This is a genomic window from Rosistilla oblonga, assembly GCF_007751715.1.
GTDB lineage: Bacteria > Planctomycetota > Planctomycetia > Pirellulales > Pirellulaceae > Rosistilla > Rosistilla oblonga.
Map to the genome: position 1 here is coordinate 2,537,542 of NZ_CP036292.1, position 57,671 is coordinate 2,595,212.

Annotated in this window: 39 protein-coding genes (2 of these 39 only partly in view); 17 read left to right on the top strand and 22 right to left on the bottom strand. The window is 58.7% G+C overall.

The genetic code is table 11. The features are described from left to right. The 5 genes from CA51_RS08970 to CA51_RS08990 form a co-directional block, all read right to left on the bottom strand. Positions 1 to 1,096, bottom strand: partial view of a vWA domain-containing protein gene (locus CA51_RS08970; protein WP_145119782.1) — the start only. It extends 1,640 nt beyond the left edge of the window; only the first 1,096 of its 2,736 coding nucleotides appear in the window; its start codon is at positions 1,094 to 1,096; its stop codon lies beyond the left edge, outside the window. Further along, on the bottom strand, positions 1,093 to 3,405 hold the full coding sequence (locus CA51_RS08975; RefSeq protein WP_145119784.1) for a BatA domain-containing protein: 2,313 nt from the start codon (positions 3,403 to 3,405) through the stop codon (positions 1,093 to 1,095). Before CA51_RS08975 ends, CA51_RS08970 begins: the two co-directional genes overlap by 4 nt. Before the next feature lie 141 nt (positions 3,406 to 3,546). Continuing rightward, a complete protein-coding gene (locus CA51_RS08980) occupies positions 3,547 to 4,452 on the bottom strand; it encodes a DUF58 domain-containing protein (protein ID WP_231746083.1) in 906 nt (301 codons plus the stop codon). Then, positions 4,421 to 5,476, bottom strand: a complete 1,056-nt coding sequence (locus tag CA51_RS08985; RefSeq protein ID WP_145119786.1) for an AAA family ATPase — start codon at positions 5,474 to 5,476, stop codon at positions 4,421 to 4,423. Before CA51_RS08985 ends, CA51_RS08980 begins: the two co-directional genes overlap by 32 nt. Before the next feature lie 228 nt (positions 5,477 to 5,704). Then, on the bottom strand, positions 5,705 to 10,405 hold the full coding sequence (locus CA51_RS08990) for a PQQ-binding-like beta-propeller repeat protein (protein WP_197451702.1): 4,701 nt from the start codon (positions 10,403 to 10,405) through the stop codon (positions 5,705 to 5,707). Between the two features lie 417 nt (positions 10,406 to 10,822). On the opposite strand from CA51_RS08990, the gene CA51_RS08995 reads away from it, so the two are divergent. After that, complete coding sequence (locus CA51_RS08995; RefSeq protein ID WP_145119790.1) at positions 10,823 to 11,407, top strand: carboxypeptidase-like regulatory domain-containing protein; 585 nt, start codon at positions 10,823 to 10,825, stop codon at positions 11,405 to 11,407. 112 nt (positions 11,408 to 11,519) lie between these two features. Here the strand turns inward: CA51_RS08995 and CA51_RS09000 are convergent, their stop codons facing one another. Beyond that, entirely contained in the window at positions 11,520 to 13,814 is a 2,295-nt protein-coding gene (locus CA51_RS09000) for an AMP-binding protein (protein ID WP_145119792.1), read from the bottom strand. Positions 13,815 to 14,068: 254 nt separating this feature from the next. On the opposite strand from CA51_RS09000, the gene CA51_RS09005 reads away from it, so the two are divergent. Both CA51_RS09005 and CA51_RS09010 read left to right on the top strand, forming a co-directional pair. Beyond that, positions 14,069 to 15,592 carry a 3-keto-disaccharide hydrolase gene (locus tag CA51_RS09005; protein WP_145119795.1) on the top strand — a complete coding sequence of 508 codons (1,524 nt, stop codon included), beginning with the start codon at positions 14,069 to 14,071 and terminating at the stop codon, positions 15,590 to 15,592. Positions 15,593 to 15,763: 171 nt separating this feature from the next. After that, entirely contained in the window at positions 15,764 to 16,063 is a 300-nt protein-coding gene (locus CA51_RS09010) for a hypothetical protein (protein WP_145119797.1), read from the top strand. A gap of 32 nt (positions 16,064 to 16,095) precedes the next feature. Here the strand turns inward: CA51_RS09010 and CA51_RS09015 are convergent, their stop codons facing one another. Further along, positions 16,096 to 16,554 carry a ferritin-like domain-containing protein gene (locus tag CA51_RS09015; protein WP_145119799.1) on the bottom strand — a complete coding sequence of 153 codons (459 nt, stop codon included), beginning with the start codon at positions 16,552 to 16,554 and terminating at the stop codon, positions 16,096 to 16,098. Positions 16,555 to 17,299: 745 nt separating this feature from the next. Between CA51_RS09015 and CA51_RS09020 the strand changes: the two genes are divergently transcribed. Together CA51_RS09020 and CA51_RS09025 are read left to right on the top strand one after the other, a co-directional pair. Continuing rightward, a complete protein-coding gene (locus CA51_RS09020; RefSeq protein ID WP_145119801.1) occupies positions 17,300 to 17,629 on the top strand; it encodes an ArsR/SmtB family transcription factor in 330 nt (109 codons plus the stop codon). A 289-nt stretch (positions 17,630 to 17,918) separates the two neighbouring features. Further along, positions 17,919 to 19,016 (top strand): CobW-like GTP-binding protein, encoded by a 1,098-nt coding sequence (locus CA51_RS09025; protein WP_231746084.1) that lies wholly within the window; start codon positions 17,919 to 17,921, stop codon positions 19,014 to 19,016. 248 nt (positions 19,017 to 19,264) lie between these two features. On the opposite strand, the gene CA51_RS09030 is transcribed toward CA51_RS09025, so the two are convergent. Further along, entirely contained in the window at positions 19,265 to 20,371 is a 1,107-nt protein-coding gene (locus tag CA51_RS09030; protein WP_145119803.1) for a DUF1559 family PulG-like putative transporter, read from the bottom strand. A gap of 380 nt (positions 20,372 to 20,751) precedes the next feature. On the opposite strand from CA51_RS09030, the gene CA51_RS09035 reads away from it, so the two are divergent. Next, on the top strand, positions 20,752 to 21,900 hold the full coding sequence (locus tag CA51_RS09035) for an Lpg1974 family pore-forming outer membrane protein (RefSeq protein ID WP_145119805.1): 1,149 nt from the start codon (positions 20,752 to 20,754) through the stop codon (positions 21,898 to 21,900). 31 nt (positions 21,901 to 21,931) lie between these two features. Here CA51_RS09035 and CA51_RS09040 read toward each other — a convergent pair whose 3' ends face one another. After that, positions 21,932 to 26,146, bottom strand: coding sequence for a DUF7133 domain-containing protein (locus CA51_RS09040; protein ID WP_145119807.1), 4,215 nt, complete (start codon positions 26,144 to 26,146; stop codon positions 21,932 to 21,934). Between the two features lie 286 nt (positions 26,147 to 26,432). Here CA51_RS09040 and CA51_RS09045 point away from each other — a divergent pair, with 286 nt between their 5' ends. Beyond that, positions 26,433 to 27,518, top strand: a complete 1,086-nt coding sequence (locus CA51_RS09045; protein WP_145119809.1) for a hypothetical protein — start codon at positions 26,433 to 26,435, stop codon at positions 27,516 to 27,518. 101 nt (positions 27,519 to 27,619) lie between these two features. Then, the gene (purL, locus tag CA51_RS09050) at positions 27,620 to 30,538 is read left to right on the top strand and encodes a phosphoribosylformylglycinamidine synthase subunit PurL (protein WP_145119811.1); all 2,919 of its coding nucleotides are present in this window, start codon (positions 27,620 to 27,622) and stop codon (positions 30,536 to 30,538) included. Between the two features lie 87 nt (positions 30,539 to 30,625). Here purL and CA51_RS09055 read toward each other — a convergent pair whose 3' ends face one another. Together CA51_RS09055 and CA51_RS09060 are read right to left on the bottom strand one after the other, a co-directional pair. Then, entirely contained in the window at positions 30,626 to 31,015 is a 390-nt protein-coding gene (locus CA51_RS09055; RefSeq protein WP_145119813.1) for a GxxExxY protein, read from the bottom strand. A 1,183-nt stretch (positions 31,016 to 32,198) separates the two neighbouring features. Next, on the bottom strand, positions 32,199 to 33,635 hold the full coding sequence (locus CA51_RS09060) for a sulfatase-like hydrolase/transferase (RefSeq protein ID WP_145119815.1): 1,437 nt from the start codon (positions 33,633 to 33,635) through the stop codon (positions 32,199 to 32,201). Positions 33,636 to 33,854: 219 nt separating this feature from the next. Here CA51_RS09060 and CA51_RS09065 point away from each other — a divergent pair, with 219 nt between their 5' ends. Together CA51_RS09065 and CA51_RS09070 are read left to right on the top strand one after the other, a co-directional pair. After that, a complete protein-coding gene (locus CA51_RS09065) occupies positions 33,855 to 36,515 on the top strand; it encodes a PSD1 and planctomycete cytochrome C domain-containing protein (protein ID WP_145119817.1) in 2,661 nt (886 codons plus the stop codon). 193 nt (positions 36,516 to 36,708) lie between these two features. Beyond that, entirely contained in the window at positions 36,709 to 38,106 is a 1,398-nt protein-coding gene (locus CA51_RS09070; RefSeq protein WP_145119819.1) for a DUF1501 domain-containing protein, read from the top strand. A gap of 329 nt (positions 38,107 to 38,435) precedes the next feature. On the opposite strand, the gene CA51_RS09075 is transcribed toward CA51_RS09070, so the two are convergent. Both CA51_RS09075 and CA51_RS09080 read right to left on the bottom strand, forming a co-directional pair. Continuing rightward, entirely contained in the window at positions 38,436 to 39,335 is a 900-nt protein-coding gene (locus CA51_RS09075) for an NAD(+)/NADH kinase (protein ID WP_145119821.1), read from the bottom strand. Between the two features lie 110 nt (positions 39,336 to 39,445). Then, a complete protein-coding gene (locus tag CA51_RS09080) occupies positions 39,446 to 40,477 on the bottom strand; it encodes an endonuclease/exonuclease/phosphatase family protein (RefSeq protein WP_145119824.1) in 1,032 nt (343 codons plus the stop codon). 284 nt (positions 40,478 to 40,761) lie between these two features. Between CA51_RS09080 and odhB the strand changes: the two genes are divergently transcribed. Together odhB and CA51_RS09090 are read left to right on the top strand one after the other, a co-directional pair. Then, a complete protein-coding gene (gene odhB / locus CA51_RS09085) occupies positions 40,762 to 41,994 on the top strand; it encodes a 2-oxoglutarate dehydrogenase complex dihydrolipoyllysine-residue succinyltransferase (RefSeq protein ID WP_145119826.1) in 1,233 nt (410 codons plus the stop codon). A gap of 98 nt (positions 41,995 to 42,092) precedes the next feature. Next, a complete protein-coding gene (locus CA51_RS09090) occupies positions 42,093 to 44,789 on the top strand; it encodes an FAD-dependent oxidoreductase (protein WP_145119828.1) in 2,697 nt (898 codons plus the stop codon). Between the two features lie 43 nt (positions 44,790 to 44,832). Here the strand turns inward: CA51_RS09090 and CA51_RS09095 are convergent, their stop codons facing one another. The 6 genes from CA51_RS09095 to CA51_RS09120 form a co-directional block, all read right to left on the bottom strand. Next, positions 44,833 to 45,573 (bottom strand): cysteine hydrolase family protein, encoded by a 741-nt coding sequence (locus tag CA51_RS09095; protein ID WP_145119830.1) that lies wholly within the window; start codon positions 45,571 to 45,573, stop codon positions 44,833 to 44,835. A gap of 50 nt (positions 45,574 to 45,623) precedes the next feature. Further along, positions 45,624 to 46,862 (bottom strand): Zn-dependent hydrolase, encoded by a 1,239-nt coding sequence (locus CA51_RS09100; RefSeq protein ID WP_145124089.1) that lies wholly within the window; start codon positions 46,860 to 46,862, stop codon positions 45,624 to 45,626. Positions 46,863 to 46,924: 62 nt separating this feature from the next. After that, positions 46,925 to 48,844 (bottom strand): asparagine synthase (glutamine-hydrolyzing), encoded by a 1,920-nt coding sequence (gene asnB, locus CA51_RS09105; RefSeq protein WP_145119832.1) that lies wholly within the window; start codon positions 48,842 to 48,844, stop codon positions 46,925 to 46,927. A 93-nt stretch (positions 48,845 to 48,937) separates the two neighbouring features. Next, entirely contained in the window at positions 48,938 to 50,014 is a 1,077-nt protein-coding gene (locus CA51_RS09110) for an aspartate/ornithine carbamoyltransferase family protein (protein WP_145119835.1), read from the bottom strand. A gap of 133 nt (positions 50,015 to 50,147) precedes the next feature. Further along, positions 50,148 to 51,632 carry a sodium:solute symporter family transporter gene (locus tag CA51_RS09115; RefSeq protein WP_145119837.1) on the bottom strand — a complete coding sequence of 495 codons (1,485 nt, stop codon included), beginning with the start codon at positions 51,630 to 51,632 and terminating at the stop codon, positions 50,148 to 50,150. Next, on the bottom strand, positions 51,629 to 52,090 hold the full coding sequence (locus tag CA51_RS09120) for a hypothetical protein (RefSeq protein ID WP_145119839.1): 462 nt from the start codon (positions 52,088 to 52,090) through the stop codon (positions 51,629 to 51,631). The genes CA51_RS09115 and CA51_RS09120 overlap by 4 nt, the downstream gene beginning before the upstream one ends. A 345-nt stretch (positions 52,091 to 52,435) precedes the next feature. Here CA51_RS09120 and CA51_RS09125 point away from each other — a divergent pair, with 345 nt between their 5' ends. The 5 genes from CA51_RS09125 (at position 52,436) to coaD (ending at position 56,033) form a co-directional block, all read left to right on the top strand. Next, a complete protein-coding gene (locus tag CA51_RS09125) occupies positions 52,436 to 52,963 on the top strand; it encodes a MarR family winged helix-turn-helix transcriptional regulator (RefSeq protein ID WP_145119841.1) in 528 nt (175 codons plus the stop codon). Positions 52,964 to 53,079: 116 nt separating this feature from the next. Further along, on the top strand, positions 53,080 to 54,117 hold the full coding sequence (locus tag CA51_RS09130; RefSeq protein WP_145119843.1) for an aldose epimerase family protein: 1,038 nt from the start codon (positions 53,080 to 53,082) through the stop codon (positions 54,115 to 54,117). A gap of 190 nt (positions 54,118 to 54,307) precedes the next feature. Next, positions 54,308 to 54,673, top strand: coding sequence for an STAS domain-containing protein (locus CA51_RS09135; protein WP_145119845.1), 366 nt, complete (start codon positions 54,308 to 54,310; stop codon positions 54,671 to 54,673). Positions 54,674 to 54,746: 73 nt separating this feature from the next. Continuing rightward, the gene (locus tag CA51_RS09140) at positions 54,747 to 55,394 is read left to right on the top strand and encodes a sensor histidine kinase (protein ID WP_145119847.1); all 648 of its coding nucleotides are present in this window, start codon (positions 54,747 to 54,749) and stop codon (positions 55,392 to 55,394) included. Between the two features lie 144 nt (positions 55,395 to 55,538). Continuing rightward, positions 55,539 to 56,033, top strand: coding sequence for a pantetheine-phosphate adenylyltransferase (coaD, locus tag CA51_RS09145; RefSeq protein ID WP_145119849.1), 495 nt, complete (start codon positions 55,539 to 55,541; stop codon positions 56,031 to 56,033). Here the strand turns inward: coaD and CA51_RS09150 are convergent. From CA51_RS09150 to ileS, 3 genes are all read right to left on the bottom strand, one after another. Beyond that, positions 55,996 to 56,463, bottom strand: coding sequence for a hypothetical protein (locus CA51_RS09150; RefSeq protein ID WP_145119851.1), 468 nt, complete (start codon positions 56,461 to 56,463; stop codon positions 55,996 to 55,998). The genes coaD and CA51_RS09150 overlap by 38 nt on opposite strands. Continuing rightward, positions 56,460 to 57,092, bottom strand: coding sequence for a phosphoribosylglycinamide formyltransferase (gene purN, locus CA51_RS09155; protein WP_145119854.1), 633 nt, complete (start codon positions 57,090 to 57,092; stop codon positions 56,460 to 56,462). Before purN ends, CA51_RS09150 begins: the two co-directional genes overlap by 4 nt. 232 nt (positions 57,093 to 57,324) lie before the next feature. After that, positions 57,325 to 57,671, bottom strand: partial view of an isoleucine--tRNA ligase gene (ileS, locus tag CA51_RS09160; protein ID WP_145119856.1) — the 3' end only. 3,124 nt of this gene lie beyond the right edge of the window; the window shows 347 of its 3,471 coding nt (coding positions 3,125-3,471); the start codon falls outside the window, past its right edge; the stop codon is at positions 57,325 to 57,327.

The window sequence follows — 57,671 nt, forward strand, 5'->3', positions numbered from 1 at the left end:
CAAACTTATCTCCCGGATAAACGCGTCGCGGCAGATCGAGGTCGACGATCCGAACGTTCACCGGTGGTTTGGGCGATCCAAATCCGATTGGGTAGACCGGCACGCCATCGCGAGCGGCGAAGGCGGCAGCGTCGTCGATCGGGATGCCGGCGTTGTTCTGCCCGTCGGTCATCAATAGGATCCCGGCCAAGGTCGATGGATCGTGGCGACCCAGGACGCCGCGGACCGCGTCGCCGATCCGGCTGCTGGAGCCCGATGCGATCAGCGTATTCCGCCAGTCTTTTGTTTGTTCGGGTTCCGCAGATTGAGTCTCCTCGGTCGTTTCGGTGACTTCGACAGGTGGTGCCGCAAAGCCGAGCAGCTGTCGGAACGAGAGCGACGTCTCGACGCTCCAGACCGATGTCAGCAAGACGGTTCCGAGCAGCAGGCTGATCGTGCTGGCGAGGATCATCCCGCTGGCCCATCGCCAGTGCATTAGCGGCGCGATCGCCGAAGCGAGCAGCGCCAGCAGGCCGAAGCCGAGCACCACTGCACCCACAAGTGCGATCCGCACAATCGATGACTGGCGAGTCGGCGACGGATCAGCAGCCTTAGGCTGAACGTCGGTCGATGAACTCGCTTTGGCGATCGACGCCAATTCGCGAATCTCCGCCGAATCATCAAATCCATAGACCGCAACACGATGTTCCTCCGCAACCGAATCCAACCATGGCGTCTCCTGCAACAGGTTGGCAACCGCTGCGATTCGAGCCGGCGAATCGGGAGCCTGGTCGGCTGGCAGCGACATGCTTTGGCTGGTGTCGATCAACACGACAGCTTCCGATGGACGCGTGACTTGTTGTTGGGCGCGGCGTTCGAAGTTCAAGAAGAAGAACATCAGGGCGACCATCGCGGACAACCGCAGGATCAGCAGAGCCAGCCCCGTGGCTCGCGGCAGTTCGGCGGTGTCGCGGCGGTAGAGTTTGGCGATCGCAAACAACAGCGCGATGCTGCCGACAACGATAGCCGCCCAGGTCCACCATCCGGTCAGCGAGATCAATCGCTCGAATTGGTAGACGATCTGTTGAGTTGCGTTTTCGCTTGTGGGCTCGTTCATGCCTTGGCCCTCAACGGTGGATGGTAACTGCCGAAATAACCGAGTACCTGTTCGCCGACCATCATCGCAGCCAGCAGAGCCAACAGGATTCCGGTTCGGCCGCCACTCTCGGATTCGCTGGCGCTTGCCATCTGACCGGCATCAAAAAAGGTGACCATTGTCGGACGCAGCGCTCGATCGATTTCCGATCGGGGGGCGCGACACAGGTCTCCTTCGCCGTCGGCGATCACCGACGCGACGGGCCGAACTTCGCGGGATCCGTCTAAACGGGTCAGCCACCATTCGAAGATCCCCGGCTGCAACAGCGTCGCCACGTCGATCGAACCATCGATCGCCGCAGCGGCTGGTGAAACTTCCAGTTCCAAATCTTGGTTCTCCGCGTCGGGTTCGGCTTGCAGTTGAATCGACAACCGCGGCGGTGCGTCGGCGGCGGCGATCAAATCGACGCTGCGTCCGTACGATTCGTTTCGCATCCGCAACGCCAGCGGTTCGATCACGTTCCGCGAGGTCGCAGGATTGGCGGTCGACCACAAAAATGCATTGGTTCGCAGCAGAAAGACGACAAACGTTGGGTCGCCTGTCCAGTTAGTCCAGTTGTTGCCGAGGTCGGTTAAGACTGTCACGACGCGTCCCTTGCCAAGCCGATGTTCGACGGCAAACGGGAGATCGTCGCGGCGGCGAATCACCGTCCGCACGCCCAATGCGAGATCGCGATCGGTTTCCAATCCCAGCGATCGCACGACGCGGACCAAGCCCAACGCGCCTTCGCCAGCAGCAGCCAGTGGCGCGATGATTGGATGCGATCCGTCGGGCAACAGGTCGGGCGTTTCGCTTCCGCTAGGCAGCGGCAGATCTTTGGCAGCGTTTAAGGTTCCCGGCAGCAGCCCCGGATACTTTTCGATCAAGCGGTTGTAATTTTCGCGATCGGTGGCGTCGCCCAAGAACAAGGCCAATCCGCCGCCAGCGGTCACGTATTCGTTTAACATCCGCGCGACGGAATCTTCGATGCGGTGCAGGTTCAATAGGTACAGCACGCGGTATTGAGCCAGTTCCTCGCTGCGGACCGAGTTCAGAAAGCTGACCGGCCGAATCTCGGGAATCGCTCCGGTGCGAACCTGGCCGCCCGGATTCAAAACGCTGGCTACAAAATAGGCACCGCTCCCCTCGGCATCGCCATCGACGATCAGCACTTTCTGCTGGTCGATCAAGGGCAGCGTGCAGGTCCGCGTGTTGTCAGCCGTCACGATATCTTCGGGGATCGAAACGGTCAGCCCGTGGGTTCCCGGTTCGGCGACGTAGACCTGGAACTGCTTCGTAACCTGTTTGCCCGGTTCGATCTTTTCGAAAACCATCGCAGGCAACGCAGTCGTTGGGCCCGAGTAGAGTTGGTCGGTTCGCGGCGCTGCGACTTCGCGGCCATATCGAATCAGCTTCGCATCCAACGTTACATTGGTTGCCGTTTCGGTTCCGTAGTTGCGAACCGTCGCTTCGACCATCACCGGCACTCCGGCGACCCAGACGTCTTCGACCGGCTGCAGCTGCGTCAGAGCGAGGTTCGCCGCGGGAGTGGTGGCACAGTCGACCATCCGGATCTCGGTCCCCGATTTGCTGAGTTCTTGCAAGCTGGCGTTGATCCGTTCGGGGCTCTCCCAGTCGTGCTGCCGCAGATCGCTCAACACGTACAAGATCGTTCGATCGGCGGAGGTCGCTTCGGCCAGGCCGGCGGCTAATTCGACAGCTTGCCCCATTCCGCCGGCTAGCGAACTGGGAGAGGTTGCCATCAAGCGATCCAAGGCACGGTTTTCGGCGCCAACGGTTTGAGCGCTGAGGTCGGCGGCGGCGTCGCCCGCTTTGGATCCCGCGCCGACAACTAATTCCGCGCGGCTGGTCCGGATGACCGTTAATTGATGTGTGCCATCGGCGATTGCTAGCCGCTCACCGAGCGCTTGCAGAGCGCTCAATGCGCGGCGATAGGCCGACCCGCCACCACTTTGATCGGACATCGATAAGCTGTCATCCAGCAGCACGATGTGGTGATTGGTCTGACCGCCAAGGGCGTCCAGCCATCCGGCGCGCCCGGCCCATCCAGCCAGCATCGCCACGAGCACCGCGACGACAGCGGTTCGCATCAACAGCAGCAGCAGTTGCCGCAGCCAGATCCATTTACGTTGCTTGCGGTAGCTGGCCAACAGGAAATCCATCGCGGCCCACTGTCGACGTCGTTGGCGCAAGACGTTGATCAGATGGACCAGAAACGGCACCGCCAGCAACGCAAAGCCAATCGTTAGCGTGGGGAACAGGAACTGCATATGGAATGAACGTTAAAAGGCGAGTTGGGAAGATCCGAGGATCAATGTCGGGGCGATTCAAGTCGTTGCGTTAGCATGGTGTCGGTGGTTTGCCGTCGTGGTGCCAGCGAAGGTCCAGTCAACAGGCGGCCGCGTGTGCGATCATCCTTTTAAAGTCGGCATGTTCGATCGAGCGCTGAGGAACTTGGCCAACACCGCATCCAACGGTTGATTGGTGCGAACCAGTTCGTATTCGATGCTCAACCGGGCGCACGCGCGGCGGGTGTTCTCGAGGAACGCGTTTAAGGCTTCGAGATAACCTTCGCGGAGGGCGCGGGGATTACAGTTCAGGAACTGTTCGCTTTCGAGCCCCTCAAAACGTGTAGCTCCCGAAAACGGAAACTCCATTTCTTCGTCGTGCAGCGTTTGGAAGACGATCACATCGTGGCCTCGCTTGCGCAACAGGCTGAGCGATTTGACCAACGAATCGCCTACTCCTAAGAGATCGCTGATCAACACGATCACGCCGCGGCGGGGGACCGATTCAGCGACTTCGCGGACGATCGAAAACAGATCGGTCGTGCTGTTTTGCGACGCGCCGTCGAGGGCATCGAGGATCCGCGCCAACTGATATCGGCTGGTCCGTGGAGCCAGATTTCGGCGGATCTTGTCGTCGAAAGTGATCAGCCCGGTGGCGTCCTGTTGGCGATTTGCCAGAAAGGCCAGACTGGCGGCGATCGACGAGGCGTATTCGAATTTGTTTTCCTCGCCACTGCCGTAGTTCATGCTGGCCGATGAATCGACCAACAAGTGCATCCGGAAATTGGTTTCCTCTTCGTACTGCTTGATGTGCAGACGATCCTGCCGCCCCCACACCTTCCAATCGATGTGGCGGATATCGTCACCGGCGACATACTGCCGGTGTTGCAGGAATTCGATCGATTGGCCGAAGTAGGGGCTGCGGTGCATGCCCGACAGGAACCCTTCGACGACGCGTCGCGCCTTGAGTTCCAGGCGAGCGACGCGACGAGCGGCTTCAGGACGCAAAAATCTTTTTGAATCGGGCATCGCGCGACAGCTCGTCTTCGTTTTCTGGAGTAACAGCCAAGATCCGAGCGACCACATCGTCGCTGGTGACGCCTTCGCTCTCTGCAGCGAAGTTGACGACCATTCGATGCCGCAGCACCGCCGGGGCCAGTGCTTGAATGTCCGACGGTTGGACGTGGAAGCGACCTTCGAGCAGCGCTCGGGCTTTGCCCCCCAGGATCAGGTTCTGAACCGCTCGCGGGCCAGCACCCCAACCGACCAAATCGTTGACGAAGTCGGGGACACCTTCGCTGCCAACACGCGTCTGGCGAACGATCGACAATGCGTATCGCACGACGTGGTCGCTGACCGGTACCTGTCGAACCAGTTGTTGCAGGCGAACGATCTCCTCGGCTTTCAAAACCGGTTGGACATCGTCCACGCTGGCGCCGGTGGTTCGACGTGCTACCTCAAACTCTTCATCGAAGTTCGGGTATTCGACGTAGACCTTAAACATGAACCGATCCTGTTGCGCTTCGGGCAGCGGATAGGTCCCCTCTTGTTCGATCGGGTTTTGCGTCGCCAGAACAAAAAACGGATCGGCCATCGGGTGGCGTTGTCCGCTGACCGTGACCTGGCGTTCCTGCATCGCTTCGAGCAGAGCGGCTTGCGTTTTTGGCGGCGTCCGGTTGATCTCGTCGGCGAGGACCAAGTTGGCGAACAACGGGCCGGGCATAAACCGCATCTGGCGGTGTCCCGACGCGCGGTCCTCTTCGATGATCTCGGTTCCGGTCACATCGGCTGGCATCAGGTCGGGGGTGAACTGGATCCGGTTGAACGACAGGTCCAGGCACCGCGCAAGCGTGCTGATCATCAACGTCTTGGCTAACCCGGGGACGCCTTCGAGCATGCAATGCCCTCGGCTGAACAGGCTGATCATCAATTGATCGATCACGTTTTGCTGGCCGACGATCACCTTGCCAAGCTGTTCGCGAACACGATTGCGGGCTTCGTGCAATCGTTGCGCGTCTTGTTCGGTGAACTCAGGAGGCGCCTGTGTGCTCATCCAGATCCTTTCGAGTCTCTATAAGTAAAAAGTCGGAACCCGCGGTCGGCGGGGCCAACGTTCGTTTAATCGATCAACATTTGCTTCAAATTTGGGCGCGTTCAATGCTGCCGCTCTTTGTACTGTCGAGCGTCGTGATTTGTTCGCCCGCCGATTTGACGACCGACGGCAAGCGACGTGACAAGCTTACCCCAAATTCAATCAACCACCATAGCACGATCGGAGCAACTATTCGACAGGTTCGAACAATCCGAACGGTTCCTTTGGCTTAATCGCATTCGCTCCATCGGCTGGGTCGGGTTGAGGTTGGATCGCACCGTCGGCAGGTTTTGGTGGCGGCGTGTCCTGCAACTTGATGCTCAATTGATTGCGAGCGATCGACACGATGTACTGCCAATCGGTCGGATTGATGCTGACATTGGTGACGACTTCCATCGGAATTCGCCGCGCGACCAATTGAGTTGCTTCGTGGGCGAGTCGCCCGTCGCGGACATCGATCGCTTGCAACGTGATGCTCCAATCGGGGATCCCGTCGTCGGACCGCGCCGGCCGTTGGCGTCGCGATAGGAACAACAGCGGGCCGCCGACCGGTTGGCCTGGGCTGACGCCAAAGGCACCCATTTCGAAGGGAGCGTCCCACAGCGGTTTGCCGGTTTGTCGGTCGTACGCCATCGCGGGGCCAGCGACTTCGACGTGTTGTTGATCCTTGCCGCTGCGGCTGTATCGCATCTGTTGGTCGTCGGGCAATTCGATGTTGGGCAGAACGATCAGGCGATCTTCCCAAAGCATCGCCCGCACGTTCAACAGCGGACCGCCCGGTGGCAGCGACGAACTCTCCAAGGCCTCGCCAGTTTGGAGATCCCAGATGTTTAATTCCCCTTCGGGTTGCAGCGTGACGACATAACGATTCTCCGCCACGTAACCTTTGGTCCCCGCTGGCAGCGATCCGCTTTCGATAGCGACCTCGCCAGTCGTGGCGTCCCATAATCGCAGCTTGAGCGAACCGGGCGTCTCGCCGCGAGCCGGAGTTTCGGTGTAGGTCAGCAGCCGGGATTCGACGCTCGCCCAAACCTGTTCGCCCGGTTCGACCCATGTTTCGGTTTTCATCGGCTGGCCATCGCTGGCGCGGAACCGGAAGACCTCACGCGTCGCTGGGTTGATGACCGAGACGATCGAATCGCTGACCGCGACGTAGCCGTCGTCGACGTTCACCGCCGCCCGCCAGAGGTCTTTGCCTGTCAGCACGTCGACTGCCGCAAGCGATCGAGGCTGCAGCATCATGAAGCGACCGTCGACGATCGAACTGGTCCGCAGCACCGGCTGGTTTTGCGCGTTGACGTGCCGCCGTTCCAGTTGGCCCCAGACATTGGGAGCCGGCCGAGTTTGGATGTGATTGTTGGTATTGGACGATCGCCAGACGCGACGCCAGATCTCCATGTCGTTCGGATTTTGAGTCGCTTGGAATAGATCGATGCCGATCACCGCAGTCGGCAACACCACGATCATCATGCCGTGATCGATGTAGACTTTTTCCGGCCCATTGCGATCGTTGTTGTTGCTGCTTTCCAGGTGGTACATCGGGCCCAAGGTTCCTTGGGGCGTCTGCATCTGCAGGCTGTCGGTGCTCTCGCTAGCCAGGATCTTCCAGTTGGCAAACGCCAGCCCATCGCTCTGCATCAGTTCCAACAGATCCGAACCGCCGCCGATTTCATTGGGGAATTCCATCGGTTGGGAGACTGCGTATTTAGGCCAGTCGGCCAGCGTCAAATTGGTTGACTCTTCGTCGCTCGTCATGCGCAGCAATTGTTTCCATTGGTCGCTCCCCCAGGGATCGTCTAGCTCGATCGCATCGGGAGCTTTGATTTTCGCAAACGTCGCCAACGCGTCGGATTCCCATTGAGCATTCAGATAGAGACCGGCGAGGGCGGCGAGCCAGCGGTCGCGGCGCGAATCCGTGTCGGCAGCGGCGATCGCTCCCCGCAGCAAGCGTTCGGCGGCCAGGAACGATCCCTCTTTGCGGAACCGTTGGGCGACGGCGAGCAGGACCGGATCACATGCTTCGAAATATCCAAAGTGCCGCTGCAGTTGTTGACCGCGGGGGCCGGTGATCGATGTCAGGTTCTGCAATCGCTGGGCGACGAGATCGTTGATCTCTGCCAACGCGTCGTCGTCGGCGCTTTGTACCAACTCACCAACCCGAGCTGCGATCCAGCCGTCGAGATTGGCGGTCCGGCCGTCGGCCAGTTCGATCCGTTGGGTGGCGTCGATCGTTTGCATGCCCATGAAGTTGACTTGAGGGGCCGAGAGTTCCAGCAACGCTTCGGCGGCCGCTACGAATTTCCCAGACTCCAGCAGACCAGTCGCCTTGAGTCGCAGCACTTCGGCTCGTTCTTGCGGCAGTTCGGCGACGCGATCGAGTTCATCGAGCAGTTGGATGTTGGCGGCAAAGTCGTCGCGCAGGGCGCCGACCATCGCTTCGACGATCAGGACGCGGGCTTCTTCGTATTCGGGGGCCTCGCGTGGGACGCGCCGCAGCCACTCGAGCGCCTCGTCGCGTTTCCCCTCTTCCAACAACAGTTCGCCTTTGCAGATCGTCGCCCAAATGTTGTTGGGATCAGCTAACAACGCGCTGGCAACGCTCTCGGCAGCGGTTTGCCGGCCGCGGGCCATCGCGATGTGAGTCGCCGATTGCGACAGCAGTTGACCGCGGACCGAGACGAGATTGCCCAGCGGGTAATGGACCTCTTGGCTGTTGCGCTCGCGTCCGTCGCGAGTCCCGATCGCAACCATCCGATTGCCGCTGGTCGGGAAGATAAATTGCTCGGGGCCAAACGCGCCGCGGCCGACGATCGATTCACCTTGGGTTAGCGGAGCCTCATAGTCCCAGCGTCGCTTGCCGGTGGCGACATCGATACCGCGGATCGTGTCGTTGCCGACCAGGATCGCTGTCCCGTCGGAGACGCCGCCGAGGTATTGCCAGTCTTCCCGTGGCAGTGTCGACCAAGCCGGTTTACCCGAACGTAGGTCGAGCGCGTACAAGCGGTCGCCTTCGACGGGAGTGAACAAAACGCGGCCCTGATAGATCACCGGGGTGCCGTCGTTCCATCGCGCCAGATAGGAACTGCTGTCGGTGTTGCCGCGTCCGCCAAAGGATCGCGACATCTGATTCATCATGTCGGTGCGTGGATAGCGAAATCCCCATCGCAGAGTTCGGGTGGCGAGATCCAACGCCACCATCGCGCCGTGCCCGGTCGGGCAGACCAGCGTGCCATCGGCGTAAGCCGGCACCGCGCCACCGATGCGACGGATCGGATCGTGTTCGATCGAACCCGCATCGACGGCTACCAAATGCTGACGCCACTGCAACGCACCGCTGGCGGGATCCAAGCAGATCAGAAAGATATCAGCCTTCTGTTCGGCGATCGCATACAGCAGGCCGTCGATCGGAAGCGGAGGGCCTAGGAAAAAGGTGTCGTCCAGTTGCGGTTCGGCTGAAAATTCACCGCCGATCGTCCAGACCAGTTTCCCTTGAGTCGCGATGTCCAGGGCGACCAGGGTGTTGGTTCCGCCGGCTGATTTCTGAATCCCTTGGATTCCCATCCCGCCAAATTGATTGAAGGTCGTCGGCCGGACTTCGCCCAAGTCCATCAGCATATAAACCCGTTTTCCGTCGCTGCTGATACGGCCAAAGGGAAGGTCGTTCCAGACCCTTTGCACCAACAGGCGATGCCGTTGATCGTCGTCGGGAATCTCGTCGGTCGGGATCGCGGTCCCGTCGAGGTTGTCGGAGAACCAAGGGTATTCCCAGACGTATTTCCCAGTCTCGAAGTCGATCGCGACCATCCCTTCGGTCGTCTTGGCGAGGACCGTATCGTCGACGACGATCGGTTGCCATGAGGGGATTGGGAACGCGCCGCCAGCTTGCTGCTTGGCTTCAAACTCCTGCAAAAATTCCTGCTGTCGCACGCTCCATGTCGTCTGCTTCATCCAGCGTTCGTTGCGCATCGGCAGCTCGCTGCCGCGGTATCCCGTGCGCGAAGCGTCACCGCCGGCAAGCGGTTGGTTGGCGGGGCTTTCGTCGTAGTGGGGTGTCTGTAGAGGGAAGTGTTTTTCTAACCACGTGGTGAGCGTTTTGACATCGGCTGTCGATTGAGGCAAGTCGACATCGCGGCCGTTGAGTTCGACGCGTCCAGTGGAGAGATCGCCCAGCGACACAAGGACGTCGACGGCGCGGTCGGTCTGCCCCGCCTGATACCAGCTGCCCGCCAAGGTGACGATCAAGCTAGATCCCAGCTTGTTTCGCATCCGTTCGTAGCGATACAAGCGATCGAGCGTCAGCGCGGCGGCTAGCGGTTTGCCTTGCGTAAGGTCGCGATAGCCTAACAGCAGAGTCGCTTGTTGGCCGGCGTCGGTGTGCAGGAATTCACGCGATACCTGAGCGATGCCACGCCAGTCCTGTTGCGCAACGGCTTGTTTCAGTTCGGCGGCGGCGCGGCTGCCATAACGCAAGTCGTAGATTTCGAGCCCCTTGCTGGGCAGCCGGCTCAACAGGTCTTCGGCTTCTCGCAACAAACTGTTGTCGGCTAGTGCTGGTTGTTCGTTGGGCAAGAAGAAGTCCTGCCCCTGCATCTCGCTGAGCCGTGAGTTTGTCTTTCGCGCCAGCAGTTCGCCCAGCAGAATGATAGCGTCGCCGTACCTCGCTTCTTCGATCGCCTCTTGCGCGTCGGACATCTCCTGCCGCAGCGATCGATCGGGTTCGATGAACTGCCCGCCGTCGGTGGCTCGTCGGTCGCGAACGCCGAACTGTCCCATCGCGTCGCTCGCGATCGCGAGGGTTGCGAAGATCAGCACCCCGGTGGTGAGCCTCTGCCAGGCGGAAAATCCAACGGGAGCGAAGAGGGCGAGGCGGGGCTGAAAAGCTTCAGGCATATTTAAACAATCCATAGCTAAACTCGCGATGCATGGCAAATGGTCGGCCGCGGCGCACGGTAATGACGATCCGGCGGCAACGCCATGTTTGTTAAATTGTAGCGTATCGGTAGTGTGAAGGAATCCGAGTGCTGCGCCAGACGGGACAATCGGTGCGATCCCTACCATCCACACAGCTGGCCCCCTATTGGAGCCCATTCTTTTAATGCGTGCTCAAATTTCGAAGATTGATCAAACCGCTTTTGGATGTCAGACGATCTGTGACTTGGGTGGAGCATTTGAAGACGCTTTCCGAACCAGATTAGTTGTTTGCACTGCAACGAAGAGGGTCGCCGACCGCTCGGTCGACTATTCCCAGGTTGCGACTGCAAACAGGGGTGGTGGATCGAACTACGTTAAGACAGAGCAGTGAAAACAATGCGAAATACAAAACTATTGAAGTCTGTTGTCACGATCGTGACATGTGCGGCGATGATCGTACCGCAGCCCGCCATGGCGGCGGCGCGAGCGACACAAGTTGTCGATGGTATCCAAGTTAGCTCGGATATCAAAAATGTACGTCGTGGAAAAACGGTTGCGCTTCGCGGTGCGATCGTCGACCAAAGTGGCAAGCCAGTTGTCGGGGCACCTGTGGTGATTGCCCAACAAGGCAATGTCGTCGCCGAGCTGAACACAGCAGCCGACGGTCGCTACCAATTGGCCGACGCAGCACCAGGCGTTTATCAAGTGGCTAGCTACGCTGGCGTTCAAACGATCCGCCTGCACGCGGCAGGTGCTCCTGCCGATTCGGTCGACGGAGTCGTTCAAGTGATCGACAACGAAGGCGTCGCACGCGGCCAATATTGTGCCGGTGGCGCCAGCTGCCAAGGCTGTGACCAATGCCGTCCAAAGCGTTTTGCTTTGTTGAAGAAGGTTGCTACCAGCCCGCTGACATGGACCGCTGTCATCGCTGCTGCGATCGCGATTCCTCTGGCATTGGACGATGACGACGACGCCAGCTGATTGCGGTTTGGCATCGGGGCAAGCCGACGCAGTTAGTTAATGATGAAATGAAAGAGAGCCGGTTCGCAATTCGAACCGGCTCTTGTTGTTTAACGATCGTCGTGGGGCGTGATCAGCGAGCGACCGCCGACGTCAACTCCATCGCGAGATCTTTCGCCGCTTTGAGATCCAGCTTGCCCGTTCCCAGCAGCGGGATTTCGGCGGTCTCCAGAAAGCAATCCTGCGACGGAATGTAGATGTTGGGCAGCCCCGCCGCGACGAGATGCTTCCGCAGTTCTTCGGGAGTCTTTTCACTGGGCAGGTGCAACACGATCAAGCGTTCGCCTTTCTTCTGGTCGGGAACCGCCGTCACCATCACGCGGATCTGATCGTCCTCGTCCCCTTCGCAGAACGCTTTGGCTAGTTCCTCTTCGATCTGGATGTGAGGCACCATTTCACCGCCAATTTTGGAGAATCGGGAGACGCGGCCGGTGATGTGAATGAAGCCCTCTTTGTCGATCTTGGCCACGTCGCCAGTCGCATACCAGCCGTCGCGAATCGCTTCGACGGTCAAGTCCTCGCGTCCCATGTAGCCCTTCATCACGTTGGCACCACTGATCATCAGCAGCCCGTCGGTGTCGGCTGGCAGATCCTCTCCGTCATCGGGGGAGATGACTTTGGCTGCCACGCCGCTCACTGGTCGGCCGACCGAACATTCGCGACAATCGATCTGGAACTTTTCGACGCTCCGCGAAGGAGGGACGTTGACCGAAACCAGCGGGCTCAGTTCGGTCGCGCCATAACCTTCGACGGGGCGAACGCCGAAGCGTTTTTCGAACTGATCAGCCAGCGCGATCGGCATCTTTTCCGCTCCGACGACAACCACATCAAGATGCTTGAACTGTTCCGGTTCAATCCTTCTCAGATAGCCTCGCAAGAAGGTCGGCGTCCCCAGCATCACCGTAGCTTTATACTTCTCGGCCAGCTTGCCGACCTGCTTGGCATCCAGCGGGTTGAAGTGGTAGGCTCCCGCCGCGGACAGAGTGTTGACGCCCCACAGCGTGACCGCATAACCAAACGAATGGAAGAACGGCAGCACGCCCAGCACCGTGTCGTCTTTCCTCAGCCGGACCACGTTGTCGATCGCGTCGACGTTGTGACCGATGTTGGCGTACGTCAGCATCACTCCCTTTGGCGTTCCGGTGGATCCCGAAGTGAAGATCACGGTCAGGATGTCGTCGGGGCTGACGTGTTGTAGGCCCAGCATCCGTTCGGTGATCGCAGCGGGGAAAACGTAGCCTCCCAAGGCACCGGCAATCTTATCGAACAGGCCGACACGATCTTTGATGTCTTCCAGGTAGACCATCTCGGCGTCCAACTGGAAGTCGAATTTCTCCATGAACCGGCGACTGGTTAAGACGTGTTTGATCCCGGCGGTCGCGATGCACTTGTTCATCACAGCCGAGGAGACGGTGTAGTTCAGATTGACTCCGACGCGGCGATCAAACGCAAGCGCAAAGTTGACAGCAACGGCGGGGACACTTGGCGGCAACAGGATGCCGACATTGGTTTCGTCGTCGGAGAGGACTTCGCGGCGGAGTGTTCGCCGTAACGCGAGGACACGAACTAGCAAGGTCTTGCCGCTCAGTTCGGTGCCCGTCGAATCGACCGACTTAAATCCTCGGCCGCTGCTACGTAACGATCGGAGCAATCGACGCGTCAGGATCGGTTGTCGGGTGCCGCCACAGCGAGCGGCTTCGGCGTTTAATTGCTGCACCTTCTCGCGGACCGTGGCGACAGGCGTCTGCGTGGGAAGCGGTTTGCCTATGTAGAGGGTCAGTGTGCGACGCGACAGTTGTGGCAGTTTCCAGATGAAACGCCCGCCGGAATTGCTGAAGATGCTGCCCCACATGCCATCCAGGTAAACGGGGACGATCGGCGCTTCGGTCCCCTTCAAAATCTTCTCCATCCCCGGACGGAAGGCTTGCAGTTGGCCGTTCCGCGAGATGCCCCCTTCGGGAAACAGACCGATCACCTTGCCTTGATTCAGGCCGTCGCGGCCCGCCTTCAGCGCTCGAGCAATCGATTTGGGACTGGCGGTCATCAGGATCGAATCGAAGACCTGCGACAGCGAGAACATGAACTTGCTGCGGAAGTTGCTGGCGTCGACGATGAAATGGACCGGGCGGGGAATGAACCACAGCATCAACGATCCGTCGAGCCACGAGACGTGGTTTGAACACAGCAGGTATCCGCCTTCGGACGGCAGGTTTTCCAGCCCCACGATCCGCTTGCGATACAGGCATCCAAACAGCCCGCGAAAATAGAGCCTGACAAACCATTCCCATTGCATGAAGATTGCCGCCACCAAAGCGACGTGTATCGCAACAATCAACAAGACGAGGGCCAATAATATTTGAAGCAGCATCTTGGGCCGTGTTGGTAAAAGAGTACGAGGGTAAAGGGAGATCGCAGCGACCTATTCCCCAGTTTACCGATAAACCGTCTCCAGAAGGAGACGAGTTTTTCCCTTGTTGACTAGAGCCTGTTTTTCGATCGCGTTTCGGTTTTAAGCGGAAGATCTTGCTATACTGTTCCACGAGTCTACAGGACTTCCTTCCATCCCGCCGCTTGGCCTTGCCACGCCTTCCTCCTTTCCCTTCCGCCCCGAGTTCCGCTGCTATGAATAGGTTGAGCTTCCCTGGTTCGTTTCTATCCCTTGCCACGTGTTGTTTGCCGTCGCTGCAAAACAAGCCGGCCGTTCTGACTGTCGCCAGTTTGGTCTGGTTTTCGGTTTGCGGGCTGTCGGTTCCCGCTTCCGCTCAGAAGGGCAAGCCCGATCCCAACGTGGCGGCTGCTCAAGCGGTCGATGCTCGGTTGGCGGAAACCGCCGCTTGGGCTGATCTGTTTAATGGGAAAGATCTCAGTGGCTGGAAGGGAGACACCGCCGGCTACGTCGCGCAGGACGGCCTGCTCGTATGTAAGAAAGGTGCCAAGTTGCTGCTCACCGAAAAGGAGTATTCCGACTTTGCCTTCCAGTTCGATTTCAAATTGGAGCCCAGCGGAAACAACGGCATCGGGATTCGCGTTCCCGAAGGTGGTCATCCGTCGACCGACGGCATGGAGATTCAGATCCTCGACCACGATGGCGACAAATACAGCACGCAAATCGATCTCGGCAACGGAAAAACGCGATCGGTGAACCAATTGAAGCCGTGGCAATACCATGGTTCGGTCTACGGAATCTATCCAGCCAAAACGGGATACCTGAAACCTGTCGGGGAATGGAACACGCAAACCATCGTGGCGATCGACGACCACATCATCGTGATCCTCAATGGGGCGGTGATCGTCGACGTTTTCCTCGACGATCAGCTGCCGATCGATGGCAAGGCACACCCGGGCAAAGACGCTCGCAAGGGGCATCTGGTGTTGGCCGGCCACAACGACCGCGTCGAATTCAAGAACCTCCGCATCGCCGACTACAGCGTCTCGCCGCCACGCCCTCAATCGGAGACCGACAACACGCCGCCGGCAGGTTTTGTCAGCCTCTTTAATGGCCAGGACCTCAGCGGTTGGAAGGGGCTCGCCGACAAGAACGCCAACAAACGTCGCAGTCTGTCCGGCGAGGCGCTAGCGACTGCGCAAGCCGCCGCCGACGAAGTAATGCAGGCTCACTGGAGCGTCGTCGAGGGCGTGCTCACCTACGATGGCAAAGGCCAAAGTCTGTGCACCGACAAAGATTACGGCGATTTCGAGCTGTACGTCGATTGGAAGATCCCGCCGGGGGCCGATTCGGGGCTTTATCTGCGAGGCACGCCGCAGGTTCAGATCTGGGATCCTTGGGATCCGCGGGTAAAACCGGGCCAGTCGCCGCCAGCGGATCCGCAAGCTTGGGTTGCCGCCTACACCAACGGTCGCAATCTCGGCTCCGGCGGCCTCTGGAACAATCGCCGTTGGCGAAACGCGCCGACGATGCTCGCCGACAATCCGCCGGGGCAATGGAACACGTTTTTCATTCGAATGGTTGGGGAGAAGGTCAGCATCTGGTTGAACGAAAAACTGATCGTCGACCGCGTGAAATTGGAAAACTACTGGGATCGATCGGGCAAGCAGCCGTTGGCTCGAGCCGACCAGATCGAGCTGCAGCACCATGGCAGCGAGCTGTTTTTCAAGAACATCTATCTCCGGCAGCTCCCCTACTGATCGCGGAATTCCCTGCGACCGTTAAGTTCGCCGCTGCGGCGGACCGACTTTTCACATGATTTCCAAAATAATTCCAGTCGCGAGTCGAGTGCTCGTTGACGGCTGGCTTTGACTGGCTAACATGATGATATTGAGACCGGTTATCAACAGCTTTTTTTCTGGCGATTCCCTTTGAGTAACGAAACCCTCCTAAACGTGTTCCCCACCGACGATGAACGTCGCCGCCTGGTCGTAGCGATCCAGCGTTGCGAGGGGGGCGTCGACCGATTGGTACTGCGTCAAGAATCGTTTTCTCAAGATGTCGGCTGGTTCACGCAGAGCAGCATGGCGATCGAGCCGGAGCAGTTGCCCGGGCTCAAAATGGCTCTGACCAGCAATACCGCTCGCAAGTTGCAACGCCCTTGTCGCAGCGGCGGCGCGTCGCCAGCGGTACTCAGTTTCAGCGAAGCGGCGACAAGCCGAGTTGGCTGAAATCGCCGCCGTTCGATTCGGCAGCGTCCTGCTTAGCCCGACTTCTTAGCCGAGTGGGTCGCAGCGGCACCGGCGGCTGTTGAATTTCGCAGCAGCTTGGTGTATTCGTCGACGCCCTCTTGTTCGTCGTTGAGGATGTCTTCGAGGAAGATTACCAGCGGGCGATTTCCTTCGGCGAGGTCGAGTGCTTTTTCGTACATGTCGACAGCTTTGGATTCGAATTCAAGGCTGAACTGCAAAACCTCTTGCAGGTCGCGCGATTGTTGAATCTCGTTGCGAGTCGCGACGGGGACACCGCCGAGAGCGACGATCTTGTCGCCGATCAATTGCGCGTGTCCAAACGATTCTTTTGCGTCGCCGAGGAAACGTTCGGCGTAAACTTCGCGCCACACACCTTCGATGATGAAAGCGGCTTGCGAGTATTGGGCTACGCCGGTCCACTCGTGTTTCAGGATTTCGTTCAGGTGCGCGATGAGTTCTTGGCTTGCCATGATGAGGCTCCTATTTAAGCTGGGAGGCAGTCTGTAGTCTTCTAACTATCCACTTGAAGCCTATCGAGATAACAGGCGGAGAAGAAGACCAGAAAATGGCGTTCTACGCTGGTTTTTCAATATATTTTGCCGTCTTGAAAGTGAGTCTCAGTTGCCTGCGTCAGCCGCCATTTTTTCGTTGTGAGCGCGCGATTGAGGGCGTTCTTTGGGTGGGGGATCGTCCGGCGATTTGCTGAGGTGCTGCGCGCGAATTTTCCTTCGACGTTATCCTCGCAGTTCGGGGGATCAACCGATCCGTAGCCACAAGATAACGGGTGGTTGCATTGGAACCGCCAGGGCAAGGCTGTGCGACGGCGCAAAGATGTTCCGGCAGTCGATCGTTTGGTGGACAATTGGCGAAGTCGGATGCGGTTATTCGGTGCTACCCCACTGGAGTGCTGCCGATAGCAAAGCTGCTGTCTCGATCGATTGCTGGACTGAACGCCGCGCACTTCTCGCGGATACCAACAGTGATCGTTCGATTTGCGATCACTGTGCAGTTTGCAACCGTTGCCGGCGTTGCAGGCGGAGGACAAATACATTCTGACCTTCTTGCGAAGGTTCGTTTTTGGTGGCGGCTGGTAGCTTAAATTCAAGCAGCGATTTGCCCTGGCGTGCGCGGGAGGTCGCTGGGGGCTACTGCAGTTGCTATTCTGAATGTCGTTGCGCAGGCAGCGCGATTCGATTCCTTTTGCCGGAGTGGGTTATGTCAGATCCAAATCTCGATGACGAAACGCGATGCGCGGTCTATTTGAAGGCTTTGGCCGATTCGTTGCGACTGCAGATCATCCGGGCATTGCAGAACGGACCGCTGAGCGTTTCCGATTTGGCGTTGGCGTTGGATCAGGAAATCGGCACTGTCTCGCATCATCTACGCGTGCTCTATCACGCCGATCTCGTCACGACCGAGCGAGAGGGGAAGTTCATCTATTATTCGTTGAACAAGCAGGTGCTGGGGGGCAAGTCGAAGGCGCGGCGAGGGGCGTTGGATTTCGGCTGTTGCAAGTTGGACATGGGGCCGATTGCGCGGACTTGATGGCGGGCGATGATTGACTTTCATTCTGACGATAGTAAGAATGTTAGCATGTCCGATGCTGCCCCCCCCGGACTGCGCTGCTCAAATTGCTGGAACCCGAACCAATGCCGACTCTCCACGATGCCACGCTCGGCTGCTGCTGGCAGTAATAGTATCGCTGGCTCGAGCTGTTTGCTCCCGCCTTTTTCTTCGCTGATCTGGTCGCTTGCAGCGCCCGCCCGCGAACCTTCCAGTTTCGCACCCCGTTAAAAAATCCTTCCCTCGCTACCATCTTCAAGGTTTGTTGCCGATGTCCGCTCCTATCCGTTTCATCATGATCGGCGGCTTTCTTGGCGCCGGCAAGACGACGCTGATCCAACAGCTTGCCAAACGATTTCAAGCCGACGGCAAACACGTTTGTATCGTGACCAACGATCAAGCCGCGGGGCTGGTCGATACGGAGTTGCTGAAGAGTCAGGGGTTCGAAGTCAACGAGGTTGCCGGTTCCTGCTTCTGCTGCAACTTCGATGGACTGACCGACGCGATGGACGAATTCGAATCGCGGCGTCGCCCCGATGTGATCCTTGCTGAACCGGTCGGCAGCTGTACCGATCTGATCGCAACGATCGCGATTCCGATGATGGAGCAGTTGGGCGAAAAGTTTGTTCACAGCCCGTACGCAGTGATTCTCAAACCGAAACATGGGCTGAAGATCTTATCGGGAACCGGAGGCGGGTTCTCGGAGAAGGCCGAATACATCTTCCGCAAGCAGCTGGAGGAGTCGGAGATCATTCTGTTGAATCGCATCGACGAGTTGTCGGCGAGCGAAGTCGAAGAGCTGAAGCGGCTCGTCGATCAACAGTATCCGGGCCGGCAGGTGATTTGCATCTCGGCCAAGACGGGCGAAAACCTCGATTCTTTGCACCATGCGTTTCAGCAACTCGCTTCACCCCGCGACGCGACGATGGAAGTCGATTACGACGTCTACGCCGATGGCGAAGCAGAGCTCGGTTGGTTAAACGCTACGGCGACGCTGGAGAGTACAGCATCGATTCCGCTGGATCGCGTGGCTGTCGAGCTGGTTGAACATCTGCGGCGCAGCTTGTCGCAGGTCGGTGCCGAGCCGGGGCATTTGAAGGTGTTGTGCAGCGGTGGTGACGACGTTAGCGTCGCCAATCTAATAGACAGCGATTCGTCGACCGTGCTGTCGGTCTCCAGTGAAGCTGGCGCCGCCAAGGTGACGGCGATCATCAACGCTCGCGTCCGTCTGGCTCCAGAGCAACTGAGCACGCTCGTCAACGAAGCCGTGGCCGCAACGGCCAAGCTGTTCGATGCGTCCGCCGACGTTCAGCAGCTGGAGAGTTTCCGTCCGGGGCGTCCGACGCCAACGCATCGCGTCAAGTTGTAAGCGATCGGAGGCGGCAGCAGGCTCGCTGGCAGGAGTTGTCAGCTGCATTTGGCGGGTTTGGTCGGGGGGGCTTCGATCGTCCGGCAGGGTGCTGTTAATGGGGACGCGTTGTCCGCTGCGTTCTTTGCGACAGTTGGGAGGCGTGTTGCGCCAACGTTTACAGGTGTCCAGGTTTTCACTAAATAAAAAAACCCAGGCTGCGACACCTGGGTAGTTCGTTTCAAATTGCTGGCAAAGATCGCTAGCGATTACATGTCTTCGTCCGAAAGGACGTATTCTGGAAATGGTACGTCCGAGCCCTTCCCATAAGGGGTCATCATCGCTTGGTAGACGCGGTAGTCGATCTCGTCGTTGATGAATCGCATACCGCCATCGGCGAACGCAGCGTTCGCTCCACCTGTGTGGAACGAACTCGGGCGGGCACGCAGTTGGAGTGCGCCAGAAGCCAGTGTTTCGGTGTAAATGTCACCGCCATTTATCTTGACCACGTCTGCTGGAGCAGAGGCGCCACCAGCGCCTTGCGAGTCGGCATACCACCACAACGCTCCGGTGCTCGCTTCGACAGCTCCCGCACTGATACCGTTGAGTCCACCTGTAACCAAAGTGGTGGACGGTGCGGAGCTAACCCAATACCATTGACGCGCTTGGACGTTTTCCGAAAACAGCATGGTTTGCGCCTTGGAGTCCCGAATGTTTTCCATTCGAACCTTTGGGCCGTTTGCAAGCCCATCGCTCCATGCTACGCCCGTTACGCCGGTTGCGTCAGTTGGTTGAGCATTCAGATTGAAAATGCCGTTGGCTGGAATCTCAGGAGTCGGCAGTCCCGCGGTTGGGAAGCCTGCTGCTGCAAACGTGCCGTTATTGCTGACGTAGCTGTTCTTGCCGTACTCTTCATTCGAATTGGCGATATCGCTAGGGCATTGGAAGATTTCCATGTTTGGGATCTTCCGGCTGTCATAGCCATCCGGCGATGAGTGTGCGGAGTCGGTGGAAAGCAACGAATATTTGTTGACGGTCCAAAATTCGTATACCGGTTGGTTATCGAGATCGGCCAGCAACGCAACGGCCCAGGTGCCGAATTTTGCGTGGGCACCAGGCGTAACGTCAGTGATCAGCGGATCGCCACTGGCGTAATCGCCGTAATGTTGCATGTATCCAGGGAATTTACCCTTTCGCATTTCGTATTGGATCGCTGCCAGACCGAGGTTGCGGATGTTGTTGGCACATTGCGTCTTACGAGCGGTTTCCCGGGCTCGTTGGACCGCGGGAACCAACAATCCCATCAGGATCCCGATGATGGCGATCACCACCAACAGCTCGACCAATGTAAAACCTAACCGTTGACGCTGCGCCATGTCTCCACTCCTCTGATATCAAGATAAGAATTTTGGGGGTGTGTTTTCAGTCCCTAGTAACGGAATTGTCTCACAATGGTGAATCAAAGTCCAGCAAACAAACATTAAATTTTTGAGCCCCGACAAGGAACGTAAACCGCACGAAAATCAGAGTTTAGTGAATGTTTTGTCGTTCGCCCCTCCATTGGTTGGAAGGATGGGCAGAGTACGTCGCGATTGACGCTTCCGCGATCGTTTTTGCTGGTCAGGCTTATCCGATGTCGATGACTTGTATCAATTACTCGGATCATTTCGTTTGCCTGAACGCTCGACTTTCAGCAACGCCCCCGGATCGAGGGGGGCATCGGGGCGTTTCGTTACGACAAGAAGGAAGCAGAGCTATGGGGATACGGAACCTATTAAAGGGACTCGCATTATTGTGCAGCGGGGTGCTGTCAATTCACGCGGCCCAAGCTCAAGAGGTTTTTCAGAATCACGATGTCCTGCCGATTGCCAGCGCGATCGACGATGCGGGCGAGATCCAACAGGTCGGATTCAATTCGATGTGTTGCGATGGGAATTGCGACAACTGTGATATCTGTCAAACATCTCCATGCGACGACGGATTCGCCGACGCGCTATGCACACCTCCATGGTGGGCTCACCGCACCGGCGTGTTCGGCGAGTTTCTGTACCTGCGACCGGGCGACACCGATACTGTCTATGCGATCGAACAGAACGACACGACGGCGGGCGCGTTTCCGACCGGACCGATCGGGACGACAGCCGTCGACTTCTCCGCCGGCTTTCGCGTCGGTGCCATGCTAGCGAACACTTATACGACCAGCTTGGTTGTCGCGTACACGCACTGGGAAGGTGACACGCAGGACAGTATCGCCCGCAACGGCACCAATGTCTTGAACTCGCAGATCATTCATCCGAGCACCTTGACCACTGGCGGCAACAGCTTGCGATCGAGTGCGTCGAGCAGCATCAGCTTCGACCAGATCGATGGCATCTATCGCCACAAACTGTTCTGCACCGACACGACGATCTTCAATTGGTCGGGCGGTTTTCGATACGGCCAGATGGAACAGGGGCTGTTGGCTCAACAGGACATTTCGGTAGCAACCGGCTTGGTCACGGTCGACACCGATATCGACTTCAACGGCTTTGGCTTGCTGATGGGAATCGATGCGGAACGCCGCAGCTGCAAGACCGGCATGTTGTGTTACACCAAAGGCGTAGCGTCGTTCTTGGGAGGCGAATGGACCGGCACCTACCGCCAAGCGAATCAATTTGGTGGCGGCGTCGTCGCAAACCAATACGAAGACTTCCGGATCACGCCCGTCTTGGAAGCCGGACTAGGCGTGGGCTGGCAGAGCGATTCGGGGTGCATCCGCGCCACCGCCGGCTACACCGCGACGTGTTGGTATAACGCCTTGAGCACACGATCGTACGTCGACGCGGTTCGCAGCGGCAGCTACGTTGACGTCGACGAATCGATAGCGTTTGTCGGCTTGACCTCGCAGCTGGAATTCCGATTCTAAGTCGATCGTCCAGCTGAACACTTTCCCGCGATCACTCGCTGAGTGATTGCAGATAGTCCAACAGCGATGCGAGATCGTGCACGCTGTAGGTGTTCATCAGGCCGTCGGGCATCACCGAGGTCGGCAGCGTTTTGCGGATCTCGATGTCGTCCTTCATGACCGTGTACTCCTTGGCCTGATGGTCGCGCAACGTCACGCGGTCGCTCTGCTCGTTGGTCACAAAACCGGTTGACGTGTCGCCGTCGAGCGTCACGATCACGTTGGTCACGAAGCCTTGAGCGATCGTCTTGCTCGGCTGCAAGATCGCCGCGGCCAGTTCGGGACGCTTGTAGGTGCGAGCGATATTCCCCAGGAACGGCCCCTTCTGAGGTTCGTCTTTGCTGATCGTGTGGCATGCGGTGCAGTTGGCTTTGGCGAAGACCTGCTTGCCCCAGCTGACATCTCCCGGTTTCGCAACCGCTTGTTGCAACGCCGCTTCGATCGCCAACGAGCTCACTTTCGGCGACATATCGGCCGGCCGCGGTTTCAGTTTCAACCGCTTCGCCGCCGCCTTGGCAGCTTCCGCCAGCGGTGCATCCGAAGCATTGATCGAAGCCAAAATCTGTTCGTCCAACAGATGGCTGTCCGTTGCCGCGGCGGCTCGGATCAACCGCGCGGCTCGGTCGCTGGCCTTCACCCAAACGCTGTCGATCGCTTCGCGGGCGACCTCGCGCGTCTCAGGACTGCGATCCTTCTGCTCCGCCAATGCGATTAGGCCGGCATCGGCCCACAGACTCGCTTGCCGCGCCGGATCGTTCGCCAATGCGACCAAAGCCGCGGCATATTGATCCAGCTTCGGCGACTTCAGAAACGCCGCCGTCGCCGACTTCAGCGGGTCGCGGGCTCCCGAGACTTTGCTCAGCGAATCCATCGCGGTCACAATCGCGGCGACCGCGTCGGGCCCTTCGACTTTCGTGAGCGCCGCGACTGCTTCAGCCAACGTGGCGGGAGAAGTCTCCGATGAATTGGCCGCTCGAGTTAACAGTGCCAACCCGGCCGGCGAGACATCTCTGGCGGCGGCCAATTGAGTCACTGCCGTTGAGATCAGGCTGGGGTCGCTGGCGGCCAGTTGCAACAGTCGGTCGAGCGCTTCGGTCGATTCGATCCGATTGGCAGTCATCGTCTGCACCAACCAAGCCGCTTCGTCTCCAGAAGCCTTCGCCAGTTCTGCTTTTAAGGTTGCGGCGATCCTAGGCGTCGCTTCCCACGGTTCGGGTTGATAATACGGCCCGCGCGTATCGGGCCGCGTTCCCCACGATTGCCCGTTCCAAACGCCTTCGTGGAAATGCAATCGGCACAGGGTTGCCAGGATCGCCCGGCGATCCGCGGTCGCGTCGGCTTTCGCCAAACATTCGATCAAACTGTCGACAACGTCGGGCGAATGCATCATCGCCAGGGCGCGAAAGGCTGCGTCGGCGGCAAGCTTGTCGCCGTCGATCGCTCGCCAGCAGACCTCGCTGCTGCCGCGATGAGCCAACGTGCGGATGGCGACATGCACGACCACCGGGTCGGTCGAAGCGAGAGCCTTGATCAGTTCGTCGTCGCTGGCGTCGGTCTGCAAGTGTTCGACAAGGTTCCGGTCGCTCGAGCGCGCCTGCTTGGCGTCGGCCAACAACTTTTCCGCGGCGGGATGATTGCGATGCTTCAGTTCCCGCTGTGCCGCGATCCGGCGACGGTAGCTGGTCGATTCCAGTGCAGCGACAAGGTCTTCGTCCGAAGCTTTGGCAAAGTCGATCATCGGCTCGGGCTGGAAATCCTTCGGCGTCACGCGAACGATGTAGCCGACATTGGGTCCTTCCCATTTAAACGTTGCCCCACGCCAGCTAGCGACATACAGACCGCTGTTTCCATCGACGTCGGCGTCGGTCGGGCGAGTCATTTTTACGATCGGTTTGGGCGGAGCGGTTTCGACAAAGGTTGATCCTTTGGGCTCCACCGTGTGTCGATACAAGCCACCGGTTCCCCAGTCGGCAGTCAGCGGAGCGTCGTTCCATTGGCCAAAGCCAGGTTCGTCCAGATAGACCGCGCCACATCCCGAACCGCCACCGTAATCGGCCAGCGGCGCAACGCACTCGTCAGCGAAGTTCTTGTACAAACGCGGGTACCCGTGGTCGTCCATCCCGGTGAAGTGATGCAGTCGCACATCCCAACCGCCACCATCGTTGGTGTTGTCGCGAGCGAACAGATCCATCCGCGGACTGATCGCCACCTCCAAGATATTCCGCGTGCCGGTCGAATAAACTTCCAATCCGGTCCCATCGGTGCGGACGCGGATCACGCCGCCACCGCGATGTTGCAGCTTGCGACCATCGCGACCGACGGCGTTCATAAATCCAAAATCTCCGCCGGCGATGTACAACCATCCGTCGGCCCCCAGACTGACACCGTTGGTTGTGTGATCGGCGGGGCGTTTGTCGTAACCAAACGCCAAGTCGCGGACCAATATGTTTTGCTCATCGGCGATCCCATCGAGGTCGTGATCGATGAACTCACTCAAATGCGGCGGGTGCATCAGATACAAACGGTCGCGATCCCAGACGAGCCCGCGCGGCGCGTCGACGGTGCAGAACGTCTTCGTTTCGTCGGCGCGACCGTCGCCATCGAGATCGCGCAACCGGATCACGCGGCCCCGTTCGGGATCGCGTCCCAGCGAACCGTTGCCATCGGAACTGACGTACAACGTTCCTTCAGGTGCCGCGGCGACGAAGACGGGATAATTGACGGCCGGCGGAGCGGCGAAAATGGTCGCTTCAAAGCCATCGGCCACCCTGACGTCCTTGAGAATCTCCGCCTCCCGCTCGGGCGAAAGGGGCCGGATCTCGGGCGGTGAGTTTCCGAAGGATGTGTAAAGTTCTGCCGCGAGAGGTTTGAACGCCTGCGGTTCCCCATCGGGATCGGCGGGCCACAACGCGTTGATCCCTTCCCCGTTCAACCGGATCTCGCGGATGCTGCACCAGTTGCCGCCGCTGGAACAACCAACTCCCGTTAGCCGCAGAAATTTGAACGCCTTCGGTTGGGCGATCTCGTGCGGCCCGTCCTCCCGGTTTTGATTGTCGGTTTGATCCAACAGCATCGTCCATGTTTTGGCGTCGTTCGATCCCTCGACGCGGTATCGATAGATGTGATTGGATTCCCACTTCAATCCGATCTGCGCGACCGCTCGCGGCTGTTCGAATTCGAATTGAATCCACTGGGGATAACTACCATTGGCGGCACACCACCGCGTCTGATCCGAACCGTCGATGGCATGCGCCAACGGGTGCCCGGTCTGCGTGCTCGAAGAACTCATCCGCACCAACGTCGCATCGTTGGGCATCACATCGGCAGGCCCGTCGCTGGATGGACGCAGCTTGGAATCGATGAACGTGACCTTGTTCGGTCCGCTGTAAGGCTGCAAATCTTCTTCGGTCAACCGATCGCAAGCCCACAGTAAACCGCGAGTTATGAGGTCCATGTATTTTTCATCGGCGACCGTGGCGGTGTTGTGTCCCAGCGTGGTGCTGAAGCCGCGGATGCCATCTCGTTCGGTCGTCCAGGCGACGATCGCATCGACCACTTCTTCTTTGCCGTCCTTGCCAACGACCTGTTTGCCCATCGCCAGCGGTTTGGCGTCGAAGACTTTGACGTTGTTGTACAGCTCTTCGTTGATCGTCGTCCAATCGGTCAGCGTCCTGGTGATCGGATGCTGCGGGTCGACGTATCGGACTGCGATTGGTTTCTGTGGGCCGTGCGAATTCGATTGCAGTCCCAGGTGCCGGAACCAGGCGTCGCCGCCGGTGCGGAAGCTGTGCATGGCACAATGCAGATGAACCGCCGGGATCTTTTGATGCACCTGCAGGATCCGGTTGACGATCGCTTGGTCTCGGATCCCCGCGGCGCATTCGTCGTGGATGATCACGTCGTAACCATCGGCCCAGTCCAATCGTTCGAACAGCGGGAACGGCGGCGTGACGGTCTTGTCGTCGGTCCAGTAGACGTCGACACGAACGTTCGCGCGGGCCGAGATCTCTTTGGCGATCACCGCTTGTTGACCGGCGTAATCGTGGCAGCAACCGCCGGCGATCAGAAGAGCTCGCAGCGGAGGACGGCCCGCTGGCTCTTTTGATTTACTTTCTTCGCCGCCGGCGCTGGCGGCGAGCGAAAAAAACTGGGTAAGCAGAATCGCTTGGCAGAGCAGTCCCGGGCGGAAGCAAAAACGTTTGTTCATAGAGTTTGCGAAACGTTGGTGTGAAGTTGGGCGGTTATGGCAGCGTGGGAGCTAGGCAGGATATCCGCTCGCGAGGCTCCCGTCACCTTGGGGGGCTTTTCCATCGTAGTTGCTGAAGAAGTAGCCGTCTCAGCAAACGCGATTCGTGCGATTCGGTCTTTTCGGCGGACGGATCGTTTTGATACGGTCCCAGCGAATTCGACGACCAGAACCGACGTTTCCCAAGGTGGAGAACAGAATGACACGCGGGCAGTGGGTAAAACAACAACTTTTACGATCGATCACCGTGGTAATGTTGATTGCTGGCAGCGGCATCGCCGCCGCCGCGCCTCCATCGTTCCTTAATATGTTCACGCGTCGGACGGTCGAAGCCGATCCGAATGTGGAATACGTATTGAGCGAAGAGAACGGTCCCTGGTTGATCCTGGCTGCCTGTTTCGGCGGCGAACAGGGTAGAGAGCAGGCCTCCGATTTGGTGATGGAACTGCGGCAGGACTACAACTTGCCTGCATACATCCACCAAGAAAATTACGATTACACCCGCCCGCTGATGGGATCGGGGCCCCAACCGGTCAAGATGCGTCACCTGAACGGACGCAAATACGATTCGTATGCGGTATTGGTCGGCGAGTTCGACTCGCTGCAAAACCCATCGCTTGAAAAGACGCTGGACCTGATCAAGCATGCCCAGCCGAAGTCGCTCGATTTTTCGAAGACCGGCAAGACCAGCCAACGCTTCGCCGCCTTCCGCCAGCTGCAAGCGAAGCTGTTCAGCAAGGGAGAGGAGAATCGTCAGAAGGGCCCGATGGCCATGGCTTTCGTCTCCAAAAACCCGCTGCTACCCGATGAATTCTTCAACGCACCGGTCGTCGATGCGTTTGTTCGCAGCATGAACGAAGACGTCGAGCACAGCTTGTTGGACAATCCTGGCAAGTTCACCGTCGTCGTCCGTTCCTTCGGCGGCAACGCCACCACCGACTTTGGCAACGGTGCGGGAGCATCGAAACTGGTCCCCAATCCGAATCGATTGAACAAGGGTGCTGAACAGGCGCACAAGATGGTGGTCGCTCTGCGAGCCAAGGGCGTCGAGGCGTACGAGTTCCACGATCGCTATCGCAGCATCGTGACCGTAGGTGAATTCGATCGCCTGGGCGAAGAGGTTCCCGGCGGCGAATTTCGCTACGCTCCTGAGATTTTGCAGACGATGCAGCGGTATTCGGCGGGCAAATCGATCCAGCAAGCCTCTCATGGCACGCAACTGGCCGCCAACCACATTGCCGGGATTCCTTTTGACCTGAATCCGCACCCGATCGCGGTTCCACGGTCGAGCAAGCGCAGCCTGTACGCTGGGGCCCTGGGCTTCGGCGGCTAATGCTGTCAACGCCCCCTTCACGTCGAGGGCTAGGTTTGCGAAATTTGTGAACGATTCGTTCACTTTTTGCGGCACCGGTTTTCGACGATTGAAGGCAGCTCATGACCCTCTGGCAAATCGATATTTATCCCAGCGAAGGCACGGTCGACCGCGATGGGGCGCGAATCGCCGAAGAGATCTTCGAACTTCGCCTGGCCGACCACTTGGACGTTGCGATGTCCAAGAGCTTCCTGGTCGAAGGTGATTTGGACGCCGATGCGGTCTCCGCGATCGCTGCCAATTATCTCGTCGATCCAGTCACGCAGCGATCGGTGATCGCCACCGTTGGCAGCGAAAAACTGCTCGCTTCCCCCAACGCCAACAAGACCTTGGTCCATGTCATGGCCAAGCCGGGCGTGATGGATCCAGTCGCACAAAGTACGATCGCGGCGATCCGCGACGGCGGTTGGCAAGTCGAAGGCGTGCGGACGGTGCGGAAGTACTGGTTGCCCGAACTACCGCCGCAACAGCTCGATCAGATATGCAAGCGAGCGCTCTCGAACGATTCGATCGAACAAGTCATCGTCGGTCCGTTGCAATTGGACCGGCTGCAAATCGGTTCGGCTTACGAGTTTGAATTGCAACATGTCGCCATCCGCGACTTGGACGATGCTGCGTTGGAACGCCTGAGCAAAGAAGGCCAACTGTATCTGACGCTTGTCGAGATGCAGACGATCCAAAAGCACTTCCGCGACTTGGATCGCGAGCCGACCGATATCGAACTGGAATCGGTCGCGCAGACCTGGAGCGAGCACTGCAGCCACAAAACGCTGGCGGGCCGGATCGCTTACCGCGACGAAAACGGCGAGCGTCGTTTTGAGAACATGCTTAAAGAGACGATCTTTGCCGCGACGCAGACGATTCGCAAATCGCTGGGCGACGACGATTGGTGCGTCAGCGTGTTCGAAGACAACGCCGGCGTCGTCACCTTCGACGACGAATACAACATCTGTTTCAAAGTCGAAACGCACAACCATCCCTCGGCGCTGGAACCTTACGGTGGAGCAAACACGGGCATCGGCGGCGTGATCCGCGATCCGCTGGGGACCGGGATGGGAGCCAAGCCGATTTGCAACACCGACGTCTTCTGCTTCGCTCCGCCAGAAACCGCTCCCGAAGATCTCCCCGCTGGCGTCCTGCATCCCCGCCGCGTGATGAAAGGTGTCGTCTCGGGCGTCCGCGACTATGGCAACCGGATGGGAATCCCGACGGTCAACGGCGCGGTCTATTTCGACCCGCGTTACCTCGGCAATCCGCTGGTCTATGCCGGCAACGTCGGCCTGCTGCCTGTCGACAAATGTTTTAAAGAAGCGTTGCCGGGCGATTATATCGTGGCAATGGGAGGCCGGACCGGCCGCGACGGGATCCACGGCGCGACGTTCAGCAGTGCGGAATTGACCAGCGAGAGCGAATCGCTTTCCGGTGGTGCGGTTCAGATCGGCAATGCGATCACCGAAAAGATGGTCGCCGACGTTCTGCTGCAGGCTCGCGACGAAGGACTCTACAACGCCGTGACCGATTGCGGTGCGGGCGGTTTCAGTAGTGCTGTCGGCGAGATGGGCGAAAAGATTGGTGCGGAGGTTTGGTTGGACAAGTGTCCGCTCAAATACGACGGACTCTCTTACACTGAGATCTGGATCAGCGAAGCGCAAGAGCGAATGGTGCTGTCAGTTTCGCCCGACCAGTGGGATCGCTTGCAGCAGTTGTGCGAAAGCGAAGGGGTCGAAGTCACGCGGATCGGAAAGTTCGAAGCGACCGGCAACCTGCGACTAAAGTACGGCGAGAATTTGGTCGGCGAAGTCACTATGCACTTCCTGCACGACGGCCGACCGCCGATCGTTCGCGATGCGATCTATCAAGCTCCGCAAGTCTGCCCGTTGGAGGGAACGGTTCCCGCCGACCACGATGAGACGCTGCGAAAGATTTTGGCCGCGCTGAACGTCGCCAGCAAGGAATGGATCATCCGCCAATACGATCACGAAGTCCAAGGTGGCAGCGTGATCAAGCCGTTGGTTGGTGTGCAAGCCGATGGTCCCGGCGACGCCGCGGTCGTGCGGCCGCGAGTCGAGAGTCGCCGCGGGATCGTGATCAGCAACGGCATGAACCCGCACTTCGGCGACTTCGATACTTATCACATGGCCGCCAGCGCGATCGACGAAGCGATGCGAAACGCCGTCGCGGTGGGAGCGGATCCGGCGAAGATTGCGATCCTCGACAACTTCTGTTGGGGCTACACCGATCGTCCCGAAACGCTTGGGTCATTGGTCCGTGCGGCGATCGCTTGCCAAGACATGGCGATCGCGTTGGGGACGCCGTTCATCAGCGGCAAAGACAGCTTGAACAACGAATTCAGCTACAACGACGACGACGGCAACCGTCAAACGATTGCTATCCCGCCGAGCCTGTTGATCAGTGCCATGGGACAGGTCGAAGACGTTTCAAAGTGCGTTACGATGGATCTGAAACAGGCTGGTAACGCGATCTATCTGGTCGGCGAAACCAAAGACGAATTGGGCGGATCGCACTTCTCGTTGGTCAACAAACTGTCCGGCGGCCAGGTGCCGACCGTCGAAGTGCAGACAGCCAAAGCGATCTTCGCGGCGATGCACCAAGCGATCGGCAGCGGCAGCGTCCGCGCGTGCCACGACCTCAGCGAAGGTGGATTGGCAGCGGCAGTTGCCGAGATGTGTTTCGCTGGCGAATTGGGAGTCGACCTGCAGATTGGCAACCTGACGCAAAATGGCCTGCCACCCGAAGTGGTCCTGTTCAGCGAGTCGAACTCGCGATTCCTAGTCGAAGTTGCGAGCGATGCGACGGATAGCTTTGAAGCTTGTTTTGCCTCGTTGCCACTGACTCGCTTGGGCTCGGTCGTCGAAGGCGAAACGCTGACGATCCGCGACGCCGACGAAACGGTCATGGAATCGCAGTGGCCCGCGTTGAAGCAGACCTGGCAGAAACCACTCGCCTTCGAATCGCACTAGACAGCCATTTATTTGGTTCACCATTTCGGTCGTCCGCAAACGCGGCGACCGACGAATCCGGCGGGGCGATGCAGCAGCTGGGTGTCGCTATTTCGCGGTGTGAACGAATCGTTCCCACTGGATCTTGGGATAGCTGGCGAAGTTGACTAGCAGCCCCAGTTGGAAGCCGCTGGCGTTCAAGTAGTTGATAACTTGAGCGCGGTGTTCGTCGATCAACTGACTGACCGCTTTGATCTCCACGATGATCTTGCCGTAGCAGATGAAGTCGGGGATGAACTTCTGCTTTAGTTCGATCCCGCGGTAGGACAGACCGATAGCTTGGCGAGGGACAAACGGGATCTGTTGATACTCGTGTTCGATCTCCAAGCACTCCTGGTAGACCGGTTCCAGGAAGCCGCATCCTTTGTCGTTGTAGACTTCGAAGCAGGCGCCGATGATCTTGTAGCACTCCTCGCGGAAAATCAAATCCTCTGGCATGGAAGTATCCCCAATCAAAAGCGGAAGGAAGAGTTCTGCCCGCCAATCACGCGAAAAACAGAAGTCAGATCCCAATAGGTTCTTTGGGGACAAGTTGATTGACGACTCGCGTTTTAGGTAGAGCATGGTGAAATTTTCCCGCGAATCACGCGAATAGCGCGAATGGGAACCGGTCCTCTCAACATCAGGATGTTTTTATTTGGCGTGCATTCGCGTGATTCGCGGGCAAACTTACCGCTAAGCACACAAGACGTTTGGCAGGCTGTGGATCAAGACGCCCGTTGTGGACTGATAAGATTATTGCCCGCGAATCACGCCAATAGCGCGAATGGGAAACAGTCGCTTTGACATCTCAATGTTTCTATTTAGCGTGCATTCGCGCGATTCGTGGGCAAACCTACCACCAGGCAAACAATAGGTTTGTCAGGCCGTGGATCGGGGCGTCCGTTGTGGACCGATCACATATTATTGCCCGCGAATCACGCTAATAGCGCGAATGGGAACCGGGGACACGGAACATCTTAGCGTTCTTAATTAGCGTGCATTCGCGGGCAAATCTACTTTCAGGCAGACAAGAGATTTGGCGGGAGGTGGATCGAGACGCCGGTTGTGGATCGATAGGATTATTTCCCGCGAATGACGCTAATAGCGCGAATGGGAACCGGGGACACGGAACATCCTAGCGTTCTTAATTAGCGTGCATTCGCGGGCAAATCTACTTTCAGGCAGACAAGAGATTTGGCGGGAGGTGGATCGAGACGCCGGTTGTGGACCGATAGGATTATTTCCCGCGAATCACGCTAATAGCGCGAATGGGAACCGGGTACACGGAACATCTTAGCGTTTTTAATTAGCGTGCATTCGCGCCATTCGCGGGCAAATCTACTTCCGGGCAGGCAAGAGATTTGGCGGGAAGTGGATCGAGATGCCGGTTGTGCACCGGTAAGACCATTGCCCGCGAATGACGCTAATAACGCGAATGGGAACCGAGCTTTCTTAACATCTGAATGCTCGTTTTTTGGGCGTGCATTAGCGCGATTCGCGGGCAAACCTACTGCCAGGTACACAAGAGATTTGGCGGGAGGCGGAGCCAACCGATCGCTCAGGAACAACGGGCAGACTTCTCCGCTAGGAAGAGTTGCCCGCTGGTTTAACGTATCAAACGTGTCGCAATGACTTTGTGTTAATAGTCTTTGCCGAGGTAGCTGGCGTCGACGGAGGTGAGCCAGGCTTCGAGTGCTTGTTGCATCTCTGTAGCCCGTGGACTCTTGGCCTGCTTCGCATACAGATCGTTTTCCTCATTCGGATCGCTGGCGAGGTCGTACAGTTCGAACTTCGCCTTGCCGTCGTTTTCGATGCGGTGCAGTTTCCAGTCGCCATCGATCCAGGCGGAGTGGCCTTGGGCGTGAACGATAGGTTCGGTGGGGAGCGTCGCGGCGTTGGCACTCGCGGGATCGGGCGGTAGGTCGTTGCCGGCTTGTTGCGCCGCGTAAAGTTCTCCCATCCAGACAGCCGACGGGGTGATGATGCCCTTGATCGCGTAGTTCCAGAATCCCATCGGCTTCACTCGCTCGGTAACCTTCTCTTCGATCAACGGCAGCAGGCTGATGCCATCGACGATCGGCTGGTTCTCCATCTTCACTCCTGCCACGTCTAACAGCGTCGGATAGATGTCGGTGGTGTTGCAGCGAACTGAAGTCGTCCGCGGACGCGGAATCTTCGTCGGCCATTCGAGAATCGCGGGGACTAACAATCCGCCTTCGTAGACCTTCCCTTTGAGTCCCCGATGTCCGCCGGTCGATCCCACTCTCGGAAGCGCTCCGTTGTCGCTGCAGTACCAAAGGATGGTGTTCTCACGCAGCCCACGCTCTCCCAGCCCGTCGCGCAACTTTCCAAATGCGCGGTCCATTCCAGTGACCTCGCCCAGGAACTCTCGCATCCGTTTGTTCTGATCTTTGTAGAGGGCACTGTCTTCCGGAGCGGCTTGGTGAGGGACGTGAGGTGATCCGAACCAGACGACAGCCAAAAAGGGCTCGGGCTTCTTGCGAACGTCGTCGATCCATTGCATTGCCGCATCGACGGCGATCGCGGAGCTTTCGCCGACTGTCTTCACCGCCTTACCGCGATGGGACATGATCGCATCGTTGTCGTAGAAGTTCGGCGCGCTAAACCACTCGTCAAACCCGTGGGCTGTCGGATTCGCAGGACTGCCACTGCGGACCGATCCGAGATGCCACTTTCCAAAATGCCCCGTCGTGTAACCGGCCGTTTTTAGTGCTTCGGCGATCGTGATCTCTTGCGGCCGCAGAGGAAATCCCCATTGAAAGACACCGCTGCGGTTGGGATGCCGGCCGGTCAACACGCTAGCTCGAGTAGGCGAGCAGACGGGAGCGGCGGCGTAGAAGCGATCGAAACGCAATCCGGTCGCCGCGGCGTCATCGAAGTTCGGCGTCTGAACGATCGGATGGCCGTTGTAAGCCATGTCGCCCCAACCCTGATCGTCGGCCATCACGAGGATGATATTCGGCTTCGTTGTGGCGGAATCGTCGGCTCCGGCAGCGGCCAGCCAGGGTGTGAAAAACAAGCTCAGTAGCATCCATCGAATCGGTCGTCTTTGCATCGGGCAAGCCTTTGTTGTTTGCAAACGAGGTGGGAAGGGAAGTCGATATCATAATCGATCTGGCGGCCAATTTCGGGATCCCGCCACAGGTTACGGCGCCAGCGATCGTCACCACGTTGTCGGAGCTGCTCGCAAAAAAGCTGCAAAAAGCGACGAAACTCAGCAACCGCGTTCGGGTTCAAACACTCAGACAACGACGAGGGTTCTCATCCTGGAGAGATGGACGTGCAATACCGAACGACACAAATCGGCCTGATCGTGATGGCGATCGCATTTTGGGGCTCGGCTGACGCCGCCGAGGTGACGCCGGATCAGGCCGATTTCTTTGAGACGAAGATTCGTCCGGTATTGGTCAAGCAATGCTACGGATGTCACTCCAACGAATCGGGGAACGCTCGCGGCGGCTTGCGGTTGGATACCCGTGAACTCACCCACATCGGCGGCAGCAGCGGACCGGCGATCGTGCCGGGGGATCTCGATGGCAGCTTGCTGTTCAACGCGATGACGCACCAAGACTTTGTCATGCCGCCGCGCAGCGAGATGCTGCCCGAATCGGTCATCGACGACTTCCGCAAATGGATCGAAATGGGAGCCCTTGACCCGCGATCGGGAGCCGTGACGGAGATTCGGTCGTCGATCGACGAGCAACAGATCCAGCAGGCGAAGGCGGAGTTCTGGGCCTATCAAAAGCCGGTCCAACGCCCCGCCCCGATCACCGACGGCGACTGGTCGCTGACCGACATCGACCGTTGGATCCAGGCGGAACTTGCGGAGAACAAACTCACACCGGCATCCGGGGCGTCGGCCTACACCGTCGCTCGGCGGCTCTATTTCGATCTGATTGGACTCCCTCCCACCGCAGAACAGATCACCGTTTTCCAAAAAGCATGGCAGCGCGATCCGACCGCGGCGATCGCTAGTGCGGCCGATCAACTGTTGCAGTCGCCGCAGTTTGGTGAGCGATGGGGACGTCATTGGTTGGACGTTGCGAGGTACGCCGAATCGAGCGGCCGCGGCGTGAACATGACCTACCCGCAAGCCTGGCGATACCGCGACTACGTCATCGATTCGTTCAACAGCGACAAACCGTACGACCGCTTCGTTCAAGAGCAGCTTGCCGGCGATCTGCTGCCCGTTTCCAGCGACCAGCAATGGGCGGAAAACTTGATCGCGACAGGCTTCTTGGCAATGGGCCCCAAAGATGTCAACCAACGCAACGGAGCTCAGTTCGCAGCCGACCTCGTCGATGAACAGATCGACGTCACGACACGCGTCCTGATCGGCACATCGATCGCGTGTGCCCGCTGCCACGACCACAAATTCGATCCGATCCCGCAGACCGACTACTACGCATTGGTTGGCATCTTCGGCAACATGTCGACCTACTTTGGAGCTCCCGCGTCTTCGATCGGCATCGCTCGCGGTCTGCAAACCCAACAGACGAGCAACTTGTTGCGGATGCCAATCGACGATCCCAACCCGTTTGAAAAAGCGGTCTCGCCGACGGAACTCGAGAGCATGCGAGAGCGGCTCGCGTCGCTGTCGACCGAATTACGAGAAACGCGAATGAACCAACGCCGCCCCGGCGCGACGCAGGTTCCGGTCTCCCGAATCGTGCGGATGACCAGCGAGATTGAATATCTGTCGGCAAAGTTGGGAGGCTACGATCCGGAGGGACGACCGATCAGCTTTTGCATGGGCGTTCAAGCGAAAGAGCAACCCGAAGAGGTCCGCTTGCTGGTCCGTGGCGAAATCGCTCAACCCGCACAGGTCGTGCCGCCAGGCTTTCCGCGAGTTCTCAGCGACGCACCGGCATCGATTGCCAAGGGCTCGACGGGGCGGTTGGAGTTCGCTCGCTGGATCACCGAGCGCGACCATCCGTTGACGGCGCGAGTGATGGCGAATCGAATCTGGCAACATCTGCTGGGACAAGGCATCGTCGCGTCTCCGGAAAACTTTGGTTCCTCCGGTTCGGCGCCAACGCATCCGGAACTGTTGGACCATCTGGCGGTGGAGTTTGTCGAGTCGGGATGGTCGATCAAATCGCTGATCCGCCAGATCGTGACGTCACGCGTCTACCGAATCGATTCGTCCTTCGATCAAACAAGCTTCGAGAAAGACCCCGAAAACAAGCTGTTGTGGCGAGCGAATATGCGGCGATTGGATGCCGAAGCGATTCGCGATGCGATGCTCTTTGTCAGTGGCAAGATCGACCTCCAGCGCCCGCCGGCATCGCTGGTCGCCGAATCGGGATACATGCGTGTCCGCGATGGCAATCTCGTCAACCTCTTTGATTCCGCCGGCAATGCGTCGCGACGCGGCATGGGATCGGGGATGGCGATGGCGATGGGGATGTCGGGAGGAGCGATGCGGGATCGATTCCGCAACCAACGACGCGGCCGTTTCGGTGGCAATCGCGAAGGAGGCGGGATGTCGCAAGCGACGCTCCCGACGCCCGGGACCGATCGATTGGACATGGCGTCGGCCGAATATCGCAGCGTCTATTTGCCGGTCGTTCGCGACGAGGTACCTCGCGCTTTGGCCGTCTTCGATTTTGCCGAACCATCGATGGTCGTCGGCCAACGCGAATCGTCCAGCACGCCCAACCAAGCGTTGTTCCTGATGAACAATCCTTTTGTGACAGCTCAAGCCGACGCGTTGGCCCGTCGCGTTGTCGATGAAGCGGCAACGCCGGCGGCTCGCTTGCGGCTGGCCTTTGAACTCTGCTTCGGTCGCTCGCCCAACGCGACCGAAGTCTCCGCAGTCCGCCAGTTTTTAAACGACTTCGAAGATGTGCAATCGTCGCGAGGCCGCGTGCTGGCGATGACCGCGCTGTGCCAATCGTTGTTGGCCTCGGCAGATTTCCGTTACATCGATTGATCGATCGCTAATCACGTCACATTGTATTTTTCGGTTTAACCGCGAGCCCATCGGGCCGCGCGGGTGTTTAAAACGCGGGGCGATGCCCACGCGGTTAAACCAAAATACTATTTGATGGCTGCTTAGGTTCCGTCCCCCGCTTCACGCGTGTCCGCTGAAAAAACGTTCCCTCGTACTGAAGAGACTTTGACCGATGAGTTATTCCTTGACGCGACGCGAGCTGCTGCAGAGTGCCTCTTCGGGCTTCGGGTATCTCGCATTTGCTGGACTCAGTAGCGCCGCCGCCGCAGCCGACGCGGGCGTTTCCGCGGCGAAGAACCCTTTGTTGCCGAAGCCGCCTCATTTTCCTGCGACTGCGAAACGCGTGATCTTCCTGTGCATGACCGGTGCACCGTCGCATGTCGACACGTTCGACTACAAGCCGCAATTGGCGAAGGATCACGGCAAACAAGGACGTTACGGCGGCCAGCTGCTAAAGAGTCAGTGGGACTTCCGTCAGCGTGGCGAAAGCGGGCTGTGGATCTCCGATCTGTTCCCCGAGGTCGCCCGGCACGCCGACGATCTGTGCCTGATCCGATCGATGAACTGCGACCAACCGGTTCATCCGGGAGCCCAAATCCAGATGCACACCGGGACGGCTCAGTTCGTTCGGCCTTCGTTGGGAGCTTGGACGCTGTACGGATTGGGAACGGAAAACGACAGCCTACCCGGCTTCGTTTCAATCAGTCCGCCCGCCGGGTCGGCTCAACTGATCGGCAGCGCATTCCTACCGGCGATCTACGGCGGCACCGGTGTCGGCCGTGCTTCGCGAATTGGTGGAGCCGGAGGCCAACGCGGCTCGGGCGGCGACACGGTTCCCGATATCCGCAACACGCGACTTTCGTCGAACCAACAACGGACGCAGCTCGATTTGATCCAAGCCCTCAATCGCGACAAGCTGGATCGCGTCGATCACGCGCCGGGAATCGAAGGAGCTATCGAATCGTTTGAGCTGGCGTTTCGGATGCAGGACGCGATGCCCGACGTGATGGATTTAAGCGACGAGACGCCGGAGACGCTGGCAATGTACGGAGCGGATCGCGGCGACACAGCGGCGTTTGGAAAGCAATGCCTAATGGCGCGGCGATTGGCCGAATCGGGCGTGCGGTTTATCGAAGTAACCAAAGGGGGCTGGGATCATCACCAAAACCTTTCGACCGACCTGCCGCAGCGCTGCGGAGAGATCGATCAACCGATCGCCGGCCTGCTGGCCGACCTCAAGCAACGCGATCTGTTGAAAGATACGCTGGTGATCTGGGGTGGCGAATTCGGCCGGACACCGGCGGCTCAAAACGGCGACGGCCGCGACCACAACAACAAAGGTTACACGACCTGGATGGCCGGCGGCGGCGTGAAAGGGGGCTTCAGTTATGGCGAGACCGACGAACACGGCTACGCGGCAGTTACCGATCCGTGCCACATCCACGATTGGCACGCCACGATTTTGCATCTAATGGGGCTCGATCACACGCGGCTGACCTACCGCTACGCCGGCCGCGACTTCCGGCTGACCGACGTGCATGGCAACGTGATGAAGAGGATTCTGGCCTAAACGCGACGCCAGAATGCCTTAGAGCCGGACAGAAACCGAGCTTTTTTAAAAAAAGCGGTGTCGGTCCAACCAAAGGGTTTTATCTGCTTTTAAAGCCGGAGATCAACACATGCGGGCGATGGATGTGTCGGCCTCCGGCCTCTTGGTTTGTTCGCGCACAAGCCACCGGCGGCTGACACCGCCGGCACTAGATCTATCGACCTCCGGCCTGCGGTGCGGAGGCAGCGACTGGAGCACTCCAACCAAGCACACAGTTCTAAGAGCCAACAGAAAACCAAGATTTCTAAAAAAGTCAGTGTCGGTCCAACCAGAAGGTTTTTGTCCGCCTCTTAGGTTTTGCTGATCGTATTGCCGCTCCAGCCCAGCTTTTCGCGGAGCGTTCGGTAATCGTTCTGACCCGGCACGGCAACCATTTGAAAACTGTAAGGCGATCGCTGCACGCGAATTCGGTCGCCCGGTTGGATCACGTCGACGACGCGGCCATCGACGACAAGGCTCGTCGAATCGTTGGGGTTGGCGACTGACAAATCAAACGTCCGGTCGGCGGTATCGACAACCGAGCGATGCGTGAGCGTGTGGGGGCTGATCGGCGAGATCACAAACGCTTGCAGGTTCTTCCGCAAGATCGGCCCGCCCGCCGAAAGGTTATGCGCGGTCGAACCGATCGGTGTGCTGATGATCAACCCGTCACAGCTGTAGCTGGTCGCATGGACTTGGTCGACTGAAAGATCGATGTTGAGGATCCGATAAGGGGGGCCGCCGAGTATCGCCGCTTCGTTTAATCCCAGCTGAACCGCGACCTCTTCGCCGTCGCGAATGATCGAAGCTCTCAACATCAAATGGTCGACGAGTTCGCAATCGCCGTTGGCAACGGTCCCCCAGATATCGAGGAATGCGTCGGGCGTGAGCGCGGCCAGGAAACCGAGGTGCCCGCAATTGACGCCTAAGATCGGCAATTGGTTCTCGCCCATCTGTCGCGCCGTTTGCAGGATCGATCCGTCGCCGCCAAGGACGATCACGAGATCGTGCTGGGCGTGTTCAAAGTCGTAACTGAAATCGAGATCGACCGCCGCGATCTCCGCTCGTTCGGCGATCAACGATCGCAAACGATTCAATTCCGACGCGACGCTGGGACGATCCAACGCCCCGACGACAACGACATCGGGTCGCGAACGCCCGGCACGTGGCCAGCACGGTCGTTTCTCGTCGGACGATTCAGATTGCGACATGAGAGCCTGGCACTGTTGTGTTGTGGTTTGTGTCCGCGCTGCGCAGCGCGAAGCCTAATCATACGCCAGCCGTTGCCGATCTGCATGTTTTTGCAGATCGAAACGGGCGATTAAAACTGGATCGCTTCGCGGATTTGGAATTCGGCCCAAACCGGCAGATGGTCGCTGATCGCTTCGGCTTCGGCGATCGTCAGGTTGTACTGCCGCAGGAAATCGATCGCCCCCGATTCGCCGAGGAACTCCGTCGTATTGTTGCGGTTGAACAACAGGTTGGCTGTCTGACGTTGCGCATGGATGTCCGACGGGGTCCCTTCCAGGGCGAAGCGGATGTCGGCCGATGCAAACCGGGCAAGTTCGTGATCGCCGGCAAAAAAGCAGCCGGCCAGAATGACATCGTCCTCACCGCGGCCGTCATGTTGGATCGAATGGAACAGCGACGTCAGCAGTTCCAGTTCCTTCTGCGGGTTGTCGGGATCGACGTAGACGTTGGCCAGCGAAAAGGTCCAGGCATCGAGAGGATCGACGCCGACGGTGCGGAACCATCCGACCAGCGGTTCATAGGCGATCTGATTGGCGGGATCGGTAACTGTATAGGTTTGCTTGAGGTCGGCTTCGACCCGCTGGCGATCGAAGATAAACCCAAGCAGTTGTTGATATCCGTCGGGGCCAACTTGTGGGCCCGCGATGAAATCGTAAGTCCGCCCGTCGCGATTCAGATATTCGACGATCCGGGGGAACAGTTCGCGGCGGTCGGCGTCGACTTCCTGGACGGCGATCAGATCGATCTGCTGCAGCAACCGCACGATGAAGTCCATCGTTTTGGGATCGTTGACCTTTTCGCGGCTGAATTCCCGCAGGTTGAAGGTCCCCAGTCGGATCGTGCCCGGGGCCCCTTGCCGGCTGGAAACCGTCTGCACCCCAACGCCGGGAAGACTCGGCAACGGCTGGCCTCCCGGAGCGGAAAATCCACTGCCCGGTTCGGCGGTCGCCGACGAGAACATCGCGCGGAGATCCTGGACCACGCCGGCGCTCGATTCGCGTCGCTTCAAGTGCAGCCCGTCGATCCCTTCGATCTCGTAGAATTTGACCAGCGCAATAATCGCAATGACAGATACGACGATGAGATTAAGGACAAACTTCATTTTTGCGGTCTCCGAGCCCCGGGACATGCGATCACCAATGATTTCCTTGTTTTCGGCAATTTCGGTTAATGGAAGTCAGTCGCGGCGGCCGCTTCGATCGATCCCAACGCCAGCGAAGCGGATTGCAACGATCTTGACGATCAGGCTGGCAACGGCTAATGGCAGGCTGACAAAAAGCTCGATGATCGGTATCCTGGGGGCTTCCGAAGCCGTGTCGGATTGGCGCGGTGCGGAGTTCCCATTACTCGCACACTTTCCTGCCGCTATCTACAGTTAAACATCTCATGGTTGAAGTCAAAGTACCCACCGTCGGCGAATCGATTAGCGAAGTTCAAATCGGCCGTTGGCTGAAGCAGCAAGACGAATGGGTCGAAGCAGACGAAGATCTGGTCGAAATCGAAACCGAAAAAGCCTCGGTTCAAATCCCTTCGCCCTCGGCCGGCTATCTGCGGAACATCACCAAGCAGCAGGATGAGTTTGCCAAAGTCGGCGACGTGATCGCTCAGATCGAAGCCGGTGAAGCTCCTTCGGCCAACGGTTCGGCATCGACCGCCGCAGCGGCATCGTCGGGTGAATCTGCCGACGACGCCCGCGTGATGCCAGCGGCAGCTCGATTGATCGCCGAACACAACCTCAACCCGGCGGACATCAAAGCGACCGGACCGGGCGGACGCCTGTTGAAGGAAGATGTCCTCGACCACATCTCCGGCGCAACGATTTCCAAAGTTCCCGCAGCCGCGCCAAAGCAGCCTGCAGCCGCACCGGCTAAAGCCAGCGAAGAGCGTCCACGGACATCGCTGATGACTTCGGGCGAACACCGTGCCGAGGAAGTCAAACCGCTCAGCATGCTGCGTCGCACGATCGCCGCACGGTTGGTCGAAGCTCAACACAACGCGGCGTTGTTGACCACGTTCAACGAAATCGACATGGAACCTGTCAAGGAATTGCGATCCAAATACAAGGACGCGTTCCAGAAGAAGCACGGCGTCAAGCTGGGCTTTATGTCGTTCTTCGCCAAAGCGGCTGTCGAAGCGCTCCGTCGCTTCCCGGCCGTCAATTCGGAGATTCGCGGCAACAACATCGTCTATCGCCATTACTACGACATCGGAATCGCGATCGGTGGCGGTAAGGGACTTGTTGTGCCGATCCTGCGAAACGTGGAGTTCATGTCGTTTGCCGACGTCGAACGAGCGATCTCCGATTTCGCCGACGACGCTCAGGCCAACCGCTTGAACCCGCAGGATCTCGATGGCGGAACGTTTACGATCAGCAACGGCGGGATCTACGGATCGCTGCTGTCGACGCCGATCGTCAATCCTCCGCAGAGCGGCATCTTGGGACTGCACTCGATCCAAGATCGTCCGGTCGCGGTCAACGGTGAAGTCGTGATCCGACCGATGATGTACGTCGCGTTGACCTACGACCATCGCGTTGTCGACGGCCGCGAAGCTGTCAGCTTCCTGCGTGTCATTAAAGACGTTTTGGAAGATCCAGCACGACTGTTCCTGGAAGTGTAGAATGGGGCGATTGTCGTCCCTTCGGGTGGAATAGCGGCCCCTTCTGCAACCACCAAAGGTGAAGGTTCGACAAGCGAACCTTCACCGGAGCCGTTGCATTGAACCTCTCGCTTTCACGCAGCCTGCGTTTTCGCACCGCTGCGTTTTTTCTTGTGCTTGCCCTGCTGGGCCCCGCCAATTCCTACGCCGCTCCCGCTGCGACAACGATCGCCAGCGCGGATCTATTGATCGTCGGAGCGACCGAAGCTGGCTGGGCCGCGGCAATTCAAGCCGCTCGCGGCGGTGTCGATTCCATCGTGATCGTGCACGATGGCAAGTGGTTCGGCGGCCAGTTCACCGAACAGGCGTTGGCCTGCGTCGACGAAGATAAAGGTGTCGGCCGCGTCGGCTGGGGCGTCGATTGGCATCCGATGAAGCGATCGTTCCATCGCTCGGGGCTGTTCAAAGAGTTGATGGACCGGATCGAAGCTTTCAACACGCAAAAGTATGGCTCGCCGATGCCCGGGCGTCCCTATCACGGACCGTCGACGTTTCGGCCTGCTGAAGCCGAGGCGATCTTCCGCGAGATGATCGCTCCCTACATCGACAGTGGTCAGATCCGCGTCCACTGGAACCTGTATCCCGTGGCTGCCGATGTGAGAGGTTCCCGGCTGCATGGCGTCACGTTTGCAGCGACCGATGGCGGCGAAGGTCGCTTGGCGGTCGCAGCGCCGCTGACGATCGACGCCTCCGATTGGGGCGAGGTGATCCAAGTCGCAGGTGCAGGATTTTTGTGCGGCCCCGATCCCAAGTCGCGTTTCGGCGAACCGAGCGCCCCGGATGATCTGAGCTGTCATCCGGCAAACGAGATGAATCCGATCACTTGGGCGATGATCGTCGCCGAATCGGATGGCGAGACGCCGATCGGTCGGCCGCCGCGATTCGACGATCGGAATTACCCGCGGGCGACGCATTTCAGCCGCCAAGCGTTTGCCGATCTGCAATGGGATCAAGCGAATCCGGGGCTCGGTGCGATCCCGCACTGGCCCGATGCGGGAAAGGAATCGCCGCGTCAATTGAGCGTCTATACGGTCCGACGGATCGTCGACGGATTGACCAGCCGCGATGGGAAGACATCGATCCTGTTGAACTACATGAACGGCCAGGACTATCCGCTGGAACGCTTGCCGGCGCCCGTCGTCGCGGCGTTGGAAGCGACCGACAAAGGAGCATCGACGCAGAACATCGTGACGATGAATCGAGAGCAGCGACAGATCATCTTCGACGATGCAAAACAGCATGCGTTGGGCGTGCTGTATCACTTACAGAACTTCGTCGATCAACGTGCCCCCGACAAAACGAACAGCTTCCGCCGCTTCCACTTGAGCGATGAATTCGGTACTCCTGATCGGCTGCCGCCCAAACCGTACATCCGCGAGGGCCTGCGTTTGCAGGCGATGTACATGATGCGAGAACAGGACGGCCGCAATCGCGATGGCGTCACGAAGAACCTCGCCAAAGAGCGATTTGCCCACGTGATGTATCCCGACGGCCTGTTCGCTTGGCAGTTTCACTACGACTTCCACCGCACGGGACGAACCTACCTGAAGTCCGAAGGGAACGACGGACCGTGGATCGATTTCCACAAACCGAATCGCCACACGAACTTCATGAGCGATCGATCGGTCTTCCCGCTGCGGAGTCTGATCCCAGCCGAACTGGACGGCCTGATCGGCTCGCAAGGGAATGTCGGTTTCAGCAGCATCGTCAGCGCGGCGATCCGGCTGCACGATCAACGGATCCACATCGGCCAAGCGAGCGGCGCGGTGGCGGTGGTTGCGCTGCGAGAAGGGATCGATCCGCGAGCGATCCCCTACGACCGAGCGTTGCTGGAAGCGGTCCGCCACGAATTGTGTGATCCCAGTACCGCGGGAGTGCCGCTTTTGATCTGGCCTTTCCGCGACCTCGATCCCAGCCACGGGGCGTTTATTGCGATCAATCGCTTGGCGGCGCTCGGCCTGTTGCCGATCGATCCGCGCGAAGTCGACTTCGCGGCCGACGAACCCGCGACCGAACCGTGGCTGGCGGAACTTCGCGACCGCGGTTTTGAATTCGAACAATCTGCGGAATCGGAGGTCACTCGCGGAGAGATCTGTCGCCAATTTTGGGATCAAGTTCAGCAGCAGGACTGGACGCGATTCGCCCTGCACCGCGTCGACGATCGGGACGCCGATGGAGATGGGATCGCCGACCGCGACGATCCGCTATTGTTCACGCCCAACGAACCGATCGTGTTCGAGATCGAGCGACCGAAGCTAGGCCCCGACAGCGACGGAGTCCCGGCGGTGGAACTGACCAGCGGAAACGCTGACGATCTCCGCTTGATCGACTTCCGTGGTCCCGGCGGTTCGCCACCGCAAGGTTGGTCCACCGATCACGGCGCCGCGTTCGATGACGAACGAGGTTACGGCTGGGGCCGCGATCTGCGTTCCAACCATCGCCGACGTCACGTTTACGAAGGCCCTCGCGATACGTTCCTGTTCACTCGCAAAAGCGACCTTTGGGAGTGCACGCTCCCCAACGGAAAATACTCGGTGACCATCTGCGTTGGCGATTCGGGACACGACCAGCCCGGTCAAAACGTCGTCGTCGAAGGCGTTCCTTTCGCCGAGGATCTGTCGACGGTTGCCGGCATGTTTGCGGAGCGGACGAAGATCGTCGAGGTCCGCGACGGCCGGCTTTCGATCGAGCTAGGCAAGCCGTCGGCGTCGTCCAACACTGCGATCAATTGGCTGGCGATTCAAGCGATTCGCTAACGCCGCCAGTGTGAGGATCACGAATACCACGAAGTGGCGTGCTCTATTGGTTGGGAGCCACGGTGTCGGCTGGGACCAACGGCGCGATCATACGGGCGACTTCAGCGTACTTTAAGATCCGCGCGTAGCGGTCGCGAAGCGTCGCCAGGGAGGCATCGTGCAGTTCGGGCGTCACGGTGGCACAGCAGTCTTCGACGACCGTCACCAGGTAACCGAGATCGCAGGCATCGCGGACTGTCGTTTCCACACATTCATTGGTGTAGACACCAACGACAAACAGCGATTCGATCCCCATGTTTTTCAGCACGTAGTGCAAGTTGGTCGACGAGAAGACGCCACTAGCCGTTTTGTTGATCACGATCTCGTCGCGCGATTCGTCGGGGCCGACGATCTCTAGGAAATCGGCTTCCCGCGATCCGGGCGCCGCCAATAGCCCAAGCCGCCGATGTCCTTTGCTGCGGTCGCGGCCGTCGCGGGTGAGGGCTTGAATCCGCGTGTGGATGACTTCCAGTCCATGGGATCGGAAGGCGTCTTGAAGCCCGCGGACGTTAGGCAGCACCGTCTGCTGCAAGCGATCGAAATAATACTCTTGCGCCTCCTGAGGCACTCCGCTGTTCATCGCATCTTTAAAAACGCCATGACCGGGAGCGGCATCTAGGTATTGCAGATCGATACACAATAGCGCCGTCCGCCCCTCGATCAAGAACTCCTTGTGCGCGGGGTTCTCGACAAACGATTCGTGATAGACCTCTTTGAGCGGATCGACGTGTTCGTTATCGGTCATCGGCAACTTTTCCTGACAGCGGGTTTTGTTCGGGTGAAATATTCGGAGGTTCAGTTGGTGGCGGAACTCAGCTGCACCAAGGTTTGCAACATCAAATTTGCCCCCGCTTCGATGTCCGACCAAGCTGTCCATTCGGCAGGCGAATGACTCTGCCCGTTTTTACTGGGCACAAAGATCATCCCGACCGGAACCATGCTCCCCATGATCTGGGCGTCGTGAGCGGCTCCGCTGGGCATCCGTAGGTGATCGAGTTCCAGTTTGCTGGCCTGATCCATCAACAGTTGGACGATCGCGTCGTGGCAAGCGACCGGCCGCAGATAACTCTTCTGTGCAAACTCAAACATCAGATTGCGTCGGCGAGCGATCGCTGAAAGCGCTTTGCGAAAAGCCGTCCCGAGTTCTTCGAGCACCGCTTCGCTGGTATCGCGAACGTCCAAGGAGAATTCGACCAGACCGGGGACGGTATTGGTAGCCCCCGGTAGGATCTGGGCTTTGCCGATCGTCGTGCGGCTGCGATCGCTGCCGTTCTCTTCCAGGATCCGCGGGATTTCATGAGCGAAATCGGCCAGCCCCATGAAGGCGTCGTTACGCATTTCCATCGGTGTCGTCCCGGCGTGGTTCGCTTCCCCACGCAACGTGACCGCCCATGTGAACAGCCCAGTGATCTCGTCGACGACTCCGACCGCCTTCTTGGTTCGATCCAAGACCGGTCCCTGTTCGATGTGCAGTTCGATGTAGGCGGCGATCGATTCGGGGACCCGAGCCGCGTCTAAAGCCGACAACGCATCGTGACCGTGCCGGCCCAATTCGTCGCGCAACAGAACGCCGTTCATGTCGGTCGTCGTTTCCAACGACTGAGGGTTCAGTTGGCCGCAGACGGCTTGTGAACCAAACATCCCGCCAAAGCGGCCCTCTTCGTCGCTGAACGCGATCAGTTCGAGCGTCCTGTCGGGTTGGAAACCGGTCTCTCGCAGCGTCCGCAGACACTCCAGTCCGACCACGACGCCAAGCGTTCCGTCCAACGCACCGGCACACGGCACGGTGTCGATGTGCGAACCGACCAGCACGCGCGGGGCGTCGGTGGTTCCCGAAAGCTCTCCCGAGATGTTCATCGCACCATCGGTCGAAGCGATCAGGTCCGCTTGTTCGATCTGTTGTGTCAGCCAACGTTTGCCCTGGATGTCGGCGTCGGTGAACGCCATCCGGTAGATTCCACGATCGGATTCGCGGCGGCCGATTTTGGCCAGCGTCAGGATGTCGCGTTTGATGCGTTCGAGGTCGACGCGGATTTCCATCATGGTTCCTGTAGAGATAAGATCCCCGGCAAAGCTGCTGGGGAAGCGTGAGTGAATCAATCGACAGCGGGCAGCGGCATCCCTTCGACATATTGGCCGTGCAGGATATGCAACTGCAAAGCGTGGTTCATGATGATGTCGTTGCGGCGAGCGATCGTGTGATCGGTCTCCTGCCACGCTTGGTCGATGAAATCACGCAGCTTTTTCGTGTCGAAGACGCCCAACGCCGCGATCCGGGCGTCGGTCAACCAATGGTCGATCATGTCCTGCAGCGCCGCCCGAATCACCGGCGACGTGTGGGCTGGCGGAGCCATGAAAGCAAACTTCTTCCGCTCGTACAGTTCTCGTGGCAGGACGTTGACCATCGCCTCTCGCAACACCCACTTTTCGATTCCATCGCGGATCCGCACGTCGGGCGGAATCGTGACAGCGTATTCGGCGATGTGATGGTCCAGGAACGCCGGCCGGGCTTCCATGCTGTTGGCCATATCCATTCGGTCGCCACCCCAAGTCAAGATCTGCCCTTCGAGCATCGTCTTGCACCAGGTGTATTGCGAGACGTCCAAGCGGTGTCGGCCGCGAACCTGATCCGGATCGATCGCTCCGGCAACTTCGGCAACGGGATCGTACTGCTGCATCAGATCTTGCATCGACGACGACAACAGCGGCCGAACGCGGGCCAGCGTCATCATCCAGGGCTGGATCCACGATGGCGTGAAGCCACACAGATCGTCCCACGCCGGGTGGCGAAGATCTTCTTCGGCCAGGATCGCTCCTGCAAAGATCCCCGCATCGTCCTCGCGGCCCAACCAATCGCGTTTGAAGAATGGGTAGCCGCCAAAGAGTTCGTCGGACCCTTCGCCGGTGATCACCGCTTTGTAATTGCAAGCTCGCACACGGCGGCTCATGTGCCACTTGGCAACCGCCAGCGTGTTGTAGAACGTCCGTTCGGCGTGCCACGTGGCTCGTTCGAAGGCAGGTCCATAGAGTTCCTTTTCGGTCAGCAGCAGCAATTCCTGCTCCGCCCCGGTCCGCTGTGCCATCAGTTTGGCGATGTTCGATTCGTCGTATTCGTCGCTGTCGAATGCGATCGTAAAGGCTTTGATCGGCGATTGTTGCAGCGTCGTTGCCAGCCCCAAGATCGAACAGCTGTCGATCCCGCCCGACAGATAACATCCGACCGGCACGTCGGCTTCCAACCGCGTTGCGACTGCGTCGATCAAGCGATCTTGAACGCCTTGCACGTATTCTGCTGGATCGGCGTTTTCGACGTGTGACTCGGGGAACTCGAGATCCCACCAACGCTTGAGCGATGTTTCCAAGCGGCCGTCGCGCTCTTGAACGATCAACATGTGACCGGGCTGCAACGCCTGGACGTCTTCGAACGCCGTCGATCCCGGCACCATCACCTGCATCATCTGATGGATGACTGCTTTGGGGCACATCCGCGGCTGGATGTCGGGATGTTTGAGGATCGATTTGACCTCCGATCCCCAAGCGATGCCGTTGTCGTTGACGGAGTAGTAGAGCGGTTTAACGCCAAACCGATCGCGGATCAGGATCAGTCGATTTTCGCGGGCGTCGTACAGCACGACGGCAAATTCGCCTCGCAGATGTTCGACAAAGCTGAGCCCGTATTTGCGGTACAGCGGCAGCGTGATCGCACTGTCGCTCTTGCCCCCCGTCGTCAGCGTCTCACACGCCAATTGAGTCCGCAGTTTTTTGTAGCCATACAATTCGCCGTTGACCGTGACAGCCAGTTCGCCGTCGCGCGATTCGATCGGTTGGTGACCGTGATCTAAACCGACGATCGAGAGCCGCGTGTGCCCCAGGGCGAGCCCTTTCTCTGGGTACAGTCGACTGCCGCGATCGTCGGGACCGCGGTGATCGAGGACGTCGAGCATTTGGTCGAGCGCGGTGCGCAGTTGACGTTCGCTGGTTCGCGATGGGTTCCAGAATCCGGTGATTCCACACATGATTGAATTCGCTTTGTACAGTTCGTGACGAAAAGGGTTTCCGCGGCGGCGCGACGCCAGTAGGTCGCGGGCACGATCCGGCGCCGGAGAGGACTAGAGATCGCTGATCCGGTTGAGTCGCTGGAGCACCGAGACCAGCAGCGCTTGGCGGACGAAGACCGCACCAGCCGCTTGGGCGAAGTAGAGGTTGTGATCGGTGTCGTCGAGATCTTCGGAGAGTTCATCGTTGCGAGCCAGCGGATGCATCACCACAGCCCCCGGCTTCAGATCGCTGGCGAGTTCCAACTTGTAGCGGCCATCGAGATTCCGATAGCTGTCGCCGAGGAATGCGATCGAATTGACATAGACGACATCCAGCTCTTTCAGAACTTTCTGCACGTCGTTGGTGACTTCGATCGGAATCGGCGATTGTTCGATCGGTTCGGTCAGGTCCAGCCCGACCGGATCGGCCATTTCCGAGACCAGCGTGATCTTGGAAACAGCGCCGGCGAACATCAACGACAATCGCAGGAAGCTTTTCACAGCACGCATCGATCCGGGCGTACCGATGATTCCCAAATGGATCCGCCGCTCGGGCGGACAATCGGGGCGGCATAGTTCGGGACGCCACTTCAGCAGCGCGTACCAATCGATCAGCGCCTGAGTCGGATGATGGCCGCTGCCATTGCCGGCGTTGATCAACGGACGCTGCAGATTCTTTTGGATCTCTTCGATCGAATTCGTATCGGGATGCCGCATAATCACGATATCGCCGTACGTGTTGAACATCTCGCCGATGTCGGCTAGCGATTCCCCTTTGGCGATTCCGGTCACTTGGCCGTCGGGGACCGACAGAACTTTGCCGTCGAGTCGCAGCAGGGCGCTCTCAAACGAGAGCCGCGTGCGGGTGCTCGCTTCGAAAAACGCAGTGATCGCGATCTTGCCATCCAGCGGCTTTTCCATCTCGACGTTGCGCGTCTCTAACAACGCCGCTAACTGGGCCAGCGCAACGACCGTGCGGCGATCGAATTGCCGGGGGTTCAAGATCGATTGACCAGCGAGGGCTTCGAGCGCTTCCCGATCGATCTTGCCGTCGGTGGCATCCAACAGGCGCTGCGGATCCAGCAGCTGGCCTTTGGAGTTCGATGCATTAGGTTGCAGTGCGAGCGATCGTAATTGTTCGGTATTCATTGGAATCAGATGTCCTACCAAATGCGGTTTTTACGTGAGTCACAAATTAGGAACACAATCAACAGCACTGCCCCCGCAGCACACAACAAAAGTCCACCAAAAACGATGAGCTTCAGAAACCAGATTGGAAACATCATGATACGCAACCCTCCGTTGTCGTGGGCGACCCGTCGGCCGGCCCCGGTTCCTGTCGCGACAGCTGGTCGAACTCAAAACTGTCGGGAACTATCCAGGTTATCAGACCAAAGACAATCCCCGAAACGGTTGCTCCGACCAACGAAGCGACAAACCATCCAATAGTAAAATAGGCAACCAGGCCGAGGCTGCTGCCAGCGACCATCGCCGCGCCGGCAGCCACAGGGCTGGGGCGGCCGAAATAGAGACCGCCGACGATTGGCCAGATACAGCTGCCGACCATCGGTCCGGCAAAAAACAGGACCGTCGCCAGCGTGCCGATGTTGGCCCAAGCCACCGACCAAGCGATCAAGCCCAAGATCAAAATGCTAAGCACCGACAGCTTGCGTTTGGTGGCATCGGGCATCGTTTTGCCAGCGGCGCGTTCGAAGATGTCGTTGACCATCAGGTCGCTGGTCGCGGCTAACAGGCTGTCGATACTCGAGGCCAACGAACAGAAGACGATCACAAACACAAACAGCGCTCCGCCGGTTCCCAGCAGGGTCGCAGCGACCAACGGTCCGGCGATGTCGGGTTGGCTGATGCCGATCCCAAGAGCTGGCGCGGCCAGGCCCAGGAAGCCAGCAACGATTGGCACTGGCAACCACAACAGCCCGCCGAGAGCGTACGCCTTGGGGCCGACGCCGTCACGCATTGCAAACGCGCGGCTCCACCAGACGTTGCTGTGAAATATCTCTCCAAAACCAAATAACATGTTGTTGAACACGGCCATCAACGCGGCGGGGAACATCACCGATAACAACATCGGCCGCTCCGTCTGCAGTTTGCTGTGGACGTCGGAGATGTCGACGTGCAATAGGACAGCGATCGCCACGACGACCAGCCCGACAAGGATGATCAAGCTCTGGATAAAATCGGTTCCAATCACGGCGTACATACCGCCAAAGAGCGTGTACAGAACGCAGACGCCCAGGACGACCGTCATGCCGACTTCGTAGGGGATTCCCGAGAGCACATTCAACAGCTTGCCGCCGGCCATCGCCATCGAGATCAACCAGGTCATCGCATAGAAGAGCGAGATGATCAGGAACGGGATCGCGCCGAGTTGGCCGTAGCGGCGATGGACAAATTCGACGGCGGTGTAGCCATGAGGCATCAGTTGGCGAATCCGGCCACTCATCGGAGCAAACGCGAACAGGCCGAAGCTGGCTGTCGAATAGGTCAACGCACCCCAGATCCCCAGCTGCAACGCGAACTGCGGAGCTAGCATCGTCGTGTTCGATGTGATCCAAGTCGCGACGGCGGTTGCGGTGCCCAGGGCGAGTCCGACGTTGCGGCCAGCGACTGCAAATCCGTCGTACGATTTCGCTTGCCGTCCCCACCAGACGCCCAGGCCGACCCAAAGGACTCCAAATGCGAACAGCAACGCGTAGCCCGCGTTGGGACTTAATATCGTGTTTGCGGCAATCAATCCGTCGATCATTTTCGACTCCCTTCGCTGTGCGGTTCAGACGCCGAGGCGTGAGCGGGGCGAGTCCGCCAAGTTCCCACGGCAATCAGGCTGATGATCGCCAGGAAGACGACAAGACCGCACGTCATCAGCGTCATTGCAAACGCGACCGACCAGTGTTTGACTTCGACCTGGGCGGGGACCTCCGACTCGGCCAAAGCGTCTCCGTTGGCATCCAGCGCCCGCACGCGGAAGCTGTGCATGCCATCGGCTAACCCGGAAACAAACGCTTCGGGGAACAGGCCTTGATAGAGCGTGACGTCTCGGTCATCGATCACCTGGTACTCCGCCGCGCCAGCGATCTCGTTCCATCGCAGCGTCAGATAGCCCTCTTGAGCAGTGGCGAATTCGGTTTCGGAGAATCGAAGCGCATCTTCCGCGGCAGCGGCGAAGTTAGAAACGGTTAAGAACGCTAGGGCAACAGCAGCCAATCGCAAGCAACCGTCCTCATTGTGGTGGTGTTTATAGTTAGTGCTGTAAGCACATTGATGATGGGGACGCTGCAGTGGCGCAATTTCCGTTCATGAGATTGCCGCGTGAAAACGAAGTCTCCCGTGGCGTTTCGTTCGATCGTAACAGAAAATGCTTTGAGCTGAAAGTATTGTTGCCGCAATGCCGTTGGATGTGTTGCCAGCGATGGCGGGTCGCGTCACAATCGGGTTCGGGGGCGGCGAGGTCGGCCCCCGGCGAGTGGTTGGGAGTTCTTTCCCGGCCCCAGAAATGACTTTGCAGTAACTTTGGTTAACGACGCCGACGGCGGCAAGCGTGCGATAGGAATGAAAACAAAGGTGCCCGTGCTTTCGAACGAAGACCAGATCGTCGCCGCGATTCGACAGATCATCCGGGCGGTCGATCTACACTCGCGACACTTGGTCAACGGACATGGGATGACCGGTCCGCAGTTGGCTGTGTTGCAGGAGGCGAAGCGATTGGGGCCGGTTTCGCCGACGGCGCTGTCGCGAGCGGTCCATCTGAGTCAGGCGACGGTCACGGGGATCCTGCAGCGACTCGAACGCCGCGGATTGATCCAACGCGAACAGAGCGTCTCGGATCGGCGTTCGGTCTCGGTCCAGACCACCTCGGCGGGACTCGAATTTTTGAGCGGTTCGCCATCGCTGCTGCAGGACCGTTTTCGCGACGCGCTCTCGGCGCTCGAAGATTGGGAGCGGTTGCAGATTCTTTCGACACTGCAGCGGGTGGCGTCGTTGATGGATGCCGACGAGATCGACGCGGCGCCGCATCTAACCTCCGGCGACATCCCGACACCAAGCGACGATCTGTCGGGGCCGGGCGAGAGTTCTTAATCCCGCGATGTAGCGATTGGCAAAAGGGGGTAGCAATTGGTAAAGTTGCTGCGCCGTTGGGGACCGCCAACCAATCCAATACTTCGCCATCTTCCATCGATTAAAAGAACCGAGTCATGAAAATTGAACAACGTCCATTTGGTACGACGTCCGACGGGCACGCGGTGACGCTGTTTACGTTGACGAACAATCACGGCAACTCGGTCGAATTGATCGATCGCGGCGCGACAATCGTCAGCGTCAACGTTCCCGATCGCGACGGCAAACGGGTCAACGTCAACCTCGGCTTCTCGGCGCTCGACGGCTATCTGCAGCGGCATCCCTATTTCGGATCGACTGTCGGCCGGGTTTGCAATCGGATCGCCAACGGTCGGTTTGCGATCGATGGCCGCGAATACCAAGTCGCTCAAAATCTGGGAGCCCATCATTTGCATGGCGGCTTGGTCGCGTTCGACGCTTTGATGTGGACGGCGGAACCGATCCAGACGTCGTGGCAAGTCGGCGTGCGGATGCGGTTGGTCAGTCCCGATGGAGACGAAGGTTATCCGGGAACGCTCGACACGACTGTCGAATTCACTTGGAACGACGACAACGAATTGACTTATACGTTCACCGCGGAAACCGACGCACCGACACATCTGAATCTGACCAACCACGCCTACTGGAATCTGGCTGGCGCGGGATCGGGCACGGCGCGAGATCACGTGGTGACGATCCAGGCCGATCAATCGCTGGAGGTGGACGACGATCTGATCCCCACCGGCCGCCAGATCGATGTCGCCGAAAGCGTCTTGGACTTTCGCCAACCGCGAGTGATCGGCGATCGGATCGACGAACTGCCCGAGACCAAGGGGTATGACCATTGTTACGTGTTGCGAGGGACCCCCGGCGAACTACGGCCTGCCGCCCTGGCTGTCGATCCCGCCAGCGGCCGGACGATGGAAGTCATGACGACTCAGCCGTGCATGCAGCTTTACACGGGCAATCATTTGAGTGGCCAGGCCGACGCGGGGGGCTTCCGGCAGCACGAGGCGTTTTGTTTTGAAACCCAGCATCCCCCGAATGCCGCCAACCAGTCGGCGTTTGCGACGACGCGGTTGAACCCAGGCGAGACGTTTAAGCAAACGACGCTCCATCGTTTTGGGATCGAGTAGTCGGTAGCATGGCGGGGCGCGATCGAGGCGGTGCTGGGCCGCGAAGCAGCCTTTGAGTTGCCCCGCGTCGGTCGATTGCAGCGCGACAAGCCGCGTGGTAATCTTGTCGCAGATCTTAAGATCCACCGCGCCGATTCGGCGGCGCCCCGATCTCCCATCCTCGTTCTCCGACCAATTGAAAGCAGGTGCGATGGCCGCTACCACAATCGAAGTCAAAGAAGAAGTCGTGGTTGTCTATTTTTCCGATGGAAAGATTCTCGACAGCCAGCGCATCGAACAGGTCGGCGGAGAACTCCAGAGCGCGGTTCCCCAAGCGATCCACAAAAAGTTGCTGCTTAACTTCCGCGGCGTTTCGTTCATGTCCTCGGCGATGATCAGCAAGCTGGTCTCGTTGAGCAAGGCGTGCAAGGGAGCTGGCGTCGAGATGAAGTTCTGCGAAGTTTCGCCGAACGTGATGGAAGTCTTCAAGATCACCAAGTTGAACAAAGTGTTCGACATCAAGCCAGCCGAAGACAAGGCGATCGCCAGCTTTGGTAAGAAGAGCTGGTTCGGTTAACAGCGAACATCGGAGTCCTGTCTGCTGGACTCGATCTTGCAGCTGTGATCGCTAACTGACAACTGCGAGTAAGATGAACAACCAAGAAGAATCTGGCAAACAATCCGCGTCCGAACTGGCTGAGCTGGAACGGACGTGGATGTCTCATGAGCTGCACGATGGTTTGATGCAGTGGATCGTCGGAGCCAAGATGCAATCCGAGTCGCTTTATGCGCGGAGCATGGATGGCAAGCCACCGACGGCCGACCAGTTGCAATATCTGTGTACGCTGCTGTCGCGAGCGGTCTTGGAGGGGCGTCGATTGATGGCCGGGCTGCGTCCGCCGGAACTCGATGAATCCGATTGGCACGTTGCGCTGACGCATTGGGCCGACATCGCTCGCACGGGCGGCCAAACCGTCGTCGAATTTAATCTCGACCCAGCGACGCGGACGATTCCCGATGCGACGCAGCGGTGCATCTACCGGATCGTCCAAGAGGCTGTCGGCAATGCGCTCCGGCACGCCAAAGCCGAAAAGGTTCAGGTCGATGCCAATTTCGTCGGCGACGAGCTTGTCGTTTTGATCGAGGACAACGGCAGCGGATTCGATAAAGCGAGCGTGGGAGCCGATCGTTATGGGCTGAAGGGAATCCACGAGCGGGCGTCGCTGATCGAAGGCTCGGCGTCGATCACGTCGCAGATCGGCAGCGGGACCCGCGTCGAGGTGCGGTTGCCGCGCTAACGGCGACGCGTCGCACATTGGCCGGTTTTCCTCTAAAATGCGTGGGGCAGCGTCGTCCGCTTGCCAACGGAGGCTATGGTTTATCTGCCGCAGGCTTCTGGGGCTTCAATCCCGTCCTCCTTTCTCCATCACGAAACCGCCTTCATGAATCGAATCGGTGTTTATACGGGGTCCTTCGATCCCGTGACCCTGGGCCATCTGCACATCATCCGTCGCGCGACGCGGTTGTTCGACGAATTGATCGTCGGGATCGGCATCAACGCGGATAAGCGGTCGCTGTTTGAAAGCCAGGAACGGATCGAGTTGATCGCCGAGGTGACTCGCGATATTCCCAACCTGCGGATCGAAACCTTCGACGGCTTGGCTGTCGATTTTGTTCGCAACTGCAACGCCGCGGCGATGGTTCGCGGGATCCGTCCGCTGACGGACATCGCCGGCGAGTTTACGATGATGATGGCCAACCGCCAGTTGGACGATTCGATCGAAACCGTCTTCTTGATGGCCGACGAGGAATACGCTCACATCAGCAGTTCACTGCTGAAGCAGATCGCCGAACTCAGTGACGACGATTTGCGACTAGCGAAGTTTGTCCCCGCCGCGATCATTCCTCAGTTGCGTGAGAAGCTGCGTCTTCGATAACCATTTCGTAGACGCCGCGGGCTCCGCTGGGTAACCGCCCGGTCACGGTGATCGTTTGGATCGGGTAGTTGTCCGGATTGAAGCGGAGGCTGCTTTTGGTCGAGAAGATCGACTGGGGCAGCACCAATTCCTCGTGCGGCGCCAGCGGCGAATCGCGATACAAGAAGTATTGCGCGTTGATCGAGATATCGATTTTCGGCAGCGCATCTCCGCTGAGATTCGTCAGCACGATCACGTCGGTCAGCCGAGCACCGCTGCCATCGGGAACGTCGACCATGCGTTGATCCAGTTCCGCCTTAACCGGCAGCGGTTGGTCCGACGCCTGGCCCATCCAAACCGTCGACCCGACGACTATCGTGATCGTGGCGATAATCAAACCATACAACAGCAGCGTCGTCTTGGGACCACTTAAACTAGGGCCTGGTCTCACGATGATCTCTCTGTGGGTTGAGTGTGAACGCGGCGACCGGTGACCGAAACGCGGCCTTCGGCGATCGCTTGAACCACGCGTGGCAACGCATCGCATTCGCGTTCAAAGACCCGCGCTGCAAGCGATGCCGCGGTGTCGTCGCCGCGGACTTCGCAGGCGTGTTGAGCGATGATCGGTCCGTGATCGAAATCGTTGTCGACAAAGTGAACGGTGCAGCCGCTCAGTTTGGCGCCAAAGTCGAGGACCGCTTGATGGACCCGCGATCCATACATCCCCGCTCCGCAAAACGAAGGGATCAAACTGGGGTGGATGTTAACGACGCGGTTTTCAAAATCGGTGGGGATCAGGACGTGTTTCAGGAAGCCCGCCATCACGACTAGTTCCACACCGGCGTCGCGACAGGGTTGGAACATCGCTTCGCTATAGGCTTTGTCGTCGGCGAATTGAGTTTTACCGATCACTTGATGCGGGATCGATTCCCCGGCAGCGAACTCGAGTCCCTTAGCGTTTGCGGCGCTACTGATCACCAACCGAAAGTCGACATCCAATTGGCCGCGCTGTTGCCAGGCAATCAGGTTGCGCAACGTCGTTCCGCCACCGGAAATGAAAACAGCGATTGGAAGTGACATGGAGATTGGTTGGGTGGAAGAAAGAGTTGTGGGGTGAAGAAGTGAGTTGGCCTGCTAGCCGGTGGCTTACATCACCGGCAGATCTTATGTCGCCCTCCGGGCTGTGGGGCGGTTGTTGTCTTCTGTTTCCGGTGGCTTACACCACCGGCAAATCTTTTGTCGCCCTCCGGGCTTGGGAACACGTTAGCTTTGGAAGCAACGTGTCTACAGCCGCGACGCCGGGCCGCTTGCCTCATTTCCCAGCCAGGGTGACGTAGAACTGGACTTCAAAATCGCCGAGTGTGCCGGCGACCGATTCGGTTTCCGGAAGCGAGGCGAGCGCCAGGTCTTCGGCTAGCGTCTCTTCGCAAATGAAGGCGTTGTTCTCTTGGATCGCTTGCCGGACCTCTTCGCTGTCGGTCTCGACGCCCACGCGGATGCGATCGGTGAATTGCAGATCCATTCCCTTGCGGCGTTCTTGAACAAAGCGAACCAAGTCGCGGGCCATTCCCTCGCGAACCAGTTCCGGCGTCAGGTCGGTCGACAAGACGACGACACAGCCACGGCCTTGGGCTGCCGTCCAACCATCGCGAGCTGTCA

Bases quoted from the DNA above. Each gene is read 5' to 3' on its own strand.
- CA51_RS08975 (WP_145119784.1), bottom strand. From the start codon at position 3,405: ATGCAGTTCCTGTTCCCCACGCTAACGATTGGCTTTGCGTTGCTGGCG.
- CA51_RS08980 (WP_231746083.1), bottom strand. From the start codon at position 4,452: ATGCCCGATTCAAAAAGATTTTTGCGTCCTGAAGCCGCTCGTCGCGTC.
- CA51_RS08985 (WP_145119786.1), bottom strand. From the start codon at position 5,476: ATGAGCACACAGGCGCCTCCTGAGTTCACCGAACAAGACGCGCAACGA.
- CA51_RS08990 (WP_197451702.1), bottom strand. From the start codon at position 10,405: ATGCCTGAAGCTTTTCAGCCCCGCCTCGCCCTCTTCGCTCCCGTTGGA.
- CA51_RS08995 (WP_145119790.1), top strand. From the start codon at position 10,823: ATGCGAAATACAAAACTATTGAAGTCTGTTGTCACGATCGTGACATGT.
- CA51_RS09000 (WP_145119792.1), bottom strand. From the start codon at position 13,814: ATGCTGCTTCAAATATTATTGGCCCTCGTCTTGTTGATTGTTGCGATA.
- CA51_RS09005 (WP_145119795.1), top strand. From the start codon at position 14,069: ATGAATAGGTTGAGCTTCCCTGGTTCGTTTCTATCCCTTGCCACGTGT.
- CA51_RS09015 (WP_145119799.1), bottom strand. From the start codon at position 16,554: ATGGCAAGCCAAGAACTCATCGCGCACCTGAACGAAATCCTGAAACAC.
- CA51_RS09020 (WP_145119801.1), top strand. From the start codon at position 17,300: ATGTCAGATCCAAATCTCGATGACGAAACGCGATGCGCGGTCTATTTG.
- CA51_RS09025 (WP_231746084.1), top strand. From the start codon at position 17,919: ATGTCCGCTCCTATCCGTTTCATCATGATCGGCGGCTTTCTTGGCGCC.
- CA51_RS09030 (WP_145119803.1), bottom strand. From the start codon at position 20,371: ATGGCGCAGCGTCAACGGTTAGGTTTTACATTGGTCGAGCTGTTGGTG.
- CA51_RS09035 (WP_145119805.1), top strand. From the start codon at position 20,752: ATGGGGATACGGAACCTATTAAAGGGACTCGCATTATTGTGCAGCGGG.
- CA51_RS09040 (WP_145119807.1), bottom strand. From the start codon at position 26,146: ATGAACAAACGTTTTTGCTTCCGCCCGGGACTGCTCTGCCAAGCGATT.
- purL (WP_145119811.1), top strand. From the start codon at position 27,620: ATGACCCTCTGGCAAATCGATATTTATCCCAGCGAAGGCACGGTCGAC.
- CA51_RS09055 (WP_145119813.1), bottom strand. From the start codon at position 31,015: ATGCCAGAGGATTTGATTTTCCGCGAGGAGTGCTACAAGATCATCGGC.
- CA51_RS09060 (WP_145119815.1), bottom strand. From the start codon at position 33,635: ATGCAAAGACGACCGATTCGATGGATGCTACTGAGCTTGTTTTTCACA.
- CA51_RS09065 (WP_145119817.1), top strand. From the start codon at position 33,855: ATGGACGTGCAATACCGAACGACACAAATCGGCCTGATCGTGATGGCG.
- CA51_RS09070 (WP_145119819.1), top strand. From the start codon at position 36,709: ATGAGTTATTCCTTGACGCGACGCGAGCTGCTGCAGAGTGCCTCTTCG.
- CA51_RS09075 (WP_145119821.1), bottom strand. From the start codon at position 39,335: ATGTCGCAATCTGAATCGTCCGACGAGAAACGACCGTGCTGGCCACGT.
- CA51_RS09080 (WP_145119824.1), bottom strand. From the start codon at position 40,477: ATGAAGTTTGTCCTTAATCTCATCGTCGTATCTGTCATTGCGATTATT.
- odhB (WP_145119826.1), top strand. From the start codon at position 40,762: ATGGTTGAAGTCAAAGTACCCACCGTCGGCGAATCGATTAGCGAAGTT.
- CA51_RS09095 (WP_145119830.1), bottom strand. From the start codon at position 45,573: ATGACCGATAACGAACACGTCGATCCGCTCAAAGAGGTCTATCACGAA.
- asnB (WP_145119832.1), bottom strand. From the start codon at position 48,844: ATGTGTGGAATCACCGGATTCTGGAACCCATCGCGAACCAGCGAACGT.
- CA51_RS09110 (WP_145119835.1), bottom strand. From the start codon at position 50,014: ATGAATACCGAACAATTACGATCGCTCGCACTGCAACCTAATGCATCG.
- CA51_RS09115 (WP_145119837.1), bottom strand. From the start codon at position 51,632: ATGATCGACGGATTGATTGCCGCAAACACGATATTAAGTCCCAACGCG.
- CA51_RS09125 (WP_145119841.1), top strand. From the start codon at position 52,436: ATGAAAACAAAGGTGCCCGTGCTTTCGAACGAAGACCAGATCGTCGCC.
- CA51_RS09130 (WP_145119843.1), top strand. From the start codon at position 53,080: ATGAAAATTGAACAACGTCCATTTGGTACGACGTCCGACGGGCACGCG.
- CA51_RS09135 (WP_145119845.1), top strand. From the start codon at position 54,308: ATGGCCGCTACCACAATCGAAGTCAAAGAAGAAGTCGTGGTTGTCTAT.
- CA51_RS09140 (WP_145119847.1), top strand. From the start codon at position 54,747: ATGAACAACCAAGAAGAATCTGGCAAACAATCCGCGTCCGAACTGGCT.
- coaD (WP_145119849.1), top strand. From the start codon at position 55,539: ATGAATCGAATCGGTGTTTATACGGGGTCCTTCGATCCCGTGACCCTG.
- purN (WP_145119854.1), bottom strand. From the start codon at position 57,092: ATGTCACTTCCAATCGCTGTTTTCATTTCCGGTGGCGGAACGACGTTG.